The organism is Mesonia sediminis, from assembly GCF_042684705.1.
In the GTDB taxonomy this organism is placed as follows: Bacteria; Bacteroidota; Bacteroidia; order Flavobacteriales; family Flavobacteriaceae; genus Mesonia; species Mesonia sediminis.
This window is the reverse complement of sequence record NZ_JBHULZ010000023.1, coordinates 346,028-403,698: the sequence shown is the minus strand read 5'-3', so window position 1 is coordinate 403,698 and position 57,671 is coordinate 346,028. Positions and strand designations below refer to the sequence as shown.

Here is a 57,671-nt window from a genome sequence, read left to right as displayed (position 1 = left end):
AAAATTGATTGATGTTGTTGAAAGCCTGCGTGTTAAAGTTAGTCGCTTAATACAAAAAAATCAATTGTTGGAGCAGAAAAACGAAGCCTTAAGAGAGGCCTTAGCTAAAAAAAAGCAAGAGGTAGCTTTGTTAGAAACAGATTTGATCCAACTGAAGCAAAAAAATGCTACTTTAAAATCTGCAAATGCCTTGCTTGGCAGTAAAGAATATAAAAGAGAGACAAAACTCAAAATAAATAGCTTGATAAAGGAGATAGATGATTGTATTTATCATCTATCAGAATAGAAAAGGAGCATGAATGATAAGCTGAAAATTAAACTTTCTATAGCCGACAGGGTTTACCCTTTAAGCATAAAACCCGAGCAAGAAGAGGGTTTACGCAAAGCGGCAAAAAGTATAGAGGGGGTGATCAAGCAATTTGAGCAAAGTTATGCGGTTCGAGATAAGCAAGATGTACTCGCAATGTGCGCCTTACAATTTGCAGCAAAACTCGAACAGCAATCAATAAATAGTGATAAAGAGATAGAGTGGTCTAAAGAAAAGTTGGTTGAATTAGAAAACAAAATAGACCTACATTTATCTGAACGTTCTTAAAAATAAATTTTTTTACTGCCTGTATTGGTTATTTATATTTGATAAACTCAACACTTATTCTTTTAAAAAGGGTGAGTCTAAGTTGTAAAAGCGCGCCGTCTAGAGCGGATTCTTGATCAGCTTGTTAGCCCTAAACTTGTTTAAAGGAGTTTATACAAAATCTTTGCCGATACAGGCTTTTTTTATTTATATATATAACAATTATGGAAATATTAAGTATTATTATTGGCGCCCTGGGGGGTGTTATCATAGGTGCAATTGCGGTTTATTTTTGGTTAAAGTCAAATCAAGAAAAAGATGCTAATTCGATTGTTGCCGAAGCAAAAAAAGAAGCCCTTGCCATTGTAAAAGAGGCAAATGCCGAGGGAGAAAGTAAAAAGAAAGATAAAATACTTCAGGCTAAAGAGAAATTTATTGAGCTAAAAGCTGAACACGAAAAAGTAATCTTATCTCGTGATAAAAAAATAGCCGATGCAGAAAAAAGAACACGGGATAAAGAATCTCAAGTATCAAATGAACTTTCAAAAAACAAGAAGTTAAACAAAGATTTAGAAGCTAAGCTTAAGGATTACGACTACAGAACTTCTTATTTGGAAAAAAAGCAAGAGGAAATAGACAAGATTCACCAAAGTACGGTAAAACAATTAGAGGTGATTAGTGGATTAAGTGCAGAAGATGCTAAGGCTCAACTCATCGAATCGCTAAAAGAGTCGGCAAAAACCGATGCGATGGCTATTATACAAGACACTATAGAGGAAGCTAAGATGACAGCTCAACAAGAAGCCAAAAAAGTGGTAATTAGTACTATACAGCGTATAGGAACCGAGGAAGCTATAGATAATTGCGTTTCGGTTTTTAACTTAGAGAGCGACGATGTTAAAGGCCGAATTATTGGTAGAGAAGGAAGAAATATACGAGCCTTAGAAGCCGCTACTGGAGTAGAGATTATTGTAGATGATACCCCAGAAGCTATTATTCTATCTTGCTTTGATTCGGTTAGAAGAGAAATTGCTAGACTTTCGTTGCATAAATTAGTGACCGACGGTCGAATTCATCCGGCACGTATAGAAGAAGTGGTTAAAAAGACCAAAAAACAAATTGAAGAAGAAATCATTGATATAGGAAAACGTACTGTAATCGATTTAGGAATTCACGGTTTGCACCCAGAATTGATCAAAACGGTAGGCCGAATGAAGTATCGATCTTCTTATGGTCAGAATTTACTACAACACTCAAGAGAAGTGGCTAAACTTTGTGGTGTTATGGCCTCTGAGTTAGGTTTAAATCCTAAATTAGCTAAAAGAGCCGGACTTTTACATGATATTGGTAAAGTGCCCGAAACCGAAACAGAAACACCACACGCTATTTTAGGAATGCAGTGGGCAGAAAAATATGGTGAAAAACCAGATGTTTGTAATGCTATAGGAGCTCACCACGATGAAATAGAAATGACTTCTTTATTGTCGCCAATCATACAAGTGTGTGATGCAATTAGTGGAGCAAGACCGGGAGCTAGAAGACAGGTCCTAGATTCATATATTCAACGTTTAAAGGATCTTGAGAATATAGCTTTTGGTTTTAATGGCGTTAAAAAAGCCTATGCGATTCAGGCTGGTCGAGAATTACGTGTAATTGTTGAGAGTGAGAAAGTGAATGACGAGAAGGCTTCAAATTTGTCTTTTGAAATTTCACAAAAAATTCAAACCGATATGACTTATCCTGGTCAGGTAAAAGTTACCGTAATCCGGGAAACCCGCGCAGTCAATATTGCAAAATAAGCAAAGGCTTTTCAAATACATCAATCCACTTTAAATGTATTTTAAGGTGGATTTTTTATTTAAAAAACTCAAAAAAACCCGCCATTGAAGCTTTTTCGAAATAAGAAATAGAAGGCGAAGATTAGAAATAGAAAGGTGATATTTAATAGCTGTTTATATGTTATTGTAGCGACTCACTTAATTTTATATCCACAAAAAATACAGTATCTTTAGCTTTAAAAAGTAAAATGAAAACAACAACAGGAATAGGTATAGCCATTTTAATTTTATTTGGTGCTTGCCAAGAAAATTCTCAACAACCTAGAAAAGAAAAAGAAACCTTGAATCAAGCAGTGCTTTTAAATGACTGGGAAGGGCCTTATGAAGGTGTACCGGCTTTTGACAAAATGAAGGTGAACCAAATCAAACCTGCTATTAAGCAAGGTATGGCTTTACACCTAAAAGAATTAGATAGTATAAGCAATCTAGAAAGTGAACCGAATTTTGAAAACACTATTGTAGCCATAGAAAAAGCGGGTAAGGCTTTAGATAGAGCTTTTACTTACTATGGTATATATAGCAGCAATAAATCCTCAGAAGAATTTAGAGCCGTACAAAAGGATTTAGCCCCTCAAATAGCCGAATATCAGTCTAATATTCTCCAAAATGAAAACTTGTTTAAAAGGATTAAGCAAGTTTATGATAACGCACAAAAAAATCCGCTTGACGAGCAAAAACAGCGCACACTAAATTTAATTTATGAGCGATTTACTATGAATGGTGCCAATTTGTCAAAAAATGATAAAGAACGCTATGCACAAATTCAAAAGGAGTTATCTGCACTTTATACCGATTTTTCAAACAACGTATTAGCCGATGAGGAAAATTATGTTGTCTTTTTAATTAAAGATCAGTTAGATGGTCTTCCTAATTCATTTATAAAAGCAGCTGCTACTACGGCAGAAAAGCAAGGAAAACCAGGAGTCTATGCTATTGTGAATACAAGATCGTCAATAGATCCTTTTTTAACTTATTCAGAACATCGAGATTTAAGAGAGAAGGTTTGGAAGAATTATTATTCCCGTGGCGACAACAATGACACCTATGATAACAAGAATATAATTGCTCAAATTTTAAAATTAAGAGATGAACGAGTGGCATTATTAGGATTTGATAATTATGCCTCTTGGAGGTTGCAAAATCGTATGGCGAAAACACCTGAAGCTGCAATGGAATTAATGCTGAATGTTTGGCCAAAGGCGGTAGATAGAGCCAAAGAGGAAGTTGCCGATATGCAAAAATTAGCCGATAAACTGGGACACGAAATTCAAATTAAGCCTTGGGATTATCGCTACTATGCCGAAAAAGTAAGAAAAGAAAAATATGATTTAGATGGTGAAGAAATCAAACAATATTTAGTGCTTGACAACCTAAAAGAAGCTCTGTTTTTTACTGCCGAAGAATTGTTTGGCTATCAATTTGAGCCCGTGAAAGAAGGCAGTGTTCCTGTTTTTCATGAAGATGTTGAAGTTTATGAAGTGCGGCAAAAAGATAGTAATAATTTAGTTGGGCTTTGGTACTTAGATCCGTATGCAAGACAAGGAAAACGCTCGGGAGCTTGGGCTACTACTTATCGAAGTAGAACCAAGCTAGAAGGTAATAAGCCTGTTTTAGCATCGAATAATTCTAACTTTATTAAACCTGCGCCAGGAGAACCTGTTTTGATTTCTTGGGATGATGCCGAAACCTTTTTTCACGAATTTGGTCATGCGCTTCACTTTTTATCGGCCAAAGTAGATTACCCAACTTTAAATGGAGGGGTTCGTGATTATACCGAATTTCAATCGCAGTTATTAGAGCGTTGGCTATCTACAGATGAGGTTATAAATAGATTCTTGCGGCACTATAAAACAGATAAAGTTATCCCTCAAGAATTAGTAGCCAAAATTAAACAAGCCGCTACCTTTAACCAAGGCTTTGCCACAACAGAATTCTTAGCATCGGCACTGATAGATATGAAACTGCATATGACAGACCCTACCGATATAGATATAGCTGATTTTGAAAAGAAGACATTAGACAGCCTTGGTTTACCAGAACAAATAGTTATGCGTCATCGCACGCCGCATTTCGGGCATATATTTGCAGGCGAGGGCTATGCTGCCGGCTACTATGGCTATTTGTGGGCAGATGTGCTTACATCAGATGCGGCAGAGGCTTTTGCCGAAGCTCCTGGCGGATTTTATGATGAACAACTAGCAGATAAATTGGTTCGTTATTTATTTGCCCCTAGAAATGCTATCGATCCCGCCGAAGCTTATCAGCTATTTAGAGGAAAAGAGGCCGATGTGGAAGCGCTTTTGCGTGACCGCGGATTTGCTAAAAAAACCAAAAATTAAAAATTGGTTTTAAGAAAAAAATATTTGCTTATTCTGTGCGGAATTCTATTTTCAAGTATACTCTATACTCAGAACAATAAAATTCCGCCCGAGTTTGCTTATATAGATGAGCATGTAGATTTAATAATCTTAGACATTAGATACGCGGGTAAGCATAACTTTGTAGGGCGACCCATCAAAGGTTATAAGCAACCACAAGCGATAATGTCTAAAAAAGCCATAAAGCAATTAAAACAGGCTAGTGCATATTTTTTAGCCAAAGGATATATTATTAAGGTGTTCGATGCATATCGCCCGCAGCGAGCCGTAGATCAGTTTTTTGATTGGTCAAAAATAAGCGAAGATACCTTGATGAAGAGCGAATTTTACCCAGGATTAGATAAGGAAAAATTATTCGCTTTGGGTTATATCGCAACAAAATCTGGGCATTCAAGAGGTAGTACCATCGATTTAACACTGGTAGATTTAAAAACTGGTAAAGAATTAGATATGGGTGGCCCCTATGATCTTTTTGATGAAATTTCTCATCATAATGCCAAAGGGTTAACCAAAATCCAGAAGAAGAACAGAAAAATGCTAAAAGTTGGGATGAGAAAATTTGGTTTTCTATCTTATGCAAAAGAATGGTGGCATTATACGCTTAAAAATGAGCCTTTTCCTTCTACTTATTTTGACTTTATCGTGAGATAACCCTATTATCCAATTATTTTTAAACTACTGTAGCCCTGACCGTTTTGATTGATTTGTATTTGTGTTGATATACGCTCTTTTAAACTGGTTACGTGGCTTATAATACCAATCATTTTATTTGATTTGGCTTGTAACAATTCAAGCGTGTCTAGGGTTTGATCTAAAGTTTCGGGATCAAGCGTTCCAAAGCCTTCATCGATAAAAAGACTGTTTATTTCTACTTTGTGTGAAGCTAAATCAGACAAGGCTAAAGCCAAAGCCAAACTCATTAAAAAGGTTTCACCACCCGATAAGGTTTTAATAGACCTGCGTTGGCCACCCATATGCTGGTCGATTGCAATTAAACTATCATCTTCTTGAGAGAGGGGCTTATCCATTTTATACCTATCGGTCAAATGGGTTAAGCGTTTGTTAGCTAAAATTAATAATTGGCTTAATGTTAAATCTTGAGCATAATCATTAAATTTATTACCGGTAGCATCGCCAATTAAATCTCGCATTATCTTCCAGCGTTTGTTAATTTTAGTTTGGGCTTTAATTTCTGCTTGAAGCTCTTCTATCTTTTCTATAAAAGTAGTTTGATTTTTGAGTACGTGATTTAATTCGTTTAAAGACTCGTCATTCAAGTGCATTGTATGCTGATGTTCTTCCAGCGATTTTTTTAATTCGTCTAGACTTAAAACACTGGTGTTCGCTTCAAGTTTTTTGTTTTGATTGCGTAAATCTGTTAAACTTGTTTCTAAAGTTAAAATAGCACGTTTTAAGTTCTCCTGTCTTTCTTGGTATTCCTTAAACTCTGAATGGTTTAATAAATCTTCTCTGGCTGTTTCTACGCTTTTGTAGCCTAATTTTGACAGTTGAGGGATTAACACGCTTACCAAATTTTTATGCTTTATACTTAAAACATCCTGCTCTTTTTTAAGGCTTTCTTGAGTCGATTTTAATTGAAAAAGTTCTTGATTTAACTTATAATATTGTTTTTCGGCTTGCTCAATTTCATTTTCGAAATTCTCCCCATTAAATTGTTGTTCTATTTGCTTTTTAATAGCCCTACCATTGTCCAATAGTTTCGCTAAACTGTTTAAATCTTCAATTGCCTTTTTAAGCCCTTTTTGTTGTTGCTTTATTAACGTGTATTTTTTTAATTCTTCTCGTCGCTCTTCGAGTAATTTTACTGAATTTTTCAAATCGTTTGCACGGATTTGATTAATGTCTTTTGAAAATAATTCCTCAAATTTTTGCCTTTCAGCGTTGAGTTCTTTTTGCTTGGTTTGAATTGTATTATGTATAGCTTCTAAATTCTCATTTGCAGCTTTAAACTCTGCTTGTTGTTTTGTTAATTGAAGCTGATGATGTTTAATTTTCTCCTTCAATGAGGCTATTAAGTTTTTTTCCGTTTTTTGTAATGGTGTATGATTGGCAAATGGATGATCTAAACTTCCACACAGGGGGCATGGCTCACCCGTTTGCAACTCTTCGCGGTAATGACTTAGTTTCTTTTGTAAAAAGGCAATTTTTTCCTCTTTTTCTTCATTGTCCAATTGCAATTCAAGCTTTTCTATTTCTTTTTTAGCGATAGTAATGGTTTGGGGACTCGAGGCTATGCTTTTTTCTTTTGTTAATTTCTCTTCTTGCTTCTGTTTAATGTCTTTCTGAATATCGAGAAAACGTAAATAATTTAATTCCGCTTGACGGATTTTATTTAAACGAAGGGTAATTTGCCTATCTTCATGATCCAAATCATTTATGGTGTCAAAACTAAATTTCTGCTCGAGTGCTTTTAATTCAACCTGATTTTTCCTAAAAATATCTACAGTTTCTGCTTTGGTAAGCTGAGGATTTTTGGTTTTTAATAGAATAGATAAGGGCTCTAGATTAAACGTAATTTGATTGACCAAGCTTTTAAAGTCATTCAAGGTTTTTTGACGGTTTGACTCTAGATTACGAATGTGTTGTTTGTACTGTTGGAGATGATTTTCAAAATCTGAAGCCGTGCTGTTTAGTTTGAATTTTAATTGAAAAAGATTTTGATTTTCTTGCCATTCTTTCTGATTTTGTTGAATACTATTTTGATTACTATCAATTTTTTTAGTGATGTCACCCAAGCGAACACTCAGGTTTTTTTCTTCGTTAATTTCTGTAACTGTAGCCTGTAGTGCTAGATGCTTTTTAAGTGCTAAACCTTTTTCTTTATTAAAATTTTCAAGTTTAAGGTTGTGCTCATTTAATTTGTTCTCAGTTTCGACTAAATTTTTAAGAATTGCCTGGCTTTGTTCCTTTATTCTTATTTGTTCCTTTAAATCATCTATTTTTTTGGCAATTCTCTTTTTAAGATTTCGCTTTTCAGCCGCTTCCTTTTTTTTGTGTTTAAACACTTCATCAGAGATTAACTGTTCGCTGAAGGTGTTTATCTTTTCTTTCTGGTTCTGTATTTGTTTTTCTAACTCACCGTATTTTCTATATGCTAATTGTCCTAATTGTCTGTAGATTCCCGTTCCTGTTATTTTCTCTAGAAGGGCGCCACGGTCTTTTTTATTAACCTGTAAAAACTTGGCAAATTCACCTTGAGCCAAGACTACCGATTTAATGAATTGCTCATAATTTAAGCCTATTAACTTTTCATTATGATTGGGCACCTCACTTTTTTTTAAATCTAAGGTCTTATCCTCTTTTAAAGAGATGATACGCATTTCATAATCGCGCAAGTTGCCTGTTCTTGCGGTTGAAATTTCCCAACGGGAGGCAAAAATTCCACTTTCACAAGAATAGGTAACTTGAGCGTATGCATCTGTTTGATTCCGGGTAAGAATAGCTCCTTTTTTTATAACCTCTGTGGTGCTTAGTTTGCCTAATCTTGGTACTTGATTAAATAGCGCCAACGAGATTGCGTCTAATAAGCTTGTTTTGCCACTACCAGTTGGCCCAGTTATGGCAAATAAATTATTTTGAATAAAAGGCGATTGGGTAAAATCGACATGGTGTTCGCCCCTGAGGGAATTAATATTTTTAAAACTTAGCTGTAAAATTTTCATGGCTATGAATCAATCGGTGGTATGCAATAATTCATACAATTCATCAAAAGTCTGTCGTAACTCAATCTGTTCTTCAGGTAAATAGCTTTCTTGATTTAATAGGGACTCAAATACTTCTTTAGGCTTTAAGTCTTCAAGTTTTTGCTTGCCAGAGAACACATCTCCCGTTTGCAATTGTTGGTTGCTAAATTGAGCACGGTGCTTTATAATTTCAAAATTTGGTAAACTAAAATCACTTATAAGCGTATCCAGTTCAGCTAACTTTTTAAGACTATAATTTTCTTCATGCAGCTCTATCTCAATTAAGGTGGTTAACGTACCCTGCCATGTTAATTTGGTTAGTTTGTTTTTAATATGTTCAAGTGTACCAGTGATTTTTTTTAGGTTTCTAAACTTTGGGATGGTGATACTTTTTGGAGTAAAATCTTTTTCAGTATCAATAATTAAAACCCGTTTCTCATCTTTGCGTTCGCTAAAAGAAAGTTGTATAGGTGAGCCGCTATAATAAGTAGGTACTTTAGCTTTAACTTGCTGAGGCTGATGAATATGTCCTAAAGCAATGTATTTAAAATAGCCATTAAACTGTTCGGCTTTAAAGGCGGCTTGATTACCAATTTGAATATCTCTTTCACTTTCAGAAGTACTTACTCCTGCTGCATATAAGTGCCCCATAGCAATAGCAGGAATTCCATTGTAATTTTTTTCACACCAATTGGCCGCTGCATCAAATTTTAATTGAATCCCCGTTCGCATCGCCTTCAGTCTATCTTCATAGGTATTGCCGTCGCTTGCTTGTCTAATATCGGCATCACGTAAATAGGGTAGGGCGGCTATTACAATTTCGGGATTTTTGGATTGAGGCAAAGCGATGATGCAGTCTTCAATTTTTTCAGGTAAACCGCCAATTACATTTAAATCTAAAGCATTAAGTAATTCTTTGGGTGCATCTAGCATACTAGGGGAGTCATGATTGCCTCCCGTAATAATAAGTTTACAGTTTAAGTTCTTTATAGCTAACAAGGCTTGGTAATATTGCTTTCTAGCTTCTGCGGAAGGATTAGCCAAGTCAAAAACATCTCCAGAAACAAGAACAAGCTCTATTTTTTCTTCTAAAATAATATCGCACAACCAACCTATGAATAAATCAAAATCTTGGTATAGGTAATGTTTATGTAAGCGTTTACCAATATGCCAGTCTGCCGTATGTAAAATTCTCATAATATTACTAGACCAATGAAGGGAAGTTAAACTTTTTCTTCAAATTAAAAAAATGAAGACCTATAAATCTGTTTTGCCTTTAATTCCTTTAAAAAACAATTGTAAGCGATTCAAATCTTGCTCTAAATTTCCTGATGGGTAAAAGGTAGTGCCTATTCTAACTACCTTTCTTTTGTAATCAAAAGCCACGGGTATAATTGGTATGTTCGCCTTTAAGGCAATAAAATAAAAACCAGTCTTCCATTGGTTTACTTTCTTTCGGGTTCCTTCGGGAGCCAAGGCCAGTCTAAACTCACTTTCATTTTTAAACATTTTAGCAATAGCATCAACCTTTTTTTGTCCTGGTGTACGATCTAATGCGTGACCTCCCATTTTTTTAAAATAAGCACCAAATGGCCATTTAAAAAGTTCTTTTTTAGCAATAAAATGAATAGGTATATTTAGTATTCCGCGCGTAAGAACGCCAATATAGAAATCGTGCCAACTGGTATGAGGAACAACAATGATGATTGATTTTTTAACTTTGGGATCAAAACCTCCCTCAATTTCCCAACCAAGTAATTTGAAAAAAATAAATTTATACATAGAGGTAAATGAAAAGAAACAAAAATACCATAAAAATAAAATAGCAGGTGAAAAACCACCTGCTATTATTAAAAATATGATAATTACTATTAGGCGTTATTTCTAAAGACCAATTGGTCGTCAAAAGCATCGATTAATATTATACTCTCTGCGCTTATTTTGCCAGCCAAGATCTCTTTTGACAAGGTATTTAAAACCTCTTTTTGGATGGTTCTCTTCACCGGTCTTGCTCCAAATTGCGGGTCAAAACCTTTTTGAGCTAGCCAATTGACAGCCTCTTCTGTAGCGTCTATGGTAATGTTTTGCTGTGCTAACATTTTGCTTAAACCCTTTAGTTGCAAGCGAACAATTGCTTTGATATTTTGCTCATCTAGAGGAGTAAACATAACAATATCATCAATTCGGTTTAAAAACTCAGGCCTCACTTGCTGTTTTAGCAGGCCAAGAACTTCAATTTTAGCAGCTTCTGTTGCGGATTCTGTATTTTGGCTAGCTTCAAATTTTTCTTGAATAATTTGACTTCCCATATTTGATGTCATTATAATTATAGTGTTTCTAAAATCTGCTAACCTTCCTTTATTATCAGTCAAACGGCCTTCATCCAGTACTTGCAATAAAATATTGAATGTATCAGGATGTGCTTTTTCGATCTCATCTAATAAAACCACAGAGTATGGTTTACGCCTTACCGCTTCTGTAAGTTGACCTCCTTCATCATAGCCTACATAGCCCGGAGGTGCCCCAACCAATCTACTAACGGCGTGTCTTTCTTGATATTCGCTCATATCTATTCTAGTCATGGCAGCCTCGTCATTAAATAAATACTCGGCCAAAGCCTTGGCTAACTCAGTTTTACCAACCCCCGTGGTACCTAAGAAAAGGAAGCTCCCGATAGGCCTTTTTTGATCTTGTAAACCCGCTCTGCTTCTTCTAATGGCATCACTAACTGCTTGAATAGCTTCTTCTTGACCAACTACTCTTTTATGGAGTTCTTCTTCAAGTAGTAATAGTTTTTCGCGTTCACTTTGGAGCATTTTTGTAACTGGAATTCCAGTCCATTTCGCAACTACTTCTGCAATATCCTCGTTGGTAACCTCTTCTTGTATTAGTGTTTTGGTTCCTTGGGCCTTTTGTTCGGCCATTTCTTTTTGCAGTTTATCAAGCTGCTCTTGTGCCTGTTTAATTTTCCCGTAGCGTATCTCGGCAACTTTTCCGTAGTCACCTTCACGTTCCGCTCGTTCTGCTTCTAATTTAAAATTCTCAATATCGGTTTTAGCTTGTTGAATGTTATCTACAATTGCTTTTTCGTTTTGCCATTTAGCATTCAGTTCGCTACGTTCTTCCTTAAGATTGCCTAAATCCGCTTTAAGCGATTTTAATTTTTCTTCATCTTTCTCGCGTTTAATGGCCTCTATTTCAATTTCTAGTTGCATGATTTTACGATCAAGTACATCTAACTCTTCTGGTTTAGAATTGATTTCCATTCTAAGCTTAGAGGCTGCTTCATCCATTAAATCAATAGCTTTATCGGGTAAGAATCTATTGGTGATATAGCGTTGAGATAATTCGACCGCGGCTATAATAGCTTCGTCTTTAATTCTTACTTTATGGTGTGTTTCATACTTTTCTTTTATACCCCGTAGTATTGAGATTGCACTTTCTGTATCGGGTTCGTCTACTGTAACGCGTTGAAATCTTCTTTCTAATGCCTTGTCTTGCTCAAAATATTTTTGGTATTCATCTAGAGTGGTTGCTCCTATAGCTCTTAATTCGCCTCGTGCTAAAGCTGGTTTTAAGATGTTGGCAGCGTCCATAGCACCTTGGCCTCCACCAGCTCCTACTAAGGTGTGAATTTCGTCTATGAACAACACAATGTTTCCATCGCTAGAAGTTACTTCTTTAATCACTGCCTTGAGTCGCTCTTCAAATTCTCCTTTATACTTGGCTCCGGCTATTAAGGCGCCCATATCTAAAGAATAAATAATTTTATTTTTTAGATTTTCGGGTACATCGCCTGCTACAATACGGTGTGCTAAACCCTCGGCAATTGCTGTTTTACCTGTGCCAGGCTCTCCCACTAGCATCGGGTTATTTTTAGTTCTTCTGGAAAGAATTTGCAAAATTCTGCGAATTTCCTCATCGCGCCCAATAACGGGATCTAATTTTCCTGTTTCGGCTAACTCATTGAGATTTTTTGCGAATTTATTAAGCGAATTATAGGTTTCTTCGGCACTTTGTGAAGTTACGCGTCCACCTTGGCGTAATTCTTCTATGGCAGATTTTAAACCTTTTTCTGAAGCTCCTTGGTCTTTTAAAATTTGTGCAATTTTAGAATTCGACTTGAAAATGGCTAAAATAAGGTGCTCTATAGATACATACTCGTCGTTCATTTTCTTCGCCAAACTCTGGGCTTCAGTCAAACTTCTAGAGGCCTCTCGCGATAGCATAATATCGCCACCGCTTACCTTGGCAAAACTTTCTAGAGTTTTGTCTAATAATTGGTTAAACAGCCCCAAGTTAATTCCTAGCTTTTTTAGAATAAAGGGTGTAACATTTTCATCAACAGTAGAAATTCCTTTAAATATATGCTCGTTTTCAATTTGTTGATGACCCAATTGATGTGCAAGTTGCTGTGCCTGTTGTATGGCTTCTTGCGATTTTATTGTAAAATTGTTTAGATTCATAATTTTAATTTTTATTTGAATTTACAAATTTCATGCCTTAACGAAATCAAGACAAAAAGTCAGTTTTTTATTTTGATTTAATGACAAAATGACGTAAATATACCCGGTTATGGGTATGGTAAACCAACCGCTTTGTCTCTAATTTAGCAAAAAAAGTTATATGTCTCTTGTTAAAGTTGTGCTTGTCTTGCTTGTTGTTGTACTAAACTTATCTGTTTCTACAAATAAGATTATCAAAAAATTAGATGGTGAGTCATTAAATAGAGTTGTTGAGCAAATCAATCAAACCGAAAGCTGCTTAGCCGTCTATTATCGAACTTCTGTTTATACGAGTGTAGATTTAAGAAGAGCAGTTTTAAGAAAACCCTAAATCTAAAAACTTTTGGTATTTACTCGCAAAAATCACTTTTATTATATTTTTTGTAAGTTTACCTTAAAAATGATATATGGGATTTTTTGATAAATTTTTAAAGGCTAAAGAGAGTAATTCAAAAACCTCAATTGATTGGCTAGAGATTAAAAAAGTATGTGATGTCGAAGCTATATTAGAGGCTTCTAAAGAGCAAACGGCAATTGTTTTTAAACATTCTACAAGATGCCCCGTAAGTAGAATGGCTCTAAATCGTTTTGAAGCTGAAGCTGATTTTGATGCTAACCGAGTAGCTTTCTTTTTTTTAGATTTAATCCAATACCGTGAAGTTTCTAACTTAATTGCCGAAAAATTTCAGGTAACGCATCAATCCCCTCAAATTATCATACTTCAGAATAGTCAAGTGGTAGGGCATTTTTCTCACCACGAAATAGAAGCCGATGTTGTTGCCGACTTACTTAATTGAACCGATTTTGCCTAATAATGCTAGCTAATTTTTCTTTAATATTTGTTGCCGCATAAAAAAGCATTTGCTCAGATGTCGGGAAACCGACAAAATTGTTTTGCGCTAAAATTAATTGTTTTTTATTAAGAGCACGCTTATCACCATTGAATCTTGTGAAAATGTTTTCAAAAATAAATTCAGTGTCTAATGGAAAAGAACGAAGCACTTGATTGGTTTTGGTGTCTAGATAATCTACTTGACCTTTAACATAAATAGCTTTAAATTGAGTGGTAGTTAATAATGTAGCTTTTACAGTTTTTGTTTCGTTTAATTCTATTTTGTTTCCTTCGTTGTCTTTAAGGTAATTTCCATTCCTGTCCTTTCGATATCCTTTACGGATTGTAATTTCTTTTTGTATTACTTCCTCTCTCTCATTTAACTTTTCGGGACTTATTTCAATGGTTTTAAAATCTAAATGAATTCCGTAGTCGTAGTTAATTTCTGGATTGATATAAGCATGGTAGCTCTGCCAAAAATTATCTAAATCATATCCGCTAAAGTTTAAAATATCTTTTTCTAAAGTTTTAGGAATTACTTTATCGCTGTGATTTTCAACACTCAAATAAATATAATCTGTACCTTGAATATGTGCTTGGTTTAATAATTCTATCGTGTTTTTATAATTTGGAGCAAGTTGATTGATTAACTGCAATTTGTCAAAAGCTAGTCGTGCTGATTCTTTTGGTGTCTCATTCAGCAATGTTTGCGATTGATTATATAAATCGCTTACATAGTTGTTTTTAGCTTTAATAATTTCAGCAGAATAATCACGAATATTAAATTTGGCTGTTTTACCGTTTTGGTAATTTAACGGCATTAAGGCATTAATTTTTCTCTGTATGGCGTCTAATTGAGCGTAAGTGTCATAAATTTCCTCATTATGATTGCTTAGTTTATCTTTTTTTAAAAACCTTAACCGGGCTTCCTTTTCTTGAGCAAACTTTTTGTGAGCTTGCTCTAATAATTTTATGTAGGATTCGTTCGATTTTTTATCTTTATTTCTTTGCAATTTTGAAGTAGCAATATAAATAGCCTGTTCATAATTACCACTATTAAGGGCTTGTTTGGTTTTTTTTAAACCACTACAACTCATTAAAATTAGGGTGGCAAACAAATAAATTAAATAGTTGACTTTCATGGTGTGTTTAATGTTGGATGGGGAATAAAAGTTTAAATTTATAAATAATCCAGATTTAAAGACGAATTTTTGACCAAAATAGCAAAAAAAGATGTTTTAGTGCTACTCTAAGTTTTTAATAAGCTATGCTCATTTGCAATTTCTTTTTGGCTTGCTCCACTCATTTTTAATCGTAGGATTTTTTGGCAGGTCGGAGGTAAATTAGAAATGCTTTGCTGTATCGCTTTGCTTTTTTGTTCAAGTTGTTCTTTGCTCGAATAGTCTTGTGTCTCTATAGCCTCGTATTTTAAAAAGTCAATCGAGCAAATCTCCTTTTTGTGTTTGCGTTGATACATCAGATACTCATTAAAAGCTACTTTATACACATCTGGAGAGCATTGCCCTATGTGTGCAGGTGCTCACGCTTGGTCTGAAATAGGAAATATGGTATTTCTATGTTCTAGCCAGCACCAAATGATATGGAGAGAACAATTTGATTTAGGTAAATCTCCAATAAATTTTATAGCCGCTAGAGATATTATGTAGCACACCAATATAAGAGGCCCTTTTGCGAATGAGTTATTACTTAAAATTAAGCAGCTAGATTTAAAAAACTTTCATAGAATACAGGCTTCAAATTAATAAAATCACAATATTTTACATTAAAATTCAAGATTATTATATTATTTATATTTAATAGTTAATTTCATTTAGAATAATTTGATTATTTAAAATATTTTACTTATCCTCTATAAGTCCTAGAGATATTTAGTTTAAGTTATTATTAAATTGGCAGTAACAGCCATAAATAAAAATTACTATAAGATGAAAAATAAAAGAGTAGCAATTATTGGAGCAGGGCCAAGCGGATTGGCACAATTAAGGGCTTTCGAAGCCTTAGAAAAAAATGGAGTTCAGGTACCTGAAATTGTTTGTTTTGAGAAGCAAGAGAACTGGGGAGGAATGTGGAATTATTCTTGGCGAACTGGTGTAGGCCGTTACGGTGAACCTGTTCACGGTTCAATGTATAAGTACCTTTGGTCAAACGGTCCGAAAGAATGTTTAGAATTCTCTGATTATTCTTTTGATGAACATTTTAAAAAGCCAATTTCCTCTTATCCCCCAAGACCAGTTCTTTTTGATTATATAGAAGGGCGTATTAAGAAAAGTAATGCAAAAAAATACATTCGTTTTAATACTACGGCTCGCTGGGTAGATTATAATAATGCCAATCAAAAATTCACTTTAGTTTTAGATAATTTAAAAGAAAACAGAACTTATAGCGAAGAATTCGATTATCTAGTGGTGGCTTCTGGTCATTTCTCGACGCCAAATATGCCTTACTTTAAAGGAATTGAAGATTTTCCAGGCGGTGTTATGCACGCGCACGATTTTAGGGGAGCAGACCAATTTAAAAATCAAAATTTATTATTAATTGGTAGCAGCTATTCTGCCGAAGATATAGGGGTGCAATGTTACAAGCACGGTGCCAAATCGGTAACCTTAAGTTATAGAAGCAACCCAATAGGAGTGGAGTGGCCAGATGGAATAAAAGAAGTGCCTTTACTTACTCATTTTGAAGGAGATATTGCACATTTTGCAGATGGTACTTCAGAAAAATTTGATGCCGTAGTAATGTGTACGGGTTACCAGCATAAATTTCCATTTTTGCCAGATGAATTAAGATTAAAAACCAAGAATAATTTATATCCAGATCAAGTGTATAAAGGTATTTTCTTTAATGAATTACCTCAATTGATTTACTTGGGTATGCAAGATCAATACTATACTTTTAATATGTTTGATGCACAAGCTTGGGTGGCAAGAGATTTTATGATGGAAGAATTAGTGCTTCCTGAAAAAGACCAACGAAGAAAAGATATGGATGATTGGTTGAAAAGATTAAACAACTTAGATGGTTGCTATGATGCTGTCGATTTTCAATCAGATTACATTAAAGACTTGTTAAGTTTATCTGATTACCCCGATTTTAATGTAGATAAGGTGGCCGAAATGTTTAAGGAATGGTTAGGCGATAAAGAAGAAAACATCTTAACCTATAGAGACAAAACTTTTACCAGTGTTGTAACAGGAACCAAGGCCGAAGAACATCATACCGAATGGATGGAGGAACTCGACGACAGTAAAGAGCGCTATTTAGCTTTTCAAGATGAAGTAGAGATTGAATTAGAGAAAGCGGAGTAAATTACTTAAATAATATCATATAAGCCTAAAGAGTAAATTTTTCTTTTTAGGCTTTTTTTATTAAAAAATAGCAAAGCACCTAATATTAAAATAGGATGTTAAATCTAAGTTTAAACCTAAAAAATCAATAATTACAATTAACTTTGCCTTTTTCTTTAAACCAAATTCAATGCCTACATTACTTAAAAATAAGTGGTTTTTACTGAGTATAATGGCGCTTACGTGGGGTAGCTCTTTTATTTTAATCAAAAAATCTTTACTTGTTTTTAATCCTTTTCAAATTGGTGCCTTTCGCGTCGCTTTAAGCGGATTGATATTAGCTTCATTAGGTATACCAGCTATGCGTAAAATGCCTAAAAAGGATCTTTTATGGGTAATTCTTGCAGGTTTTTTTGGCAATTTCTTACCCATGTTTTTATTCCCTATTGCGCAAACTAAGGTAAGTAGTTCTCTGGCTGGAATAATAAATAGTTTAGAACCAATTTTTGTTCTAATGTTAGGCTTCTTAATATTTAGAATAAAAAGTAAACCAACCCAGGTAATGGGAGCATTTATTGGCTTTTTGGGGGCAGCTACTTTATTATATTTTTCAGAAGTAAGTACCCAAGAAAGTCAAATTGGTTTTACCTTGCTTATGGTTTTTGCGTCTGCCTCCTATGCTTTATCGGCTTTAATCATCAAATTAAAATTACAACACGTAAAATCAATACAAGTATCCAGCAGTGTTTTTACCTTCTGGATGATCCCTTCATTAATAATCTTATTGTTTACCGATTTTTTTAATGTATCGTTCTCTTCTGAAGCATTAGAAGCCTTAGGATACTTAAGCTTCTTGAGTATTTTTGGTACGGCTATAGGTATTATTCTATTTTATAAGCTAATTCAAGATACTTCGGCTGTTTTTGCTAGTACGGTTTCCTATTTGCTTCCTATTGTGGCGGTTATTTGGGGAGTTATTGATGGTGAACAATTCAATTTTTATTACCTGTTGGGTGCTATTTTAATATTAATAGGAATATATCTGATTCGAGAGAAAAAGAAAAAACCTATTGTAACAGTTCGGTAAAGCAATAAAAGAACATCTTATTTATTTTCACTACAGCTATTGCTATAAACGGAAATATTAACCGTTTGCTTTTAGTAGATTAACCATCTCTGTAAATCCCGATTTTTGCGCGTGTTCTAATGCTGTTACTCCATCTTTATCGGCGATATAAATATTACAACCTGCCTCAATGAGCATCTGTACTATATCAATGTATTTTTGTGTTCCATCACCCAAAATAACCGTCACCAAAAGGGCCGTCCATCCTAGGTTGTTGATATGGTCTACAGGGAAGTTTTCTATTTTAAGTAACCGTTTCACAATTTTTACATGTCCTCTTTCACAGGCAGGGATTAAAGCCGTACCACCATAACGGTTTAGCTTTAAAAAATTCACGTTGTCGGTTCCTAAGCACGCATTTAAAATTTCATAATAACCAGCAGCACCAGCGTGTAAAATAGGAGTTTCTAGCCGATTATCTTGTGCATTTACATCGGCACCTGGCTTTATCAAAAGTTTAGCAGCCTCAATATTATTATTATAGGTTGCCACCATTAACGGAGTTTGTTGCTGCTCATTTCTCAAGTTTATTGAGCTATTCCGTTCGGTCAGCTTTTTAATTTTCAGGGTATTATTATTTTTTGCAGCTATAAAAATGGATTGCATATTATTTAAGCAGAAATAGCCTGCTAATTAGCAAGCCCTGTGTTGATTATATTATAAATGAGGCAAAATTTTGGTACTACATTCGCCAAAACCTATTCTAACATCTTTGTTTTCACAAAATCCTTTTAATATCACTGTATCATTGTCTTGAATAAATTTGCGATCACTTCCATTACTCAATTTAATCGGGTTTTCACCATTTTTACTTAATTCTAGCATAGAACCAAATGTACCTTCTCTTGACCCGGAAATAGTGCCACTAGCTAACATGTCTCCACTGTTAAGGGGGCATCCGTTAATGGTGTGATGCGCCAATTGCTCACTCATATTCCAATATAAATATTTAAAATTTGATTTGCTAACTAAAGTAGGTTCATCATTTTCTGGTTGAATAGAAACCTCTAATTTGATATCAAAGGTTTTTTTTCCTTCGGTTTTCAAGTAATCTAAAAGTTTATACTCTGAATTTTTCTTGGGTCCTTCTGTTCTAAAAGGTTCAAGTGCATCTAAGGTGACGATCCAGGGAGAAATAGTACTTGCAAAATTTTTGCCTAAAAATGGACCTAAGGGTACATATTCCCAACGTTGAATGTCTCTCGCACTCCAATCATTAAAAAGTACCATTCCAAAAATGTGATCTTCTGCTTCATGCGCAGGTATAGATTCACCAATATTATTGGCATCTGTTGTAATGAAGGCCATTTCAAGTTCAAAATCTAAAGCACGTGTTGGACCAAAAATTGGGGTTTTAGCTCCTTTTGGCATTTTTTGCCCTAATGGTCTATTAATGGCAATACCACTTGGGATTATAGACGAGCTTCTACCATGATAAGCAATAGGCATGTGATACCAATTGGGCACCATAGCATTTTCTTTTCCACGAAACATTTCACCAACATTGCGTGCGTGTTCCTCGCTAGAGTAAAAATCGGTATAATCTCCAATTTGAACAGGAAGTTGCATTTCAACTTCATCCATTGTAAAAAGGATCACACGCTGATGTTCTTCATTATTTTTTAATGTCGTATTATTAATATCAAAAATATCAGCAATGCGGTTGCGTACTGTTCGCCATGTTTTTCTACCATCAGCGATAAAATCATTAAGTGTATCTTGTAAAAAGATATCATCCGTTAAGGGAATACCCTTGAAATAACCCAATTGATGTAGTGCTCCTAAGTCTATTGCATAGTTACCAATTCGTGTTCCTATGGTAATAATATCATCTCGCGTAAGAAATACCCCAAAAGGGATGTTTTGGATAGGGAAATCAGAATTTTCCGGCACCTCTAGCCAAGTTTTTCTTTTTGGATCATTTGCTGTTATATGCATTTTTTTTAATTCTAAGATTGTTAAAATAAAGCTATTCAAATATATTATTTTCCCTGTATTAACCGAATGAATTTCTTATTTTTGGTAAAATTTTTAACGAAATATAAAGTCATGTATAAAGATAAAGAGATTTTTGATCTTATTCAACGTGAGGAAGAAAGACAATTAAATGGTTTAGAGCTAATTGCAAGTGAAAACTTTGTAAGTAAAGATGTGTTAGCCGCCGCAGGATCTGTGCTTACTAATAAATATGCAGAAGGCTATCCTGGGAAACGCTATTATGGAGGGTGTGAAGTGGTAGACGAGGTAGAACAATTAGCCATTAATAGAGCTAAAGAATTGTTTAATGCAGAATATGTTAATGTTCAACCCCACTCAGGTTCACAAGCAAATACTGCTGTTTTCTCTGTTTGTTTAAAACCCGGAGATACAATTTTAGGATTTGACTTATCACACGGAGGACATTTAACACACGGTTCGCCTGTAAATTTTTCGGGAAAACTTTATAACCCTGTTTTTTATGGAGTTGAAAAAGAAACGGGGCTAATAAACTATGAGCATGTTAAAGAAATGGCGCATAAAGAGAAGCCTAAGCTAATCATAGCAGGGGCCTCAGCTTATAGTAGAGAAATTGACTATAAAAAATTTAGAGCAATAGCCGATGAAGTAGGAGCCATTCTATTGGCCGATATGGCTCATCCAGCCGGATTAATAGCTAAAGGCTTAATTCAGGATCCCTTACCTCATTGTCATATTGTTACCACAACTACGCATAAAACCTTACGCGGACCAAGAGGTGGCATGATTTTAATGGGGAAAGATTTTGAAAATCCCTTTGGTTTAAAATTGAAAAGTGGTAAACCCAGAATGATGTCTTCTCTTTTAAACAGTGGTGTGTTTCCAGGAAATCAAGGCGGACCTTTAGAACATATTATTGCAGCCAAAGCAGTAGCCTTTAAAGAGGCTCTTTCTGATGAGTTTTTGCATTATATGGTTCAGGTTAAAAAGAATGCTAAGGCTATGGCCGATGCTTTTGTAGAAAAAGGATATGATGTTATTTCTGGAGGTACAGATAATCACATGATGCTTATTGATTTACGGAATAAAGGCGTAACAGGAAAACAAGCCGAAGAAACATTGGTAAAGGCTGAGATTACAGTGAACAAAAATATGGTTCCTTTTGATACACAATCACCGTTTGTTACTTCTGGAATTCGCGTCGGTACACCGGCGATTACAACCAGAGGATTGAAGGAAGAAGATATGCCTCAGGTGGTGACATTTATAGATCAAGTAATTTCAAACATTGAAAATGAGGCGGTAATTCAAGAAACCAAAGAGAAAATTAAGGAAATGATGAGCGGGAAGCCGTTGTTTAAAATGTAATTATGAAAAAATCAACTTTATTTCAAGTATTTCTACTGCTTTTATTAACCTTGCCTGCATCTAAGATACAAGCCCAAGAGTCAATCGATTCAGGACTTCGTAAATTAATAGAGGCTCAAAGCGGCAATATGATAGAAAATGCACTATCGCAAATAATTGTCAATATTCCTGAAAGTAATAGAGATGCCTTTAAAGCCGAAGTGAAAAATATGTTCGACGCAATGTACACCGATGTTATTGCGGTGTATAAAGAGCATTGTACAGAAGCCGATTTAAAGAAGTTACTCGCCTTTTATGAAACTCCTGCTGGTAAAAGAATTTTAGGGAAGACCTCTGAAATTATGATGGAATCGCAAGCTATTGGTCAACAGATGGGAGTAAATAAACTATACCCTTTGATGCAAAAGTATATGGTTGAACAACCCGTTGAAAATGAGGATTAGGCTTAATTGAATTTTTTAAAAACCAAAAAGAGGCTGTTTCGTGACGAACAGCCTCTTTTTTAATATTCTGTTACAGATCCCCAGTTTTCACCGTTTTTTATTCTGTACAATTGCATTTCAGAAATTCCAAACTGTTTAGCAATCATTTTCATACGAGTCCTTCTATTAGGATCATTAATTTTTCGCTTGATTAATTTTACTTTAGATTCTGTTAGTTTAGCGTGAGAGGGTATTTTTCGCTTAATATTTTTAAATTCGGGGTTGGTGAATTGATGACGTTCCTTTTCTTCTTTCGTAGCCCATTTTAAGTTGTCTACATGATTGTTTTTTTTGTCGTAATCGATATGAATTACATATCGATCCTCTTCTGTTTTATTGAGAAAATGTTGTGCGACTAACTTGTGAACATAGCGACTGGTCTTTTTGCCATTGCTTTTTTGAACTACAGGTAAGTTTTGGTAGCCATTGATAAAATATTTCTTAACCAATATTTCTTCAGGCCCTTTACAATTTAAAATTCGACCATAATTAGAGATTTTATATTTCTCTTTCTCTGATATTTTTTCGTCGAATCGAATTACTTTCCACGTTTCGTTTTTTAAATTTCTAATCATAGCCATGATTTTCGAGTCTTACTAAATTTGTAAATAATTGAACTTAAGTTAGTTTAGATTTCTAACTATAACGGGTAACTATTCTCAAATTTAAAACAAAGTGCGTTTCTACAAGTAATGTTAAGAAACTTTAACTTAATAATAGCTAATTTTAAATTTTTAATCTTTTTTTATTGCCCAAGGTCTGTTAAAGCCTCGAGTTAATCAGTGAAAGAACTACTTTCATAAGCTCCACTGTCGGGTAAGTTGCCATCTCTTTGCATTCCCAAAATATCTATATTGCTTGAAGTAACGGGGTTGGCTAACCCATTTGCTGCAGATTCCTCTCCAATTTGCAATTTATTTAAAGTAGAGTCTTTAAAGTCGGGATCTTCGTTTAGTTTAATTTGAGTGTACAAATTTGAATCGGTAAAATTGTACATAGGGTCATCGGTATACTTATTTTGGAAATCTCTGAATTTAATTAAGGTGTTCTCAAATTTAAAATTAAAATCAGCATCGGGATGAGCATTAAATAATAGTTCTCGGCTTTCATTGCCATAAATAATACAATTGGTGAAATCTGCTTTTTCTAAGGGAGCCAAAAATAACTGATTGGGTGTTTCAAGGACATTTTCTATAAAAACCGCAGGAAATTGCCGAAACCCTTGTCGCCAATAATTGGCAAAAGTACAATTGTTGAATTGGTAATTTCCGCCAAGGCTTAAATTTAAAGCCATTTGCCCACAATTATTTATAACTAAATTTTCTGCTGTAACATAGCCCGTTCTAGCCAATAAACCAATATTAGATACATTATAGATTTGGGTGTTGTTCACCTTTAGAGTGGGTGTGTTAGATCCATCATTTCCATCTACACGTATTCCTACGCTGGCATTTTTAATGGTAGTATGTTCTATTAAATTATTTGTGCTTCCTTGGGTAAACCACAACGCCCCCCATTGTCCTGGTACTTCACTAAATTCGGGTTCAAGGCGGTTTCCTTCCATAATGATTTCATTTTCCATTTTTTCAAGATCGGTACTTAATAAACCTTTGGCTTGTAGCGAAGCTTGATTGCTAACTAAAATTCCGCTTTGTTGATGAAAATGTAACCTGGCGCCAGCATCAATATGTAATGTTTTTTGAGGTGGTACGGCAGCATATCCGTAAATTACATAAGGCTTCTCATTGGTGAAATTTAACTCTGTATCGTCTAATAAAAAGCCAGAAATTAATATTTCATTTCCTTCATCGTCAAAACCGAATGATAGTGTTTCTGTACTGCCATCGGCGAATTTCTCGGGATATAGGAAGTGTGCATCTTGAATTAGGGTTACCAGTTCTACACTTTGCTCTTTCTCGGTACCCGAAAAAATCAGTTCATCGGTATATAAAAATTGGGTGGCACTATTGGTAAAATCTTTTATGGCTGCAGTGGTTTCAATAAAAACAAAAATACTGTCTTTGGCATAAATAGGAATATTGCTAAACTTCTTACCCGGTAGGCCATCTACGTTAAGTCTGTATTTAGAGGCTTCACCTTGTGCTAATTTTATTTCGGGAATATGAATATCTTCTTTTGACCGATTGTAAACCGTTAACCTGTAGGTGCTAGAAGCGGTTTGAGTAAAAACAGTGTCTAGGTAAACGGTATCTTTAGAGAAACTTAAATTTCCCGAGCTTGGTAGGGTGTCAAAATCTTTTCTACACGAACTCCAAAAAATCAAGCTTAAAAACAATAAAATCCCATATACCTTTTTCATCCCTGCTATGTTTAAATTAATTTTAATTACCTTTCTTCAATTTCAATTTCAAAAAGAGTATCCCAATGTTTACCCGTGACAAACAGTGTATTTGACTTTTTGTTAAAGGCTATACCATTTAAAACTAAATCTTCATTATTTAATTGTGCTGCATTTCCATTTTCTTTTTTCAATCCGCGTAAGTCAATTAAGCCTTCAATAGCTCCATTTTCCGGATTAATAATGGCAATACCATCTTTCTGCCAAGTGTTGGCATATATTTTTCCGTCTACCCATTCTAATTCGTTTAATCGCGTGCTTAAACTTTTGTGCGTTACCGGTTGTATGTAACTAAGTTCTTCAAGTGTTTTACCGTCTAACTTCCATATTTTTGCAGTACCATCGCTTTTGTAAAAATTTTCACCATCGTTGCAAAGTCCCCAACCTTCTTTACTGGTACCATATTTAAATGTGCCTAGTTTTTTGAGTTGATTTACATCATAAATAAACCCTTGGCCAGCGTGCCAAGTAAGCTGGTATACTTTATCGTTTAATATGCTTATACCTTCGCCAAAATAACGCTTATCTAACTCGATCTTTTTTAACACCTTTCCCGTTTTGTAATCTACTTTACGTAAACTTGAGAATCCATTGCGACCAGTTCCTTCGTAAAGAGTGTCCTTAAAAAACTCTAATCCTTGAGTAAATGCTAAGTTATCGTGCGGATATTTGTTTTTAATTTTATAGGTATAAATCTTTGGAGGCTTGTTGTTATGTAGCACAATTTCTTGTGCAATAGTATATTTTTCGCCAGCTGAATATATTTCAGCTTTAAGCTGATTTTTTCCTAATGGAGCTACTAGTTTAGCAGCTATTTGATTGGTTTTTGATGAACCTAAATATTTATTTGCATAGTAAAGCTGTATACTGTCAAAACTAGTGTCTGTAGGATTATTGAGGGTGAATTTAACTGGGCTATCACGTTGTAATAAGTCGTTTTTAGCTTTAACTTGAATACTCATTTTAGCTATTTCTTCTTTTTTTGAACTCGAACAAGAAAATAGGCTTGTGGCTAATAAAATGAATGTCAGGTTTTTAAATGTTTTCACGAGATTTTGCTTTAAATTTGTTAGCGAATTTAGTCAAATCTATTAAAAAAATCCTTGCGAAAATAGATAAACCTTGTATATTTGCAGCGGCAAGTCCCACACAACCAGCTCCTGTTGAATCCTCCAGGGCGGGAACGCAGCAAAGGTAAACGGTCGTAGCGGTGTGATGTGGGTAGCTTGCCATTTTTTCATGACATTGGTCAAAGCCTATCTTCTTTTTATTTTACTCTAAATCTTTAATTTTTCTCTTAAAAAAGTAGATATTTGCGCTCTATTATTTTAAATATGAGCAAGCAAGTTGTATTGATTACAGGAGCGTCTTCAGGAATAGGAAAATCTATAGGTATGTTTCTGGTGGAGAAAGGTTACCTCGTTTACGGAACGAGTCGTAATCCTAAAGAAAATGAAATCGATGGCATTAAATTTTTAAAACTCGATGTTACCCAACCAGAAAGTATAGCATTAGCAGTTCAAGAGCTAATCAAAAAAGAGGGTCAAATAGATTATTTGATTAATAATGCAGGAATGGGAATTACGGGTCCTTTAGAAGAAACACCAGATCACGAGATAAAAAAAGTATTCGATACTAATTATTTTGGAGCTTTACAGGTGATTAAAGCCGTTTTACCGCATATGCGTTCTAAACAAAGTGGTTTTATTATCAACATAACCTCAATTGCAGGATATATGGGTTTACCCTTTCGGGGGATTTATTCAGCCACAAAGGGAGCGCTTGAACTGACTACCGAGGCCTACCGTATGGAGCTAAAAACTTTTAATATTAAAATGACCAATATTGCACCAGGTGATTTTGCTACCAATATTGCTGCAGGCAGATACCACGCGCCAGTAATTGCTGGCTCGCCCTATGAAAAAAAGTATAAGGAAACCTTAGCCTTGATGGACGAACACGTAGATAAAGGTCAAGACCCCATCCTTATGGCGAAAAAGGTTTATGCTGTTATGCAAGAAAAGAATCCTACGATACACTATAAGGTAGGAGATTGGCTGCAGAAATTTAGCATTGCTCTCAAACATATTTTACCAGACAAATGGTATGAAAAAATGTTGATGAAACATTATAAAATGTAAATTTGTAAAAATTTAAAAACAACACAGCATGAAATTTTTTATAGACACAGCAAACTTAGATCAAATAAAAGAAGCTCAGGACTTAGGCGTTCTTGATGGGGTTACTACCAATCCTTCTTTAATGGCTAAAGAAGGTATTACAGGAGAAGATAACATTAAAAAGCATTACCAAGCTATCTGTGAAATTGTAACAGGAGATGTAAGCGCAGAAGTTATTGCTACGGACTATGATAATATAATTAAAGAGGGGGAAGAACTAGCCGCATTACATGATCAAATTGTGGTGAAAGTTCCTATGATTAAAGACGGCATTAAGGCTATACGTTATTTTAGTCAAAAAGGAATTAAAACCAATTGTACGCTTGTTTTTTCGGCTGGTCAAGCGTTACTTGCCGCAAAAGCAGGTGCAACCTATGTTTCGCCGTTTATAGGCAGATTAGATGATATCTCAACAGACGGACTCAATTTGATAGCCGAAATAAGACAAATATATGATAACTACGCATTTGAAACCGAAATTCTAGCAGCATCGGTAAGGCATACTATGCACGTTATTGATTGTGCAAAAATTGGTGCCGATGTTATGACAGGACCGCTTTCTTCTATAGAAGGACTCCTTAAACACCCCTTAACCGATATTGGATTAGAAAAGTTTTTGGCAGATTACAAAAAAGGTAACCAGTAAAATTTTTTCAAAAGCGAATAAAAAATCAGTCAAATTTTGGCTGATTTTTTTTTTGCACTATAATCATTTAAAAAACTTATTAACACCGGTTAAAAAGTTTTTTAGCCAAGCTGAGATATCTTGTTTACTTTTGGGCATCTAAATTGAAGAAGAGCGAAGTTTTTTTAACTCAAGTACATTAGGGGAATCGTGTGAAAATCACGAACTGTTGCGCAACTGTAAGCAGGATTAAACCTGTCAAGTCAGATTACCTAACTTCTTCAAAGAGGATTTGTTTTCGCATAAAAAGCAAATTCCGTTGTCTTTTGTTTCAAGGTAATTCAGCCTAAAGCAGATAACGTATATTTTGTTTTTTGTGTTTTTGTTTCACTTAAAATAAATATACACAATGAGCATTTTTGACAAAAGAGTAAATTACAAACCATTTGAATACCCAGAAGTAATAGAATTTACAGAGGCGATTAACAAATCGTTTTGGGTGCACAACGAGGTAGATTTCACCGCAGACGTACAAGACTTTCAGGCTCAACTTACCTTAAATGAAAAACAAGTTTTAAAAAAGAGTTTACTGGCCATTGCTCAAATTGAAGTGGCGGTAAAATCATTTTGGGGAGATTTGTATCATCATTTACCCAAACCAGAATTTAATGGCTTGGGGAGTACTTTTGCCGAATGTGAATTTAGACATTCAGAAGCCTACTCGCGTTTGTTGTCGGTTTTAGGCTATAATCAAGCCTTTGAAGAGCTAATGGATGTTCCTGTTATCAAAAAACGGTTTGAATATCTATCTCAGGCACTTCAATTTACACAAGAAAATGACAATAAGAAATACCTTTTCTCCTTAATCTTATTTGCCATTTTAATAGAAAATGTTTCCTTATTTAGTCAGTTCGCAATCATTCTCTCTTTTACACGATTTAGAGGCTTAATGAAAAATGTGAGTAATATCATCGCATGGACTTCTATAGACGAACAAATTCATGCCAATGCGGGAATATTTATTATCAACAAGATCAAAGAAGAGTTTCCCGATTTCTTTACGGAAGAAACCAAACAAGAAATTACTGTTATTGTTAAAAAATCTATTGAAGTCGAAGCAGAAATTCTCGACTGGATTTTTGCAGAAGGTGCAGTAGCGCATTTAAACCAATCAGATTTACTAAATTTCATGAAATTTAGGACAGACGATAGCCTTAAAAAAATAGGAATAAACCCCATTTTTAATATTACCGCACAAGAATATCTCCCCATGCAATGGTTTGAAGAAGAGATATTTGCAAATTCATTAGATGATTTCTTTGCAAAGCGACCGGTAGATTATACCAAGCACGATAAGAGCATTAGCGCATTAGATTTATTTTAAACAATACTCAAATCCGTAAAGAAAAATAGATGAAAAATTTAAAAGAACGCATTTGTAAATCAAGAACGCAACTGTTTAAAGTAGTTTTTCCTAATACTACCAATCATTATGATACGCTTTTTGGAGGTACTGCCATGCATTTGATGGATGAAGTTGCTTTTATAACCGCTACGCGATTTAGTCGAAAAAAAATGGTGACCATTTCTTCTAGTCAAATAGATTTTAAAGAACCTATTCCTGCCGATACTATTATTGAGCTTATCGGGGAAGTTGTTCGCGTGGGCCGAACGAGTATAAAAGTAAACGTTACCATCTATCAAGAAGAGATGTATGAAGAAAACACACGAAAAAAATCAATAGAAGGCCTGTTTACTTTAGTGGCCATAGATGAAAATAAAAAACCAACTCCTATACTGGATTAAATGATTAAAAACATGAACAATATATGGTGGCTTAACAAGGAAAGTGAGCAAATATTAAATAGAGGCTATTTACTAAAAGGAGAAACGGTATCTGGTGCTATAGAACGTGTAGCTTCAGCTGCGTCCAATCGATTACAAAAACCTGAATTAAAAGAAGAATTTATCAACATAATAGAGAAGGGCTGGATGAGTCTGAGCTCCCCAATTTGGGCCAATATGGGTACTGAGCGTGGTTTGCCTATTTCTTGTTTTAATGTGCATATACCAGATAATATTGAAGGGATTACCCATAAATTGGGAGAAGTGATTATGCAAACTAAAATAGGAGGTGGTACTTCTGGTTATTTTGGTTCACTTCGAGGTAGAGGTAGCACTGTAACTGATAATGGAAGAAGTAGTGGTGCTGTTTCTTTTATGAAGCTATTTGATACGGCCATGGATACCATTTCGCAAGGTGGGGTAAGAAGAGGAGCCTTTGCGGCGTATCTAGACGTAGACCACCCCGATATTCTCGAATTTTTGCAAATAAAAGATATCGGTAATCCACTGCAAAATTTATTTTATGGCGTTTGTGTTCCCGATTATTGGATGCAAGAAATGATTGACGGAGATATGCAAAAAAGAGAAATATGGGCTAAGGTGTTAGCGTCTAGACAGCAAAAAGGTTTGCCATATCTCTTTTTTACAGATAACGTAAATAGAAGCAAGCCTCAGGTATATAAAGATAAAAACTATTCAATAAATGCTAGTAATCTATGCTCTGAAATTATGCTACCTAGTACGCCTGAAGAATCTTTTATCTGTTGCCTTTCCTCTTTAAATTTAGAATGTTATGATGAGTGGAAAAATACAAATACCATAGAATTAGCTGTATTTTTTTTAGATGCTGTTTTAGAAGAATTTATAGCAAAAACTAAAGAGAACTATTACCTAAAGGCTGCTCACAATTTCGCTAAGAGGCACCGTGCGTTAGGCTTAGGAGCAATGGGTTGGCATTCTTATTTACAAAAAAACAATATCGCTTTTGAAAGCTTAGAGGCTAAGCAAATGAATTACAAAATTTTTGAGCATATTAGCAAGCAAGCCAAAGCAGCTTCACAAAAGTTGGCTGCTTTTTTTGGAGAACCAGAACTACTAAAAGGTTACGGATTGCGCAATACAACTTTATTGGCAATTGCCCCAACTACTTCCTCATCGGCCATTTTAGGACAGGTTTCTCCAGGTATAGAACCTTATAGCAGTAATTATTATAAAGCTGGTTTATCAAAAGGAAACTTTATGCGTAAAAACCGCTATTTAAAGACATTACTAGCAAAAAAAGGTATTGATAATGAAGACGTGTGGAGGAGCATAATGTTAAACCACGGCAGCGTGCAACATCTAAACAAATTAACTACACACGAGAAAGCTGTTTTTAAAACCTTTAAAGAAATTAGTCAGTTAGAAATTATACAGCAAGCCTCAATTCGGCAAAAGTTTATTGATCAAGCCCAAAGTTTAAATATTAACATTCCAGCGAGCTTACCTATTAAAGAAGTAAATAAATTGATTATTGAGGCCTGGAAATTAGGTGTTAAAACCTTGTATTACCAAAGAAGCCAAAGTGTTTCTAAAGAATTTGTAGGTAATCTTGTGAATTGTGCTAGTTGTGAGGGGTAAAACAAAGCGAACCTTAAACGGGAGATTCTAAAGACCTTCACGTTTGGGGTTCGTTAATTTTTTCAAATAAAATTATAGGTTTAAAAATTCTAAAACATAATTTTCAAAATCCGGATCACTTATCTGAATGTCACCTCTTACAATTTCACCCTTTTTATTCACAAATAGTATTTTATTAAGGTAGTTATTGTATAAGCTTTTATCGCACTTTAGTTCTTTGATTTGGTATTCAAAATCTTGATTGTAATCAAAGTTACTCAAGGTTTTTTTCCAAATTTTTGGCTCAGTTGCGTCTATATTAACTCCTATAAAATCAATTTCAGGATACTTATTTCTTAGCTCATTTATTCTATGATGTAATTCCTTATGATGGTTTGAAGAATAAACGGACCAGTAAAATATAATACTATTTCTTTTTACAATTTCTTGGTAGCTTTTGTTTTGATTTTTAGGCGTAACAAGTTCTTTGTCTTTTATGTTTTCACCGATGAAAAAAGAGCGATGAACCTTACCCAGTGCCTTGAGCTGATTGATTAAATCATCAGAAAATCCTAAGGTTTCAACCAAGCTAAGCGTGCCACTTATTTGCTTGTCATTTTCAGAAAATATAATCTGGTTTTTCGCAAATTTTTTAATAAAGTGTTTCCTTAAATTGTCATTCTTAAAAAGCGAATCGGCAAGCTTAAGTCTTCTCTCTAAATTTTCTACATTACTTAAACTAAAACAAGGTCTCCCTAAGTTGTGCGTAATACAATATTCTAAAGATCTGTTTTTTAAATAATTATCAAGAAATCGTTGGTAAATGTAATGACTCGTTAAATCTTCATCATTAAAGTTCACCTGTTTTCTGTAATCAAAGAAGTCTTGAGGTATTTTTTTTCTAAATTCTGTGAAGTATTTATTTATTAAAAATGCGTAGCGTTCACGCAAATCATAATATTCATAATCAATTCCTTTTTTTGCAATATTGAGAAAAGCATCAGAGAACTCATGAACCTCATTTAGCGTATTCAATTTAGCTAAGCGTTCTTGGTGTATAGAATCTGTTTTTTTTAAAAATTCTTGCGGACTAATTTTATAGTAAGATAAAATAAGATCATTATTTTGTTCATTTTGCAAGAACATTTCCATCAATAAATTATTCTTTTCAGCTCCTTTGCCCGAGTACATCAAAGACTCATCAAACTCAAGGGTATTTAATCTAAGTAAGATGCTATCATTTTCTTCAACAAATAAAATTTGACTTTCAGGCTGATGCCGAATGGTAAATAGGCCTAAATCATTATCCTTAAAAACATACTTAAAGCGATTTCTCTTATCTAGAAAGATTGTATCAATAAGCTCTCCTTCGCGCTCAAGGGTCAGAAAATCTTGATTCGGGTTTACAATTTCACCACCCAAAAAACTACCCGTAATCTCATTTGTTTTTGTATTGTCTTGACAACTAGCAACTAATATAGCCACTAACAAAATGCGATAAAAATAATGCCCCATAATTTACATACTAACTCAGCCTTCAAATATAATGTCTTCGTTAAAAGTGCTTTGTTAAGCTGACGTTAAATACAAAACTTAAAAGTTAATTTTTCTTTTCCTAGCTTTATTTACCTACTTTTGCAAAAATTTTACAATCATTATGTTATCAGTATCTAATCTATCGGTTCAGTTTGGTAAGCGTGTATTATTCGATGAAGTGAATACCGCTTTTACCCAAGGAAACTGTTACGGAATCATTGGCGCAAATGGAGCGGGAAAATCTACTTTTTTAAAAATACTTTCTGGAAAAACAGAACCTACCTCGGGCCATGTTCACTTAGAACCAGGTAAGAGAATGTCTGTTTTAGAACAAAATCATAATTTGTTTGATGAATACTCGGTTTTAGAAACAGTTTTACGAGGAAACAAACCTTTGTTTGATATTAAATCTGAGATAGATGCGCTTTATGCAGACTATACCGATGAGAATGCAGAACGAATAGGTGAACTTCAAGTAGCATTTGAAGAGATGGATGGCTGGAATGCAGAAAGCAATGCGGCCGCGCTACTTTCAAATTTAGGTATACCAGCCGATTTGCATTATACCTTAATGAAAGATCTAGATGGTAAACAAAAAGTACGTGTACTTTTGGCGCAAGCTCTATTTGGGAATCCAGATGTATTAATTATGGATGAGCCTACCAATGATTTGGATTATGAAACCATTTCTTGGTTAGAGCATTTTTTAGCCAATTATGATAATACAGTTATAGTAGTATCCCACGATAGGCACTTTTTAGATGCGGTTTGTACCCATATTTCTGATATTGATTTTGGAAAGATAAACCATTATAGCGGTAACTATTCTTTCTGGTATGAATCGTCACAACTGGCAGCTAGACAACGCGCCCAGCAAAATAAAAAAGCCGAAGAAAAGAAAAAGGAATTACAAGAATTCATTCAACGTTTTAGCGCCAATGTAGCCAAATCAAAACAAGCTACTTCGCGTAAAAAGATGATTGAAAAATTAAACATAGAAGAAATTAAACCTTCAAGTCGTCGCTATCCTGCTATTATATTTGAGCGTGAACGCGAAGCAGGAGATCAAATTTTAAATATTGAGAATCTAGAGGCTTCTATAGATGGAGAAACACTGTTTAAAAATATTAATCTTAATCTAAGCAAAGGAGACAAAGTTGTAGTTTTTTCACGAGACTCTAGAGCAACTACGGCGTTTTATGAAATTATAAATGGTAATCGCGAGGCCGTTAGCGGAAAGTATGAATGGGGTATCACCACCTTACAATCTTATTTGCCTTTAGACAATGCTTCGTTTTTCGAAAATGAATTGTCATTAGTAGATTGGTTGAGACAGTACGCTAAGACAGAGGAGGAGCGAGAAGAAGTTTTTATTCGCGGATTTTTAGGTAAAATGTTATTTAGTGGCGAAGAAGCTTTAAAAACCTCAAATGTTTTGTCAGGAGGAGAAAAAGTGCGCTGTATGTTAAGCCGAATGATGATGATGAGAGCCAATGTCTTGATGCTAGATGAGCCAACCAACCACTTAGATCTAGAATCGATTACCGCTTTTAATAATTCATTAAAGAACTTTAAAGGCACGATTTTATTCACGACTCATGATCACGAATTTGCTCAAACAGTTGCCAATAGGGTAGTAGAGTTAACACCAAATGGGGTAATAGATCGTTACTTAACATTTGATGAATATATGAGTGATGCAAAAATTAAAGAGCAACGCAATAAATTGTATCAAAAATAAATAGGGTGCAACCCGCTGGTAATTAGCTACCAGCGGGTCGGGTCATCCGCTATATCTTTTTGGCAAGAAAGGCCAAAAAGGATGCCGCTGCTACCCCTTGCACAATAAAAATCCTTTCTTGTTAAATAAAGAAAGGATTTTTTTATTTTAGGCAATTCAATTTAGCGCTATGAAACACTTCCCTAAAGGACATAAAAAATTATTGCGAGCTTGGGCATTTTATGATTGGGCAAACTCTGTTTACAGCTTGGTAATCTCATCGGCCATTTTCCCTATATTTTATGGGGCCCTTACTTTGGTAAAAGACGAGCAAGGAAACATTCTAAATGATCAAATTGATTTTCTTGGTTTTACTTGGAATAATGATACCCTTATAAGCTATGTAACTGCATTAGCTTTTTTAACCATATCCATTTTAAGTCCGTTGCTTAGCGGTATAGCCGATTATCTCGGCAATAAAAAACGTTTTATGCGTTTTTTTAATTATCTAGGCGCCTTCTCGTGTATTGGCTTGTTTTGGTTTAATCTAGAAATACTATGGTTTGGTTTATTTTGCTATTATTTAGCCCTAATCGGGTTTTGGGGTAGTATAGTTTTTTACAATTCCTATCTTCCAGATATTGCCTTTCCTGAACAACAAGATCAAGTAAGTGCTAAAGGATATGCCATGGGATATATTGGTAGTGTTATTCTCTTAATCATTTGTTTAGTACTCATAATGTTTTACGAATTATGGGGTTTTGAAAGCAAGGATTTTCCAACACGCCTGTCTTTTATCTTAACTGGTGTCTGGTGGATCGGCTTTAGCCAGTATACTTATTTGTACTTGCCACAAGGCAATAAAAAAGCATACACCCGAAAGAAAGATGTTTTTTTAAACGGATTTAGAGAGTTAAAATTAATTGCGGTAAAAATTAAGCAAAACCTTAGCTTGCGCCGTTATCTTTATGCGTTTTTCCTTTATAGCATGGCGGTGCAAACCATTATGTTAATTGCTACTTATTTTGGAATAGAAGAATTAGACTGGGGTGGGCAAGATGCTACCGTAGGACTAATTATTAGCATTTTACTTATTCAATTAGTCGCTGTTTTAGGAGCGCTCTTTACCAGTAGGCTTTCCCGCAAATACGGAAATATACAGGTTTTAATGGGTATAAACTTTATTTGGGTTGCAATATGCGTTTATGCTTATTTTATTAATACACCGCAGCAATTTTACGTTGCCGCTGCATGTGTGGGATTGGTAATGGGGGGTATTCAATCGCTTTCAAGAAGTACTTATTCTAAATTTATCCCAGAAAAAGCAAAAGATACTGCGTCTTACTTTAGTTTTTATGATGTTTCCGAAAAGATAGGAATTGTTATTGGTATGCTTTCTTACGGTTTTGTAGCTCAAGTAACCGGTAGCATACGCTCGGCGATATTATTTTTAATTCTATTCTTTATTTTAGGGATAATACTGCTAACAAGAGTTCCTAGAAAATAACAAAATATTAAGAAATTTTATTTATGTTTGTTTTACCATAAAACTCAACTTAATGAAAAAAATAAACCTACTTTTAAAATCTTTATTTATTGTAACACTTTGTTTAGGTTTTTCTTCTTGTGAAACTGAACCTTTAGAGGGAGAATTCGGTAAATTGAATCCACCAAACAACTCAAATTTTGGAAGCCTTTCAGCAGAGATAGATGGGGTTCCGTTTGTCGCAGAAGCTGCTGCAGCTATGTGGTCACCTTCTCGATTCTTTCCAGGAGGTCAAACCACTGTAATTCAAGGCGCAAAGGATGTCTCTTCGAACATCAAAACAATTAATATGACCATTGAAGATGATAAAGGTATTATTCCAGGCTCCTATCCGCTAAATGTGATGGGTGAATTAAATACTCCCGGGGTTGGTATGGGAGCATATACAATCTCAGATCTTGCAACTGAAGCTCAAGGTTGGTTGACAGGCGAAATGATTGGTGGCACTTTGACCATAACAGAAGTTGATCGAGCCAATGAAAGAATTAAAGGAACTTTTGAGTTTGATGCAGAAAGATTGGGTGATGACAACACAATTCCAGCTATGATTAGTATAACTAAAGGGAAATTTGATATGCCCTTGTTAGAGGTTCACTAAATTTTTAAAGCTATTTTAAAAATTATAAAAGCGCTTTTTTAGATGTCTCGCTATTCATCAAAAAGCGCTTTTACCATGGTGAGAATTCCTCTAAACATCAAAAATACAGATCCGGCGCAAGCCAAAATACCTAGAATGAGAATAGGTATGTAAAGATCGTTTTCTTGATTATTAAAGGCAGAGTAAATAACCGAAGGTCCTATAAAGGCTAAGGGTAATGCAATGGCTAAATAGCGTACGCCGCGCATTAAAGTGGTTTTATTGGTTCTTTTTGTCATAAACTATTTTTTTTGAATTACTTCAATTGCTTGGCGCACATTTTTGAATTTTTCTAAAACTTCAGCGGCTTTTGTTGGAGAAACATTGGTTGCATCACAAATCATTTTTATAGCACGCTGTTTTAACTTGGTATTGCTTAATTGCATATCTACCATCTTATTTCCTTGAACTCTTCCCATTTGAATCATAACACTGGTGGTTAACATATTTAAAACCATTTTTTGGGCGGTTCCAGCTTTCATTCTTGAGCTTCCCGTTAAAAATTCGGGACCAACTTTAACGGTAATAGGAAAATTGGCTATTTTACTAATCGGGCTGTTGGGATTACAGCTTATTGCTCCCGTTTTAATTTTATTTTCATTACAAAATTCAAGTCCGCCAACTACATAAGGAGTTGTCCCTGAAGCGGCAATACCAACTACGATATCTTGGGGGATAATATTAAATTTTTGAAGATCTTTAGCCGCCTGTTGTGTATCATCTTCGGCTCCCTCTACAGCATTTCTTATAGCTTGATCACCACCGGCAATGATACCTATAACAAGTTGAGCAGGTACACCAAATGTGGGCGGACATTCACTAGCGTCTAAAATACCTAGCCTACCGCTGGTGCCAGCACCTATATAAAACAAACGGCCACCCGCTTGTAATTGTTTACTAATTTGCAGGGCAAGATGCTCGATAGATTCTAATTCTTGTTTAACTGCTAGAGCTACTTTTTGATCTTCCCGGTTAATATTTTTTAAAATATCTGCTAGCGGCATTTGTTCTAAATTATCGTATAAACTAGTCGATTCGGTTATTTTTTCAAATTCATTCATTTGGGATGATAAAATCTAATTCATATTCTTGTGAAATAGAAAAAAAGCCTAAAGCTCTTTTCTCTGGATTATCTTGGTTAACAAAATTACCATTTATTTTTGAAGGAGGCGAAGAAAAGGGGTTGTCGCCCGCTCCTGAATTAGACTGTTGTAATAAAATATTTAAAAAACGTTTATAATCTTGACTTATTCCTTGAATTTTGAAGGTGACGGTGTCTTTAGGTTTCAATTCTTCGCTATAAAATACGGCAGTGGTATTACCATTAAAAAGCTCATCATCTGTAACGCTAACCTCATTGAGTTGGTTGGTAGCCGAAGTGAGAAATAAATAGCAATCTCCTGCAGTATCAGGATCTGTGAAAAAAGCATTGAGTGCACTATTATCGTCTGAAAAGCTTCTTTCGGTAAGTTGAATGGAATCAATCGGTACAGTTTTAAAGAGCTTTGTACGAGCCGAATAAGTTTGTTCCTTATAGTTTACAGTAAGCTCATACTCTGTATTTTCATAAAAGGAAATGGGTAGGGAGTAAAGGCCATCATTTTTAAAAGGCACTTTTTGAGCAGAGTTGTTTACTTGCAGTATTATATCGGCATTATTTACAGGAATTGTTAACTCATCATAAAAATTATTTGTCAAGCTTAATTTAACACGTAAAGTACCGCTTGCTTTATTGGCGTATTGTATAGCATTAGCTTCTATAACTAGTTCTTGTTTTGCTTTAGGCAATTCTAAATCAACTACATCTTCACAAGAGATAAATAATAAAGGTAATGCGATTAGTAATATGTTTTTTAGGCTCATAATTAAAATTTAAATTGATAGGCTATAGCCGGAACTATACCGAATATAGATAGTTGAACGGCCTCATTACGCCCAGAGTCTTCATTTTCTCTAAAGCTAATGTTAGCTGCATTTTTTCTTCCGTAAATGTTATAAATGCTAAAGACCCAAGAACTTTTAAAAGCTCTATCTCTGTTTTTTTTAGGAGTTAAGGTAGCCGAAAAATCGAGATGATGAAAATCGGGTAACCTGTTAGCATTTCGGGTATCGTAATTAGGTACCAATAAACCTAAATATTCATATTTTCCTGTTGGGTAGGTAGTAGGTCGGCCAGTTTGGTATACAAAGCTTGCATTGAATTTCCAGCGTTCATTGTGGTTGTAATTAGCAACTAATGACAGATCGTGTGTTTTATCCCAACCTGTGTTGTACCATTTACCATTATTTACGCCGGTCTCTGTAGGTGTTCTTCCTGGTGTTCTCTGCTCAGATTTTGATAAAGTGTAGGCTACCCAACCTTGCCATTTACCTTTGGTTTTTTTGAAAAGCAATTCCCAACCGTAGCTACGTGCTTCGCCAGGCAAAATTACGCGTTCAATCTGGTCGTTAATAATTAAATTTGCGCCGTCTATATAATCGACTCTATTTTTAACTTGTTTATAAAATAACTCAGTCTCTAAACTATAATTATCCCAAAGTTTTACATAACCTACCGCCCATTGATCACTTTTTTGTGGTTTAAGGTATCTACCACTAGGGGCCCATATATCGAGTGGAGTAGGAGCATCGTTATTACTTATAAGATGAAGGTGCTGGTTGATGCGCTGGTAACTTGCCTTAATCGACTCTGATTCGCTTAGGCGATAATTAGCCGAAAATCTTGGTTCTAAATGAAAAAAACTTTTTACAATTTCGTTTCTTTTCTGTTTTTGGTAAGCTTCTATTGGAGCCTCTTCATATATTCCAAAGTCTTCATTAAATAGAAGCGGATTGCTATTAGCGTATAAAGCCACTTGATCTTGACCTAATCGGTGAAAAGTATTTAGTCTAGCTCCATATTCTAAAGTAAGTTTTTTACCGATTTTTTGTTTGCTTGATAGATAAATGGCATTTTGCCAAGCGTATTTGTTGACTAAATCTGTGGTGTTAAAGCCAGCATCTGGCCTAGAGGCCTCCAAAAAACCTGGATTAAAACGATAATAATTACTTTGCAAACCATATTCTAAGCTAATGTTTTCATTAAGTCGATGGGTTAAATCGTAACCCAAGCCAAATTCTGTAATACCATTTTTATAATTAAAGCCAATCACATCTAAATTTAAATCGTAAACATAATCAGAGAAATAGGTTCTCAGATTGCCTTTGAAAGCATCGCTCCACGTAGATAAAAGGTTTAAGCTTATAACAGAATTACCAAAAATATTTTTAAAAGAATTATTTATATTAAATACATCTCTGCCAAAGTAAGAGCTTATTGAAAGTTGATGTCGAGTATTAAAAATATGGGTTAATTGCGCATTGATATCATAAAAATAAGCACTATTTGGATTATCGGCAAGTTTTAAAAACAAGTGCGCATAAGAACTTCTACCTCCAATTAAAAAACTGGTTTTGTCTTTTTTTATGGGGCCATTAATAAGTATTTTGCTGCTAACCAATCCTAAACTCCCCTCGGTTTGTAATGTTTTGAAATTACCTTCTTTTTGTTCAATGTTTAAAATAGACGAAACACGATTCCCGAATTTTGATGGAATCCCACCTTTATATAATGTAAGGCTTTGGATGGCATCGGGTTGTAGTACAGAAAAAAATCCGAAAAGGTGAGAGTCATTGTAAAGTGTGGCACCATCAAGAAGTACTAAGTTCTGATCGGCAGCACCGCCGCGAACATTAAAACCGCCCGCGCCTTCTCCTGTATTACTAACCCCTGGAAGTAAAATTAAGGACTTTAAAAAATCTTTTTCACCCAATACCACAGGAATAGACTCTAGGTCTTTTGCTTGTAAACTGTTTACGCTCATTTGAGCTTGTTCTAATTTTGATTGACGAACATCTTGGGTAATAACAATTTCTCCTAATTCTTGAGTGTTCTCTTTTAACTCTATATTTAGATTAATCGATTGATTTAAGTTTATATCTAGATATTTTGTTTCGAACCCTAAGCAAGAAATTTCTAATTTATAATTTCCTTCGGGAAGGCTAAAGGAAAACTTTCCGTCAAAATCGGTTACATCGCCTTTAGATGTATTTTCGGGCCTTATATTTACGCCCAAAATTGGTTCTTGTGTGGAAGTGGCAATGATCTTACCTGAAATTTGATAATTCTTTTGGTTGTTCTGGGCAAAACTATTAAAATGAAAAAAGAGTAGTAGTAGTGGTAGGAGGACTTTCAATTTTTTAGCGTAAATATACTTCGTTTTAAGCTAAAACAAGCGTTAATACTTAGATAAAGATAAGGAATTTTTAGTAAGAAATAGGCTTGTAGTAAATCATAAAAAATGTCAAAACACTGATAATCAATATGTTAAATTCGTATTAAATATTAAATTGATCTATACGACTTATCAGTAAATTTGTTGTATCTTTGCACGGCAAAAATAGAAGGCGGTTTATGGTTTACATAGATAGTAAAAGTCCTTCTGAAACTTTAAGATTTGAAGAAAAAGATGATAAAATTAACCACGGTAGCTGTTTTGGGTGCTGTGTTATTTTTAAGTTTTTCAACAAAAAAAGAGGCAATCCGCTTAGTGGCCTCAACCGATAATCTTCCAGATTATTACACAGTAAAATCTTCCCAAGAATTATTAGCCCAAAGAAAAATAAATTATCCCATTTTAGGAAAGGGTTATTTAGGCTTTAAAGAAGCACTTGCATTTAAGGAATCGGGGGGCGACTATTCGGTAATTAATCAGTTTGGTTATTTAGGAAAATATCAGTTCGGGTCTGGTACCTTAGAATTGGTAGGTGTTTATGATAGCCTTGGCTTCTTAAATTCGCCAGCTATGCAAGAGGCTGCATTTTATGCTAATGCCTCGCGCAACAAGTGGATTCTACGTAGAGAGATAAAAAATTATGTAGGAAAAAAGGTTAACCAAGTACTTGTAACCGAATCGGGTATTTTAGCTGCGGCTCATTTGGCTGGACCAGGGAATGTAAAAAAGTTTTTACGTTCTCAAGGTAAGAATAGTTTTTCAGATGCGTTTGGATCTAGTATTTCTTTTTATATGAAAAAGTTCGCTGGCTATGATACTAGTTTTATAGAACCCAACAGAAAAGCAAAGGTAGATTTAAAACAATTAGACGCAGACTTTACCGCTTACATTAATTAAAATGTTCTTTTTGAAATATAAAAATAGTGGGCTTTTTATGAAGGTCCACTTTTTGCTTTGACCATTCTTTTACGGGTAAGGTTTTTATAAACTCTTCGCTGGTGCTGATATTGCAAGCGATACAAAGTTGAGTGTTAGGGTTTAAACTACTTAATAATTGGTCTAAAAATTTGTTGTTTCTATAGGGAGTCTCAATAAAAACTTGAGCCTGCTGATGCTCAAAAGAATGTTTTTCTAATCGTTTAATGGCCGCTTTTTTTTCACCTTTATCAATGGGTAAATATCCATTGAAAGCGAAATTTTGGCCGTTTAAACCACTAGCCATCATAGCTAGTAGTATGGAAGAAGGACCAACTAACGGAATTACCTGAATGTTTTTTTGATGCGCTAGTTTAACAATTTGGGCACCTGGATCTGCTACACCTGGGCATCCTGCTTCACTCATTAGCCCCATAGGTTCGCCGCTAAGACAAGCCTCTAAAAAATAAGGTATATCTAAGGGATCTGTAAATTTATTTAAAACTTTAAAATTTAGTTTTACTTGAGATTTATTAGGAGCAACTTGCTTAATGAATCTTCGTGCTGTTTTCTCGTTTTCGGCAATAAAATGAGTGATTTTGTTGACATGCTCAATTACTTGTGGAGATAGCACATTGATTAAATCGTCATTACCTAAGCCAGTAGGAATCAAATATAAAGCTGCCGCTGATTTTGTCATCAAGAATCCTTATTTATCTTCTTTATGATCTCATCTGTAGCCTCATCCAGTAAGGAATAAACATGCTGAAAGCCATGATCCCCGCCATAATAAGGGTCTGGTACATCAGCATTTTCATCCACAAACAATTCATTTAGAATTAAGTGTACTTTTTTCTTATCTTGATTTGTTCTTGCCAGCTTAACTATATCTTTATAATTAGAATTATCCATAACATAGATAAGATCAAACCGGTCAAAATCCTTTACTTCAAATTGTCGTCCACGCTGTTGGCTAATATCTAAATTGTGTTTTCTGGCAATAGCTATAGATCGTTTATCTGGCGCATCATTAACGTGGTAATTTGAGGTACCCGCAGAGTCTACAAAAACTTTATTAGGGTCTAGTTTGCTTTTAAGCAAGCCTTCGGCTAAAGGTGACCTACATATATTTCCTAAGCAAACCATTAAAACCCGCATCATCCTATATTGTTAATCGTTTATCAAGCTCTTCTACAAATTTCTTAAATTGTTTATCTGTAGTCGATAAATTATTTACCGTTTTACACGCGTGAAGTACGGTGGCGTGATCACGCTTACCAATTTGCGAGCCTATACTGGCTAAACTCGCTTTGGTTAATTTTTTTGCAAAAAACATGGCCAATTGTCTAGCTTGAACAATATGTCTTTTTCTCGTTTTTGATTGCAAAGTCGCTACATCCATTTGAAAATAATCACTTACCACCTTTTGTATGTAATCTATAGAGAGCTCTTTTTTGGTGTGTTTAACGTAATTTTCAACAATTTTACGTGCCAAATCTATGGTGATTTCTTTTTTGTTAAAAGAAGAATGAGCAATTAATGAAATGATAGCTCCTTCTAATTCACGAATATTGGTTTGTATATTGTTGGCTAAATATTCAATTATATCCTGAGGCATTTCTACACCATCACGATACAGTTTGTTTTCAATTATTTTTACGCGGGTTTCAAAATCTGGATTTTGTAATTCCGCCGAAAGGCCCCATTTAAAGCGCGATAATAAACGTTGTTCAATATCTTGCATATCAACCGGTGCTTTATCACTGGTTAGAATTACTTGCTTTCCATTTTGATGCAGGTGGTTGAATATATGGAAAAATACATCCTGTGTTCCAGATTTACCCGATAGTAATTGAATATCATCTACAATAAGAACATCTATAATCTGATAAAAATGGATAAAATCATTTCTGTTGTTTTTACGAACAGATTCTATGTGTTGTTGGGTAAATTTTTCGGCAGAAATATATAATACCGTTTTTTCAGGATACTTTTCTTTTACCTCTACCCCTATAGCATGGGCTAAGTGTGTTTTTCCCAAACCTACACCACCAAATATTAAAAGAGGGTTGAAAGATGTTCCTCCAGGTTTGTTTGAAACCGCCATTCCAGCATTTCTAGCTAGGCGGTTAGAGTCTCCTTCTAAAAAATTCTCGAAACTATAATTAGCATTTAGCTGCGAGTCTATTTTAAGGTTACGAATACCCGGAATGATAAAAGGGTTTTTAAGCTCTGGCTTTTTGCTTTTTGAGGGTCGATCTATTTCTTGTGGAGAAACAGTTGAACGCTGAGTACTAGGAATCTTCTCGGTAAACGGACTTTTATTGCCGTAAGTATTCTCCATTTTGATAACATAGACCAGTTTAGCCTGCTTACCTAATTCTTTTGTTAGAGATACTTTTAAAATATTTACATAGTGCTCTTCTAACCATTCATAAAAAAATTTAGAGGGTACCTGTATGCTCAAGGCATTATCTGTTAATTTGATTGCTTTTATCGGCTCAAACCATGTTTTGTATGCTTGAGGTGTAATGTTGTCTTGTATAAAAGCCAAGCAATTATTCCAAACTGATTGCGCAGTTTTACCCATTCTTGTTATTTTTATTTTAGGTTAGTACTTAAATTAATGCTAATAAGTAAATTACAGGAAAACCCCTTTTACTTATTTGGGAAAACAAATATGTGAACAAAAAAGCTAATAAAAAAACCATAATGCTATTGAATATTTGGTTTTTTTTCGCCATACTTAAAAAGAGAAATGATAAACAAATTTATTACTATTGTATTTTATGAAAAAATCATTAAGCAGCTTCAAAGTACGCTACGCCGAAACCGATCAGATGGGGGTGGTGCATCACGCTAATTACGCATTATACTTGGAGGCAGCGCGATTAGACTGGTTAAATCAATTTGGTATTTCTTATAAGAAAATGGAAGAGGAGGGCATATTTTTGCCCGTTTATGAATTGTCTTCAAAGTATATAAAATCTGCCTTTTTTGATGATGAAATTACGGTAGAAACAAGTTTACGCGAGAAGCCAGGGGTAAAGATTATTTTTGACTACACTATATATAATAATCTTCAAGAAATTATTCATGAAGCAAATATAACCTTGGTCTTTATGGATGCTAAAACAAAACGCCCCATAAAGTGTCCAGACGCTATTTTAAAAGCTATGGGATTTTAAATTTTATTCGTCTATTTTTTTGATTTCAACACCATAAACCTTGTTGAATTTTTCAAACACCTTTTCACTCTCCGTTTTTCTTACACTAAAAGTAATTTTACATGCAATAAGAAACTCTTGGGTAAGCGGTTCAATTTGCTCTTCTTTTAAAATGCGCATAACTTGGTTCATTAAAGGATAGTCAAAATTAATTTGAAAGCTAGTTTTTATGGTTTTCTTTATAATTTTTGAAGCTTCCAAAGCCATTTGCGCACTTGTTTTATACGCACTAATCAATCCGCCTACTCCTAATTTGGTGCCTCCAAAATAACGTACAACAACAACTAATACCTGGGTGACATTAAAAGCTTGTAATTGCCCGTAAATGGGCATACCTGCCGAGTTATTTGGTTCTCCATCGTCGTTAGCCCGGTAATTTTCGTAGCGGGCACCAAGTTGCCAAGCATAACACCAATGACGAGCCTTATGATGTCGGGTTTTTAAATCGGTTAAGATTTCTTGAATTTGCGCTTCGTTTTGTACAGGGAAAGCATAACTGTAAAATTTACTTCCCTTTTCTTTATATAAGGTTTCTTTTCCAGGCTCTAGCAAAGTTAGGTAAGCGTCTTCTTTCAAATCTATTGGTTTGTAAGGGTGATTAAAATTAAACTAATTATGGCCAAGAGAATTCCCCACCAGTTTTTACGGATGAGTTTCTCTTTAAAAAAGATGATACCTATTAGTGTTGATAAAAGCACAATGCTAACGTTGTTCACAATAAATACCATTGAAGCGTCTTTAAAACTTCTTAAAGCGAGGACAAAAAAGTACACCGAAAAATAATTGGGAATCCCCAGTGCAATGCCGCCTAACAAGTCTTTCTTTTTAAAAGGTATGGCTTTTCTTTTGTATTGTATAATTCCGGCAATACTACCTATTATTGCTGCAAAGAAAAATATACTCATCGAGAATAGGGCAACATCACTATTGGCTACTTGATGCTCTTCTACAAATTTTATAAGGGTTTCAATTATTCCACTTCCAAAGAAAACCCCTAGTGGAAATAGCAGGGTTTTTAACCTTATATTTTTTAATTTGTTTGATTTTAAAGCACTAAAATAAACCGCAATTAGAGCAGTGATAATACCTATTACCTTTAGGAAGTTTAAGGATTCTTGATAGTAAATAATAACAAATACTACCGGAATCGCTAGACTCATCTTACTGGCTACAGAAACGGCAGATAAACCGCTTATACGTGTAGTTTCTGCCATAAGTTTAAAAACGCTTATGAATAAGACTCCAAGTAATAGTGCGCTTAAAAAGAAAGATTGTTGTAGCCAATCTGTTACCTTAAAATCTCTTTCTAATAAAAGATAACCCGCAAAAAATGCGGTATAATAATTAATCACAATAGCGTATAGCGTATTGATATTAAATTTACCAAGAAGTTTAAATACGGTATAAATTAAACTTGAACTTATAATACTAAAAAGCAAATAGATCAAAATAGGTCGGCTTTTATATTGAATAACTCGGTAACATCTTCTTTTGCTCTATCCAATAACCAGGTTTGGTAACCTAGTTGCTGTGCTGTAGCGATATTTTCTGGTAAATCGTCAATAAATAAAGCTTCGTTTGGATTAATTTGATGCTTTTGCTGTATGTGTAAAAAAATATCTTTATTAGGTTTACGCATATTTATAAGATGGGAAAGGTAAAATCCGTGAAAACAGCATTTAAAATCAGTATAATTCGGTTCATTATTTTTAATGAAATCGATATGAAGTTCATTGGTGTTACTTAGCAAGATTAACTCAAATTGATTATCGTTATATAAGGCTTGAATAAATCGAAGACGATGATTGGGTATATCTTGTAAAATTTGGTTCCACGCGGTTTTAAATTGAAATGGTGATAGCCCCTTGAAATTACTCAGATAAAAGGCGGTAAAATCTTCAGTGCTTATTTGCCCGGTTTCGTATAAGTGATTAATTCGATTTATTTCGCTAAGACTAGCTTTGCAAGAATATTGGCTTAAAGCATCGTGAGTGGCCATTTTGTTTAGGTTGATGAAAACGTCACCAAAGTCAAATACAATATGCTTAATCATTCACATATAATTTTATAAGGTTATCTGCCAATTCAAATTCTTTATTTAGATTGCCTTTCACTTTTGGCGCTGCAATACCAGATTCAAATTTTTTGGCTCCAATAATTTCATAAGCTTCATCCCAAAGATTACTAGCTATAAACGAATTGATAGTTCTTGTGCCTCCTTCGACAATTAAAGATTGTATGTTATTAGCGTATAGTACTTTGGTAATTTGCTCGGGAACATTTTTTTTAAAGTCAATTTTAAAATATTCAATGTGCTTTTGGGTATAACCTTTTTTAGGATCTTCGGTAAAAACTATAACTTTTTGATTGTCTTTAAAGATTTCCGAAGTCAAATCTACTTTAAGTTTAGCATCAATTAAAACTTTAATTGGGTGTTCGCCATACCACAACCGTGTAGATAAACTAGGATTGTCTTTTAAGGCAGTATTTGTTCCCACCAAGATAGCCTGCTCTCTAGCTCTTAAACGGTGAGCCCACTGTTTGCTAAACGCATTGCTAATCCATACAGGTTTTTTTTGATTTTGATTTATAGGAGCAATAAAATTATCTTTTGTTCGTGCAAACTTTATAATTATGTAGGGGCGCTGCTTTTGGTGAAAGGTAAAAAATCTTTTATTAAGCTCTTGGCATTCTTTTTCTAAAACGCCAACGGTAACATTACAACCGGCTTCCATAAGCTTTTTTATGCCATTACCAGCTACTTTAGCGAATGGATCAACAGTACCTATTACTACATTTTTGATACCTTTGGCGATAATTAAATCGCTGCAAGGGGGTGTCTTACCAAAGTGACTACAAGGCTCAAGACTAACGTAAATTGTCGATTTGGAGAGTAATTCTTCATTCTTAACTTGATGTATTGCCCGCACTTCTGCGTGAGCATCACCAGCTTTTTGATGCCAACCTTCTCCAATTATTTTTCCTTCGTGTACCACTACACTTCCTACCATTGGGTTTGGATAGGTTTTACCTATGCCATTTTTTGCCAGTTGTATGCAGCGTTTTATATATTTTTCGTGTACTTTCACGGTCTAAAATTACTAAGTTTTTTTGGAATGAGCTCAATAAAAATAAGAAGGATACAGGAATGTGATAATGAGGTTATGGCTCAAATTATTCGAAATTGTTTAAAAGAAAATAAAGCTGATTTGCCGGGTACTGCTTTCGCGGATAAAAGCCTAGATGCTTTATATGATTTTTACCAAGATTCAAATTCTCGCTATTTTGTAGCCACCAAGGGTAAAAATGTTGTGGGAGGTGCCGGAATCGCTCCTTTACCCAATACAATTGACGTGTGTGAACTTCAAAAAATGTACATTAGTAAAACTATGCGAAGGCATGGTGCTGCAAAAATGTTAATTGAGACCTGTTTATCATTTGCTAAAAATGCTCCTTTTAAACAATGTTATATAGAAACCATGCCGCAAATGCTACCTGCCCAAAACTTGTACAGGCAATACGGCTTTGACTTTATAGACCAAGCGATGGGTGCAACCGGGCATCACGCATGTACGGTTTATATGCTTAAAGAATTATAAAATATGCAATTGAATAAGTACAAAAATTATTTTTTTAATCAGCTAAAAACTATTTATCCTGAAACTGAAATTTCGAGTTTTTGGAGCTGGTTAACCGAATTCTATTTGAACAAAACAAGAATAGAACTTGCTTTAAATCCGCATCAGCTAACAGATGAAATGAAACAAAATTTTGATGATGCTTTAAACCGACTCAAAATTCAAGAACCTATACAGCACATTCTTGGTGAAACATATTTTATGGATTATCCTTTTTCTGTTTCGCAGGAAGTGCTCATACCACGACCAGAAACCGAAGACCTAGTGCGATGGATTATAGAAGATTATAGAGAAGTTGACGGACATATATTAGACATTGGTACGGGTAGTGGCTGCATTGCTATTGCACTAGATCTTGGTATGTTTAATGCTCGAGTAACGGCTTTAGACGTCTCTGAGAAAGCTTTAAAGATTGCTGCAGAAAATGCAAAAAGGAATCGTGCTAAGGTAAATTTTATAAAACAAGATATATTGTCGACTCAAGCGTTAAATCAAAATTACCAGGTCATTGTATCCAATCCGCCCTATGTTCGGGAACTAGAAAAGTCACAAATGCAGAAAAATGTATTGAATTATGAACCTGATTTAGCCCTATTTGTAACCGATGATTCTCCGCTTTTATTTTATGATAAAATAGGTCGATTAGCCTTTAGGCATCTTGAGAAAAACGGTAGCTTATATTTTGAGATCAATCAATATTTAGCAAAAGAGACGCTAGATTTACTCCGTAAAATCGGATTTAATGACGTGGAATTACGAAAAGACCTTTATGGAAATGACCGAATGATAAAAGCAAGTTTATGATTAAAAATTATAGTTCAAATAAGCTTAAAAGTATTGCTGTATTTTGTGGTAGCAATACAGGAAGTAATGAAAAAATAATAAAACAAAGCTATGCGCTCGGGGTTCATCTCGCACAAAACGATATTAAGTTGGTTTTTGGGGGCAGTAAACTAGGATTAATGGGACAAGTAGCAAATGGAGCACTTGATCATGGCGGTTTAGTGTATGGGGTAATTCCTCAATTTCTTAAAAGCAAAGAAATAGTTCATACCCAACTTACCAATCTTGTTACCACAAAAGATATGCACGAGAGGAAGTTGAAAATGCAAGAAATGAGTGATGGTTTTATTATGCTTCCTGGCGGGTTTGGTACTTTAGAAGAGTTCTTCGAAATTTTGACTTGGGCGCAATTGGGCTTACATCACAAACCAATAGGTATCTTGAATTCCGAAGGGTATTTTGATGATCTCTTGAAAATGATAAAAGCTATGGTTGAATCTGGGTTTTTGAAACAAGAGAACTTAAATTTAATAGTTGTCTCAAAAAATGAATCATCATTATTAGAAAAGATGCACCTTTTTGTTCCACCCAATAAGCCCAAATGGATCACTAAGAACCAAACTTAAACCTATATAAATGAATAATACAAAAGAACAAAAATTAGAGGCCTTTGGCCGTTTATTAGATATTATGGATGAATTGCGAGAGCAATGTCCTTGGGATAAAAAGCAAACTTTAGAGAGTCTAAGACATTTAACTATTGAGGAGGTATATGAACTAGGAGATGCGATTTTAGATAATAATTTAGACGAGCTAAAAAAAGAATTAGGAGATGTTTTACTACACATTGTTTTTTATGCTAAAATAGGAAGTGAAAAAAATAGCTTTGATATTGCCGATGTAGCGCATGCTATATCAGATAAATTGGTAGCCCGTCATCCTCATATTTATGGAGATGTAAAGGTTAAAAACGAAGAAGAGGTCAAACAAAATTGGGAGAAACTTAAGTTAAAAGAGGGGAATAAAAGTGTGCTTTCTGGGGTTCCTAAAACATTGCCCGCAATGGTCAAAGCAAATCGTATTCAAGACAAAGTTGCTGGAGTGGGATTTGATTGGGAAACGCCAGACCAAGTTTTTGAAAAAGTAAAAGAAGAATTACAAGAATTAGAAGATGCAAAAAATAACAAGTCGCAGAAAGAGATAGAAAATGAACTTGGAGATGTTTTTTTCTCTTTGGTGAATTATGCTCGTTTTTTGAACGTAAATCCAGAAAATGCACTAGAGAGAACCAATAAAAAGTTTATCAAACGCTTTGGTTATATAGAAGATAAGGCAAAAGAAAATAAAAAAAGTCTACATCAAATGAGCTTAGATGAAATGGATGTTTTTTGGGAAGAAGCTAAACAAAATGACTAAAAGCCACTCAAACTAGGAATTAAACGATAGTTTGTTTATTTTCATCTGTCTTTAAGAATAATTTTACTACAAATGAGAGAGAATTTTGTTTTATTAATAATGTTTTTAGGTTGCTTTAGCCTTTTAGCGCAACACGATCAAGATTTCGAAATTTGCAAGGCAGAAAGGTTAGCTGCAAAAAAGCATATAAATTTTAAAGCTAGTGGAAATACTGGTAACTACGATATTAATTACCATATGCTAGATTTAGATCTAGATCCCAATGTTTCTTATATCTCGGGTGAAATTACCACCCAGCTAACCGCTACTTCAAATACAATGCAAATTATATTTGATTTAGCCGCAAATATGCAGGTGAACGCGGTAAACCTTACTAATGGAGCTTCTTTGAGTTTTTCTAGAGTGGGAGATGAATTAATTGTTCAACTTCCTAATTTACTTATGGCGGGTCAAAGTATAAGTTTGACAGTCGATTATGAAGGAAACCCAATAAGTTCGGGTTTTGGTTCTTTTGCCCAAACTACTCATAATAATCGAGGTATAATATGGACGCTATCAGAACCATATGGCGCTAAAGCTTGGTGGCCTTGTAAACAAGATTTAAACGATAAAATAGATAGTATAGATGTTTACCTTAATGTACCTAAATTTAATACCTTTAATGAAGAAAATATCGCTGTAACCAATGGGGTGGAGCAAAGTAGTGTAGTTAACAACGGTTTAAAAACAACACATTTTAAACATAAATACCCTATCCCAGCCTATCTAATAGCGGTAGCGGTAACCAATTACAGCACTATTTCAAATAACTATAGCCATAACGGAATTACTTTTCCGTTAACAGATTATGTATATCCAGAAAATTTGGCTTCTGCAACTGTAGAGTTACAGCAGACGCCTCTTATTATGGATTTGTTTTCGAATAAGTTTGGAAGCTATCCTTTTTCAAACGAAAATTATGGCCACGCTCAATTTGGGTGGGGAGGTGGCATGGAACATACCACCATATCTTTTATGGGGAATTTTAGCCGAAGATTAATAGCCCATGAACTGGCTCACCAATGGTTTGGAAACCAAATAACCTGTGGTAGTTGGCAAGATATATGGCTAAATGAAGGCTTCGCGACTTACTTGTCAGGTATGGTTATAGAAGATTTTGATGGAAGTGCAGATTTTAATAATTGGAAATTTTCAAAAGTCAATCAAATTACAAGTGCCCCCGATGGTAGCGTTTATATACCGGCACAAGACACCCTAAGTGTTAATCGGGTTTTTAGCAGTAGGTTAAGTTATGGTAAAGGCGCAATGGTATTACATATGCTTAGAAAGAAATTAGGTGATACCGATTTTTTTGGCGCGTTAAATGCTTATTTGAATGATCCTAACTTACAATATAACTATGCAAAAACCGATGATTTTAAACAAGTTGTAGAGCAGTTTACGAGTCAAAATTTAACCGATTTTTTTAATGATTGGGTTTATGGAGAGGGGTATCCTAGCTTTAGCATAAATGCCACTCAAAATGCTAATCAAGTACAACTTAGCCTAAGTCAGTCGCAAAGCCATAGCAGTGTTAGTTTTTTTGAAGCACAAGTTCCTATACGTTTTAAAGGGAGTAATAACCAGGTACTAGATGTGGTAGCAGATCATCAACAAAATAATCAAATGTTTACGTTTAATGTTCCGTTTACAGTTACTCAAATTGAAATAAACCCAGAGTTTGATTTAATTGCAAAAAATAATACCGCAAATCTATCAGTCAGCAAAGTAGAGAAAGAAGAAATAAAGGTTTTTCCCAATCCGGTAAAAGAAATTTTATATGTTACAAATCCGCAAAAGCTTAAAAAATTAAAGCTGTATGATTTGTCGGGTAGAGTATTGGTGAAAACTTCATCAGCTTCTGTAGATGTAAAACATTTACCAGTTGGAGTATATATTCTTCAAGTTCATTTAAAAACAGGTGAGGTTATACAGAAGCAAATTCGTAAAGAATAATGCTGTTATTTACCGTGGAGTTCCTTTAGTAATTCAGGATTCATAACATGTTTACCATCAAAAGCGTGAATACTTAATTTTTTACCGAATAGCGCTCTCGCTTTTTGTAATTGTAAATTAAGTTTTTCTTTGGTAAGGTATTGGTCTTGTCTGCCATAAATCAAGAAAACTTTTGTTTCTGAACTCAGGTGTGAAAACGCTTTGACGTCAAGTTCCGCTGGTATGCTCCCTGAATGAATAAAAATTTGCTTCGGATTTAATTTTCGTTTAGCTATCCAACGCAGCGCTATAGAAACCCCTTGAGAATATCCTAAAATATTTAAAGGCAACTCACTTTGTTTATTTTCAACTCTATGAACGGCATCTAAATACTGAAATAAGTTTTCTAATTCTAGCCAAGTATTTTCTTTGGTGAGCCAACTGGCACCAACATGTTTAAAGTCTGATTTTTGATAATATTTTGAAGGAGCCTGCGGAACAATAAAGTAATTCTTTTGCTGGTCAAACGATTTGAAGTAACGAGCAAAGTATTTGCTGAGGTAGCCCATGCCGTGGAAGCAATACCAAAGCTGCTCAGTCTGAGGTCCTAAAAGATTGAGGGTAGAATAGGTGTTGGTGTGTTGGTAAGAAACTTCTTTTTCGAGACTACTCATATCTTATGCATTTTGTATTTTTACCCTTTCAAAATGCGAATTAAACGTATTTTAATTACATAAAAAAATGAAAAAAGATACAACAAAGTTATTGGCAGAATTAAATGCTCGATGCGAAAACACTTTGATGGAAACACTAAACATTGTTTACACGGCAATTGGAGATGATTTTTTAGAAGCCGAAATGCCAGTAAATTCAAAAGTTTATCAACCTGACGGTGTCTTGCACGGTGGGGCAATGGTGGCTTTAGCCGAAAGTGTAGGAAGTGCGGCCAGTATGATTTTCCTAGATAAGGAAAATTATTATATACGCGGGATAGAAATATCGGCCAATCATGTTAAAAGTATTAGCGAAGGGCTAGTCAAAGCTAAAGCTAAGTTCTTACATAAGGGACGCACCACTCAAGTTTGGGATATAAAATTAACCAATGAGCACGGTCAATTAATTTCTGCAGTTAAATTGACAACTCTAGCTATTCCTAAAAAATAACTTATGGAAAGTGACCTTTTTTTTAATGCTATAACCAATCATTTAAAGGCTCAAAAACCTTTGGTTGTATATCGAAAACCAGGCCAGTCCTTGGTGACCGCTCAATTACAACAGAAGTTAGCAAAGCAAACTTTTAAGCAGCATCAACAAGAAGGTTTTATTTTTGCACCATTTTATAAAGATGAAGCCAGCTACTTTTTTTCAATTAGAGATGCCGAAATTTTGAAGTTAACTAGTTTTGATAAATCTTCAATAGATTATGCAGAGCCAACAGTCTTGCCAGTAGAACGGGAAATTTTGTTTCAAAAACAGCAACATGTAAGGCTTATTTCTGCAGCGATTGATGAAATTAAGCAGGGCGGTTGCCAAAAAATCGTAGTTTCACGAATCGCAAAATATGCAGCAAAAGAAGATGCACTGAGCTATTTTAAACGCTTGCTTTATAAGTACGACTCAGCCTTTGTGTATATGTGGTATCACCCCGACGAAGGGGTATGGTTAGGAGCTACTCCTGAAGTTTTAGTTAGAACGCAAAGAAATAAATTAAAAACAATGGCATTGGCTGGAACTCAGAGTGCCAGAGAAAATCAAACAACTTTTGTATGGGGAGAAAAGGAGAAAAAAGAGCAAGCCTTTGTTACTGCTTTTATAAAAGATAACTTAAATGCTATCAATGGAGTTGAGCAAATTGAAATTTCAAGTCTAAAAACGCAGGTTGCGGGAAAAGTTGCGCATTTAAAAACTGATATCAGTGCTAAGTTTAATCCAGAAAAATTGAAAGAAATTATCAATCAATTGCATCCTACACCTGCGGTTTGTGGAACACCAAAAGATGAAGCTAGTAGTTTCTTAGCCGAAAACGAAAATTACAAACGCACTTATTATTCAGGATATTTAGGAGAAATAAATAAATCGGTCACCCAAGACCGCAATCCGCGAAAGCGCAATGTAGAAAATTCAGCTTTTAGAAGCTTGAGTAAAGAAACTGATTTATATGTGAATTTACGTTGTATGAAGTTAAATGAGGGTTATGTTCATCTGTTTTTAGGAGGAGGAATCACTGAAGAATCAGATTCAGAAATGGAGTGGGAAGAAACTTTAAAAAAAGCCAGTACTTTAGCTTCTATTTTATAGTAAGCTTTGCAATTATTAACCTTTTGGTATGGGGTATTTTACTAATTTTGAAATAAAATTTAATCTATGCAAATTTCGAGCATTCCATTAGCTCAATCGATTGTCTTGTTATGCTTGTCAAAGGGTATAAATCATATTGTGATATCTCCCGGTTCAAGAAATGCCCCGCTTACTATAAGTTTTTCAAATCATCCTGAAATTAAAGCTTTTAGTATAGTAGATGAAAGATCTGCTGCTTTTGTGGCCCTGGGGATGGCGCAGCAATTAAATAAGCCTGTTGGGTTATTGTGCACCTCTGGTAGTGCTTTACTGAATTACTATCCTGCTATAGCAGAAGCTTTTTACAGCGATGTACCTTTAGTGGTAATTTCTGCAGACAGACCCGTAGAGCGTATAGATATTGGCGATGGACAAACCATTAGACAAAAAAATGTCTTTAGCAATCACATTTTATACGAAGCCAATTTACATTCTGAGGTGGTTACAGATGTATACCAGAACGATAAGAAAATAGAGCAAAAATTTGGGGAGGCTAAGTTGCATAATCAGCGTGAAATTAATTTAGCCTTAAATACGGCTATCGAGAAGAATGGACCGGTTCATATCAATGTACCTTTTTATGAGCCGTTATATGGTTTGGTAGATAAACCCACAGTCGCTCCTTTGTTAATTGAACCCAATTTAGCTAGTAAAAAGTTAGAGATGCAGGAGGTGAAACCTTTTGCAGATAAATGGAGCAAAGCCAAGCGTAAACTAATTATTGTTGGTGTTTTGGCGCCTAATAGTATCGAGCAGCAATATTTAGAAATTTTGGTAAAAGATCCGTCGGTGCTGATTTTTACTGAAACTACATCAAACTTGCACCACCCAAATTTAATCTCTCGTATAGATAAGCTAATTGCACCACTTGAAAATATACCTAATCCAGCTGAGGCTTTTGAAAAATTACAACCAGATATTTTAATTAGTTTAGGCGGTCTTATTATTTCAAAGAAAGTAAAAGCATTTTTAAGAAACTATCAACCTAAGGAACATTGGCATGTAGGTACCAACCAAGCCTTGAATACCTACTTTTGTTTGAATAAACATTTTGATGTGACCATAAATCATTTTTTTAGTGTTTTTTTTCCAATGATTAAAGAAGTAGAAAGTGATTATCAAGCGTTTTGGATAAATAAAAAGAATCAAAGAGATGCACATCATCAAGAGTATATGAAAAATTTACCTTATTCAGATTTAAAAGCGTTTGAGTATTTGGTGCAAAATTTACCCCAAAAACAGTTGGTTCATTTTTCTAATAGCAGTATCATTCGATACGCCCAACTTTTTAAATTTAAACCTCATCAATATATTTATTGTAATCGGGGAACAAGCGGTATTGATGGAAGCAGTTCTACTGCAATTGGCGCCGCCATTGTTAGTGATTTCCCTACGACCCTAGTCACAGGTGATCTAAGCTTCTTTTATGATTCTAATGCTTTGTGGAATAATTATATCCCGCATAATTTTAAAATTATTTTAATCAATAACGGGGGAGGCGGAATTTTTAAAATTTTACCTGGAGCACAAGAGAATCCTACGTTTGAAACATATTTTGAAACCAAACATCAATTAAATGCATCTCACCTCTGTAAAATGTATGGTTTTGAGTACCATTGCGTACACCAAGAAACCACATTGGCAGACTGCTTGTCTCATGTTTTTCAACAAAATGATAAACCCCAATTGGTGGAAATTTTTACAGGAAATGAGCACAATGATGTTTTGTTAAAAAATTATTTTAAATACAAAACGAAAAATTAGGATAAAACTTGATTAAAAAGAAAAATAAATTTATCTTGAGCATTATATTAAAATATTAACAAATAAAATTATGAGTAAATTTGATGAAAAAATGGGTGATTACATCAAACACCTAGATGAAATAGAAGGTAATCACGATATCGACCTATTACGTAAAGTGGCAAAGGGTTTAGGGCCATCCATTTATAATAGAGATGCCTCGACAGTTTCAGGATCAGATGACAAAGAATTACAAACCGTTAAAAATAACTTCTTAATTAAAAAGTTAGGTTTGCCTGAATCTGATGATTTGATGGATGCTATACACAAGGTTATTGATATCTACGGACGTTCAAAACCAAATAAATATAGAGCTGTTGTATACTACTTGTTAACGAAACATTTTAACAAAGAATCTATTTACAATTAATTTTGTTTAAATTATAGAAGAACGAAAAGAACCTTTTTTAGGTTCTTTTTTTGTTTAATGAAATTTACCATAATCATTATGCGTACATTTGCACAAAATTTATAGCTATGCTTGCAATTGGGCAAACTCACAAACTTATTATAGATCGCGATACCCCTCCTGGGCTTTTTTTAAGAGATGATTCTGGATTAAAAGAAAACGAAATATTACTTCCTAACAAATATAAGCCAGAAGATTTTGAAATTGGTGATGAAATAGAGGTTTTTGTTTATTTAGATCACGAAGAGAGACCAGTAGCAACTACTTTGAAACCTTATGTCGCCTTGGACGAATTCGCTTATTTAAAATGTGTAGAGGTGAATAAACTAGGAGCTTTTCTTGACTGGGGATTAGAAAAACATTTATTTGTCCCTTTTAAAGAGCAAGCCTATCCTATGAAGGAAGGAGATTGGTACCTTATTTTTTGTTACTTAGATGAAACTTCAGAGAGGTTGGTTGCTTCAAGTAAAGTATTACATTTTTTAGATAATTCATCTTTAAGTGTGGCTCCTTTTGAGCGGGTAGAATTGTGGGTAGCCAATAAAACGGAATTAGGGTTTAATGTAATTGTAAACGACTTACACCAAGGTTTGGTTTATCATGATGATGTTTTCCAAGATTTAAAAACTGGAGATAAACTTAAAGGTTGGGTTAAAAAAACAAGGAAAGACAATAAAATTGATATTGTACTCAAGCGACCAGGTTATAGAAGCATAGAGCCTAATGCCGATAAGATTATACATGAATTACAGCTTCAAAATGGCTTCTTGCCTTTGCACG

Annotated in this window: 55 protein-coding genes, 2 other RNA genes and 1 riboswitch (2 of these 58 running past the window's edge); of the genes, 33 read left to right on the top strand and 24 right to left on the bottom strand. The window is 34.6% G+C overall.

What is annotated here, in order from left to right:
• The 6 genes from ACFSQ0_RS05005 to ACFSQ0_RS04980 all read left to right on the top strand — a co-directional run.
• Window positions 1–286, top strand: partial view of a hypothetical protein gene (locus ACFSQ0_RS05005; RefSeq protein ID WP_379045015.1) — the 3' portion only. It extends 5 nt beyond the left edge of the window; the window shows 286 of its 291 coding nt (coding positions 6–291); its start codon lies beyond the left edge, outside the window; the stop codon is at window positions 284–286.
• A 9-nt stretch (window positions 287–295) separates the two neighbouring features.
• Window positions 296–595, top strand: a complete 300-nt coding sequence (locus ACFSQ0_RS05000; protein ID WP_147862672.1) for a cell division protein ZapA — start codon at window positions 296–298, stop codon at window positions 593–595.
• A gap of 45 nt (window positions 596–640) precedes the next feature.
• A non-coding RNA gene (ssrS, locus tag ACFSQ0_RS04995) (6S RNA) lies at window positions 641–747 on the top strand.
• Window positions 748–798: 51 nt separating this feature from the next.
• Window positions 799–2,373, top strand: coding sequence for a ribonuclease Y (rny, locus tag ACFSQ0_RS04990; RefSeq protein ID WP_147862671.1), 1,575 nt, complete (start codon window positions 799–801; stop codon window positions 2,371–2,373).
• 227 nt (window positions 2,374–2,600) lie between these two features.
• Window positions 2,601–4,751, top strand: a complete 2,151-nt coding sequence (locus tag ACFSQ0_RS04985) for a M3 family metallopeptidase (RefSeq protein WP_379045011.1) — start codon at window positions 2,601–2,603, stop codon at window positions 4,749–4,751.
• Window positions 4,752–4,754: 3 nt separating this feature from the next.
• A complete protein-coding gene (locus tag ACFSQ0_RS04980; RefSeq protein WP_379045008.1) occupies window positions 4,755–5,441 on the top strand; it encodes a M15 family metallopeptidase in 687 nt (228 codons plus the stop codon).
• Window positions 5,442–5,446: 5 nt separating this feature from the next.
• Here the strand turns inward: ACFSQ0_RS04980 and ACFSQ0_RS04975 are convergent, their stop codons facing one another.
• From ACFSQ0_RS04975 to clpB, 4 genes are all read right to left on the bottom strand, one after another.
• Window positions 5,447–8,473 carry an AAA family ATPase gene (locus ACFSQ0_RS04975; RefSeq protein ID WP_379045005.1) on the bottom strand — a complete coding sequence of 1,009 codons (3,027 nt, stop codon included), beginning with the start codon at window positions 8,471–8,473 and terminating at the stop codon, window positions 5,447–5,449.
• Window positions 8,474–8,482: 9 nt separating this feature from the next.
• Window positions 8,483–9,691: an exonuclease SbcCD subunit D C-terminal domain-containing protein gene (locus ACFSQ0_RS04970; protein WP_379045002.1), complete on the bottom strand. Its 1,209-nt coding sequence runs from the start codon at window positions 9,689–9,691 to the stop codon at window positions 8,483–8,485.
• A gap of 60 nt (window positions 9,692–9,751) precedes the next feature.
• Complete coding sequence (locus ACFSQ0_RS04965) at window positions 9,752–10,276, bottom strand: 1-acyl-sn-glycerol-3-phosphate acyltransferase (protein ID WP_379044999.1); 525 nt, start codon at window positions 10,274–10,276, stop codon at window positions 9,752–9,754.
• Between the two features lie 89 nt (window positions 10,277–10,365).
• Entirely contained in the window at window positions 10,366–12,960 is a 2,595-nt protein-coding gene (gene clpB, locus ACFSQ0_RS04960) for an ATP-dependent chaperone ClpB (protein ID WP_379044996.1), read from the bottom strand.
• A 160-nt stretch (window positions 12,961–13,120) separates the two neighbouring features.
• Between clpB and ACFSQ0_RS04955 the strand changes: the two genes are divergently transcribed.
• Together ACFSQ0_RS04955 and ytxJ are read left to right on the top strand one after the other, a co-directional pair.
• A complete protein-coding gene (locus ACFSQ0_RS04955; RefSeq protein WP_379044994.1) occupies window positions 13,121–13,330 on the top strand; it encodes a hypothetical protein in 210 nt (69 codons plus the stop codon).
• Window positions 13,331–13,406: 76 nt separating this feature from the next.
• The gene (gene ytxJ, locus ACFSQ0_RS04950) at window positions 13,407–13,796 is read left to right on the top strand and encodes a bacillithiol system redox-active protein YtxJ (protein WP_379044991.1); all 390 of its coding nucleotides are present in this window, start codon (window positions 13,407–13,409) and stop codon (window positions 13,794–13,796) included.
• Here the strand turns inward: ytxJ and ACFSQ0_RS04945 are convergent.
• The gene (locus ACFSQ0_RS04945) at window positions 13,789–14,973 is read right to left on the bottom strand and encodes a hypothetical protein (RefSeq protein ID WP_379044988.1); all 1,185 of its coding nucleotides are present in this window, start codon (window positions 14,971–14,973) and stop codon (window positions 13,789–13,791) included. The two genes, ytxJ and ACFSQ0_RS04945, sit on opposite strands and share 8 nt — an antisense overlap.
• Before the next feature lie 107 nt (window positions 14,974–15,080).
• Window positions 15,081–15,308, bottom strand: a complete 228-nt coding sequence (locus ACFSQ0_RS04940; protein ID WP_379044985.1) for a hypothetical protein — start codon at window positions 15,306–15,308, stop codon at window positions 15,081–15,083.
• 469 nt (window positions 15,309–15,777) lie between these two features.
• Between ACFSQ0_RS04940 and ACFSQ0_RS04935 the strand changes: the two genes are divergently transcribed.
• Together ACFSQ0_RS04935 and ACFSQ0_RS04930 are read left to right on the top strand one after the other, a co-directional pair.
• Window positions 15,778–17,157 carry an NAD(P)-binding domain-containing protein gene (locus ACFSQ0_RS04935; RefSeq protein WP_379044983.1) on the top strand — a complete coding sequence of 460 codons (1,380 nt, stop codon included), beginning with the start codon at window positions 15,778–15,780 and terminating at the stop codon, window positions 17,155–17,157.
• Between the two features lie 169 nt (window positions 17,158–17,326).
• Window positions 17,327–18,223 (top strand): DMT family transporter, encoded by an 897-nt coding sequence (locus ACFSQ0_RS04930; RefSeq protein ID WP_379044980.1) that lies wholly within the window; start codon window positions 17,327–17,329, stop codon window positions 18,221–18,223.
• A gap of 57 nt (window positions 18,224–18,280) precedes the next feature.
• Here the strand turns inward: ACFSQ0_RS04930 and ACFSQ0_RS04925 are convergent, their stop codons facing one another.
• Together ACFSQ0_RS04925 and fahA are read right to left on the bottom strand one after the other, a co-directional pair.
• Window positions 18,281–18,868, bottom strand: coding sequence for an ankyrin repeat domain-containing protein (locus ACFSQ0_RS04925; protein WP_379044977.1), 588 nt, complete (start codon window positions 18,866–18,868; stop codon window positions 18,281–18,283).
• A gap of 51 nt (window positions 18,869–18,919) precedes the next feature.
• A complete protein-coding gene (gene fahA / locus ACFSQ0_RS04920; protein ID WP_379044975.1) occupies window positions 18,920–20,200 on the bottom strand; it encodes a fumarylacetoacetase in 1,281 nt (426 codons plus the stop codon).
• 111 nt (window positions 20,201–20,311) lie between these two features.
• Between fahA and ACFSQ0_RS04915 the strand changes: the two genes are divergently transcribed.
• Both ACFSQ0_RS04915 and ACFSQ0_RS04910 read left to right on the top strand, forming a co-directional pair.
• On the top strand, window positions 20,312–21,586 hold the full coding sequence (locus ACFSQ0_RS04915) for a serine hydroxymethyltransferase (RefSeq protein ID WP_379044973.1): 1,275 nt from the start codon (window positions 20,312–20,314) through the stop codon (window positions 21,584–21,586).
• A 2-nt stretch (window positions 21,587–21,588) separates the two neighbouring features.
• Window positions 21,589–22,029 carry a DUF2059 domain-containing protein gene (locus ACFSQ0_RS04910; RefSeq protein ID WP_379044970.1) on the top strand — a complete coding sequence of 147 codons (441 nt, stop codon included), beginning with the start codon at window positions 21,589–21,591 and terminating at the stop codon, window positions 22,027–22,029.
• A gap of 59 nt (window positions 22,030–22,088) precedes the next feature.
• Here the strand turns inward: ACFSQ0_RS04910 and ACFSQ0_RS04905 are convergent, their stop codons facing one another.
• From ACFSQ0_RS04905 to ACFSQ0_RS04895, 3 genes are all read right to left on the bottom strand, one after another.
• The gene (locus ACFSQ0_RS04905; protein ID WP_379045379.1) at window positions 22,089–22,643 is read right to left on the bottom strand and encodes an HNH endonuclease; all 555 of its coding nucleotides are present in this window, start codon (window positions 22,641–22,643) and stop codon (window positions 22,089–22,091) included.
• Window positions 22,644–22,843: 200 nt separating this feature from the next.
• Complete coding sequence (locus ACFSQ0_RS04900) at window positions 22,844–24,388, bottom strand: hypothetical protein (RefSeq protein WP_379044967.1); 1,545 nt, start codon at window positions 24,386–24,388, stop codon at window positions 22,844–22,846.
• Between the two features lie 26 nt (window positions 24,389–24,414).
• Entirely contained in the window at window positions 24,415–25,476 is a 1,062-nt protein-coding gene (locus ACFSQ0_RS04895; protein WP_379044964.1) for a glutaminyl-peptide cyclotransferase, read from the bottom strand.
• 87 nt (window positions 25,477–25,563) lie between these two features.
• Here ACFSQ0_RS04895 and ffs point away from each other — a divergent pair.
• From ffs to ACFSQ0_RS04865, 6 genes are all read left to right on the top strand, one after another.
• Window positions 25,564–25,662, top strand: an RNA gene (gene ffs / locus ACFSQ0_RS04890) — signal recognition particle sRNA small type.
• A 99-nt stretch (window positions 25,663–25,761) separates the two neighbouring features.
• Window positions 25,762–26,568, top strand: coding sequence for an SDR family oxidoreductase (locus tag ACFSQ0_RS04885; RefSeq protein ID WP_379044961.1), 807 nt, complete (start codon window positions 25,762–25,764; stop codon window positions 26,566–26,568).
• 28 nt (window positions 26,569–26,596) lie between these two features.
• Window positions 26,597–27,253: a fructose-6-phosphate aldolase gene (fsa, locus tag ACFSQ0_RS04880; protein WP_379044958.1), complete on the top strand. Its 657-nt coding sequence runs from the start codon at window positions 26,597–26,599 to the stop codon at window positions 27,251–27,253.
• 159 nt (window positions 27,254–27,412) lie between these two features.
• Window positions 27,413–27,553: riboswitch (adenosylcobalamin (AdoCbl) riboswitch) on the top strand.
• Between the two features lie 88 nt (window positions 27,554–27,641).
• Entirely contained in the window at window positions 27,642–28,616 is a 975-nt protein-coding gene (locus ACFSQ0_RS04875; protein WP_379044955.1) for a ribonucleotide-diphosphate reductase subunit beta, read from the top strand.
• Between the two features lie 29 nt (window positions 28,617–28,645).
• The gene (locus ACFSQ0_RS04870) at window positions 28,646–29,038 is read left to right on the top strand and encodes an acyl-CoA thioesterase (protein WP_379044952.1); all 393 of its coding nucleotides are present in this window, start codon (window positions 28,646–28,648) and stop codon (window positions 29,036–29,038) included.
• Window positions 29,039–29,050: 12 nt separating this feature from the next.
• On the top strand, window positions 29,051–30,697 hold the full coding sequence (locus tag ACFSQ0_RS04865; protein WP_379044949.1) for a ribonucleoside-diphosphate reductase subunit alpha: 1,647 nt from the start codon (window positions 29,051–29,053) through the stop codon (window positions 30,695–30,697).
• 72 nt (window positions 30,698–30,769) lie between these two features.
• Here ACFSQ0_RS04865 and ACFSQ0_RS04860 read toward each other — a convergent pair whose 3' ends face one another.
• Window positions 30,770–32,191: a hypothetical protein gene (locus ACFSQ0_RS04860; protein WP_379044946.1), complete on the bottom strand. Its 1,422-nt coding sequence runs from the start codon at window positions 32,189–32,191 to the stop codon at window positions 30,770–30,772.
• A 142-nt stretch (window positions 32,192–32,333) separates the two neighbouring features.
• On the opposite strand from ACFSQ0_RS04860, the gene ACFSQ0_RS04855 reads away from it, so the two are divergent.
• From ACFSQ0_RS04855 to ACFSQ0_RS04845, 3 genes are all read left to right on the top strand, one after another.
• Entirely contained in the window at window positions 32,334–33,953 is a 1,620-nt protein-coding gene (locus tag ACFSQ0_RS04855; RefSeq protein WP_379044943.1) for an ABC-F family ATP-binding cassette domain-containing protein, read from the top strand.
• Window positions 33,954–34,122: 169 nt separating this feature from the next.
• Window positions 34,123–35,439, top strand: a complete 1,317-nt coding sequence (locus ACFSQ0_RS04850) for an MFS transporter (RefSeq protein WP_379044940.1) — start codon at window positions 34,123–34,125, stop codon at window positions 35,437–35,439.
• Window positions 35,440–35,491: 52 nt separating this feature from the next.
• Window positions 35,492–36,076, top strand: coding sequence for a DUF6252 family protein (locus ACFSQ0_RS04845; RefSeq protein WP_379044937.1), 585 nt, complete (start codon window positions 35,492–35,494; stop codon window positions 36,074–36,076).
• Between the two features lie 50 nt (window positions 36,077–36,126).
• Here the strand turns inward: ACFSQ0_RS04845 and ACFSQ0_RS04840 are convergent, their stop codons facing one another.
• From ACFSQ0_RS04840 to ACFSQ0_RS04825, 4 genes are read right to left on the bottom strand one after another with little or no spacing between them, the layout of a single operon-like run.
• Window positions 36,127–36,354: a DUF6095 family protein gene (locus ACFSQ0_RS04840; RefSeq protein ID WP_379044934.1), complete on the bottom strand. Its 228-nt coding sequence runs from the start codon at window positions 36,352–36,354 to the stop codon at window positions 36,127–36,129.
• Window positions 36,355–36,357: 3 nt separating this feature from the next.
• A complete protein-coding gene (gene murQ / locus ACFSQ0_RS04835; RefSeq protein WP_379044931.1) occupies window positions 36,358–37,176 on the bottom strand; it encodes an N-acetylmuramic acid 6-phosphate etherase in 819 nt (272 codons plus the stop codon).
• Window positions 37,169–37,978, bottom strand: a complete 810-nt coding sequence (locus ACFSQ0_RS04830) for a DUF4249 family protein (protein WP_379044928.1) — start codon at window positions 37,976–37,978, stop codon at window positions 37,169–37,171. The genes murQ and ACFSQ0_RS04830 overlap by 8 nt, the downstream gene beginning before the upstream one ends.
• 2 nt (window positions 37,979–37,980) lie before the next feature.
• Complete coding sequence (locus tag ACFSQ0_RS04825; RefSeq protein ID WP_379044925.1) at window positions 37,981–40,350, bottom strand: TonB-dependent receptor; 2,370 nt, start codon at window positions 40,348–40,350, stop codon at window positions 37,981–37,983.
• 273 nt (window positions 40,351–40,623) lie between these two features.
• Here ACFSQ0_RS04825 and ACFSQ0_RS04820 point away from each other — a divergent pair, with 273 nt between their 5' ends.
• Window positions 40,624–41,286 (top strand): peptidoglycan-binding protein LysM, encoded by a 663-nt coding sequence (locus ACFSQ0_RS04820; RefSeq protein WP_379044922.1) that lies wholly within the window; start codon window positions 40,624–40,626, stop codon window positions 41,284–41,286.
• On the opposite strand, the gene ACFSQ0_RS04815 is transcribed toward ACFSQ0_RS04820, so the two are convergent.
• Genes ACFSQ0_RS04815 through dnaA form a run of 3 tightly spaced genes read right to left on the bottom strand, consistent with a single transcriptional unit; the run spans window position 41,279 to window position 43,894 of the window.
• Window positions 41,279–42,004, bottom strand: coding sequence for an SAM-dependent methyltransferase (locus tag ACFSQ0_RS04815; RefSeq protein WP_379044919.1), 726 nt, complete (start codon window positions 42,002–42,004; stop codon window positions 41,279–41,281). The genes ACFSQ0_RS04820 and ACFSQ0_RS04815 overlap by 8 nt on opposite strands.
• Window positions 42,004–42,465 carry a low molecular weight protein-tyrosine-phosphatase gene (locus ACFSQ0_RS04810; protein WP_379044915.1) on the bottom strand — a complete coding sequence of 154 codons (462 nt, stop codon included), beginning with the start codon at window positions 42,463–42,465 and terminating at the stop codon, window positions 42,004–42,006. Before ACFSQ0_RS04810 ends, ACFSQ0_RS04815 begins: the two co-directional genes overlap by 1 nt.
• Window position 42,466: 1 nt before the next feature.
• Window positions 42,467–43,894: a chromosomal replication initiator protein DnaA gene (gene dnaA / locus ACFSQ0_RS04805; RefSeq protein WP_379044912.1), complete on the bottom strand. Its 1,428-nt coding sequence runs from the start codon at window positions 43,892–43,894 to the stop codon at window positions 42,467–42,469.
• Between the two features lie 199 nt (window positions 43,895–44,093).
• On the opposite strand from dnaA, the gene ACFSQ0_RS04800 reads away from it, so the two are divergent.
• Window positions 44,094–44,492, top strand: a complete 399-nt coding sequence (locus tag ACFSQ0_RS04800) for an acyl-CoA thioesterase (RefSeq protein WP_379044909.1) — start codon at window positions 44,094–44,096, stop codon at window positions 44,490–44,492.
• 3 nt (window positions 44,493–44,495) lie between these two features.
• Here ACFSQ0_RS04800 and ACFSQ0_RS04795 read toward each other — a convergent pair whose 3' ends face one another.
• Genes ACFSQ0_RS04795 through ribD form a run of 4 tightly spaced genes read right to left on the bottom strand, consistent with a single transcriptional unit; the run spans window position 44,496 to window position 47,620 of the window.
• Window positions 44,496–45,107 (bottom strand): IMPACT family protein, encoded by a 612-nt coding sequence (locus ACFSQ0_RS04795; protein WP_379044906.1) that lies wholly within the window; start codon window positions 45,105–45,107, stop codon window positions 44,496–44,498.
• Window positions 45,108–45,109: 2 nt separating this feature from the next.
• Complete coding sequence (locus ACFSQ0_RS04790; protein WP_379044903.1) at window positions 45,110–45,979, bottom strand: EamA family transporter; 870 nt, start codon at window positions 45,977–45,979, stop codon at window positions 45,110–45,112.
• Complete coding sequence (locus tag ACFSQ0_RS04785; protein WP_379044900.1) at window positions 45,976–46,584, bottom strand: HAD-IA family hydrolase; 609 nt, start codon at window positions 46,582–46,584, stop codon at window positions 45,976–45,978. Before ACFSQ0_RS04785 ends, ACFSQ0_RS04790 begins: the two co-directional genes overlap by 4 nt.
• Complete coding sequence (gene ribD, locus ACFSQ0_RS04780; RefSeq protein WP_379044897.1) at window positions 46,577–47,620, bottom strand: bifunctional diaminohydroxyphosphoribosylaminopyrimidine deaminase/5-amino-6-(5-phosphoribosylamino)uracil reductase RibD; 1,044 nt, start codon at window positions 47,618–47,620, stop codon at window positions 46,577–46,579. The genes ACFSQ0_RS04785 and ribD overlap by 8 nt, the downstream gene beginning before the upstream one ends.
• 27 nt (window positions 47,621–47,647) lie before the next feature.
• On the opposite strand from ribD, the gene ACFSQ0_RS04775 reads away from it, so the two are divergent.
• The 5 genes from ACFSQ0_RS04775 to ACFSQ0_RS04755 all read left to right on the top strand — a co-directional run bounded on the left by ACFSQ0_RS04775 (window position 47,648) and on the right by ACFSQ0_RS04755 (window position 52,363).
• Window positions 47,648–48,130, top strand: a complete 483-nt coding sequence (locus ACFSQ0_RS04775) for a GNAT family N-acetyltransferase (RefSeq protein ID WP_379044894.1) — start codon at window positions 47,648–47,650, stop codon at window positions 48,128–48,130.
• A 3-nt stretch (window positions 48,131–48,133) separates the two neighbouring features.
• On the top strand, window positions 48,134–48,973 hold the full coding sequence (gene prmC, locus ACFSQ0_RS04770; protein ID WP_379044891.1) for a peptide chain release factor N(5)-glutamine methyltransferase: 840 nt from the start codon (window positions 48,134–48,136) through the stop codon (window positions 48,971–48,973).
• Window positions 48,970–49,578: an LOG family protein gene (locus ACFSQ0_RS04765; protein WP_379044888.1), complete on the top strand. Its 609-nt coding sequence runs from the start codon at window positions 48,970–48,972 to the stop codon at window positions 49,576–49,578. The genes prmC and ACFSQ0_RS04765 overlap by 4 nt, the downstream gene beginning before the upstream one ends.
• A 10-nt stretch (window positions 49,579–49,588) precedes the next feature.
• Window positions 49,589–50,368 carry a nucleoside triphosphate pyrophosphohydrolase gene (gene mazG, locus ACFSQ0_RS04760; protein WP_379044885.1) on the top strand — a complete coding sequence of 260 codons (780 nt, stop codon included), beginning with the start codon at window positions 49,589–49,591 and terminating at the stop codon, window positions 50,366–50,368.
• 72 nt (window positions 50,369–50,440) lie between these two features.
• Window positions 50,441–52,363, top strand: a complete 1,923-nt coding sequence (locus ACFSQ0_RS04755) for a M1 family aminopeptidase (protein ID WP_379044882.1) — start codon at window positions 50,441–50,443, stop codon at window positions 52,361–52,363.
• A 5-nt stretch (window positions 52,364–52,368) separates the two neighbouring features.
• On the opposite strand, the gene ACFSQ0_RS04750 is transcribed toward ACFSQ0_RS04755, so the two are convergent.
• Entirely contained in the window at window positions 52,369–53,016 is a 648-nt protein-coding gene (locus tag ACFSQ0_RS04750) for an alpha/beta hydrolase (protein ID WP_379044879.1), read from the bottom strand.
• 67 nt (window positions 53,017–53,083) lie between these two features.
• Here ACFSQ0_RS04750 and ACFSQ0_RS04745 point away from each other — a divergent pair, with 67 nt between their 5' ends.
• The 5 genes from ACFSQ0_RS04745 to ACFSQ0_RS04725 form a co-directional block, all read left to right on the top strand.
• Window positions 53,084–53,506, top strand: a complete 423-nt coding sequence (locus tag ACFSQ0_RS04745; RefSeq protein ID WP_379044876.1) for a hotdog fold thioesterase — start codon at window positions 53,084–53,086, stop codon at window positions 53,504–53,506.
• A 3-nt stretch (window positions 53,507–53,509) separates the two neighbouring features.
• Window positions 53,510–54,640, top strand: a complete 1,131-nt coding sequence (locus ACFSQ0_RS04740) for a chorismate-binding protein (RefSeq protein WP_379044873.1) — start codon at window positions 53,510–53,512, stop codon at window positions 54,638–54,640.
• Between the two features lie 66 nt (window positions 54,641–54,706).
• Entirely contained in the window at window positions 54,707–56,443 is a 1,737-nt protein-coding gene (gene menD, locus ACFSQ0_RS04735) for a 2-succinyl-5-enolpyruvyl-6-hydroxy-3-cyclohexene-1-carboxylic-acid synthase (RefSeq protein WP_379044870.1), read from the top strand.
• A 70-nt stretch (window positions 56,444–56,513) separates the two neighbouring features.
• Window positions 56,514–56,852, top strand: a complete 339-nt coding sequence (locus ACFSQ0_RS04730; protein WP_379044867.1) for a DUF2853 family protein — start codon at window positions 56,514–56,516, stop codon at window positions 56,850–56,852.
• A gap of 107 nt (window positions 56,853–56,959) precedes the next feature.
• Window positions 56,960–57,671: the 5' portion of a CvfB family protein gene (locus ACFSQ0_RS04725; protein WP_379044864.1), read on the top strand. 134 nt of this gene lie beyond the right edge of the window; the window shows 712 of its 846 coding nt (coding positions 1–712); it begins with the start codon at window positions 56,960–56,962; its stop codon lies beyond the right edge, outside the window.

Excerpts from the sequence above, each read along its gene's own strand:
- ACFSQ0_RS04860 (WP_379044946.1), bottom strand. The coding sequence starts at position 32,191 with ATGGGGCATTATTTTTATCGCATTTTGTTAGTGGCTATATTAGTTGCT.
- ACFSQ0_RS04970 (WP_379045002.1), bottom strand. The coding sequence starts at position 9,691 with ATGAGAATTTTACATACGGCAGACTGGCATATTGGTAAACGCTTACAT.
- ACFSQ0_RS05000 (WP_147862672.1), top strand. The coding sequence starts at position 296 with ATGAATGATAAGCTGAAAATTAAACTTTCTATAGCCGACAGGGTTTAC.
- clpB (WP_379044996.1), bottom strand. The coding sequence starts at position 12,960 with ATGAATCTAAACAATTTTACAATAAAATCGCAAGAAGCCATACAACAG.
- ACFSQ0_RS04850 (WP_379044940.1), top strand. The coding sequence starts at position 34,123 with ATGAAACACTTCCCTAAAGGACATAAAAAATTATTGCGAGCTTGGGCA.
- ACFSQ0_RS04815 (WP_379044919.1), bottom strand. The coding sequence starts at position 42,004 with ATGACAAAATCAGCGGCAGCTTTATATTTGATTCCTACTGGCTTAGGT.
- ACFSQ0_RS04745 (WP_379044876.1), top strand. The coding sequence starts at position 53,084 with ATGAAAAAAGATACAACAAAGTTATTGGCAGAATTAAATGCTCGATGC.
- mazG (WP_379044885.1), top strand. The coding sequence starts at position 49,589 with ATGAATAATACAAAAGAACAAAAATTAGAGGCCTTTGGCCGTTTATTA.
- ytxJ (WP_379044991.1), top strand. The coding sequence starts at position 13,407 with ATGGGATTTTTTGATAAATTTTTAAAGGCTAAAGAGAGTAATTCAAAA.
- ACFSQ0_RS04800 (WP_379044909.1), top strand. The coding sequence starts at position 44,094 with ATGAAAAAATCATTAAGCAGCTTCAAAGTACGCTACGCCGAAACCGAT.
- dnaA (WP_379044912.1), bottom strand. The coding sequence starts at position 43,894 with ATGGGTAAAACTGCGCAATCAGTTTGGAATAATTGCTTGGCTTTTATA.
- ACFSQ0_RS04955 (WP_379044994.1), top strand. The coding sequence starts at position 13,121 with ATGTCTCTTGTTAAAGTTGTGCTTGTCTTGCTTGTTGTTGTACTAAAC.
- ACFSQ0_RS04910 (WP_379044970.1), top strand. The coding sequence starts at position 21,589 with ATGAAAAAATCAACTTTATTTCAAGTATTTCTACTGCTTTTATTAACC.
- ACFSQ0_RS04810 (WP_379044915.1), bottom strand. The coding sequence starts at position 42,465 with ATGATGCGGGTTTTAATGGTTTGCTTAGGAAATATATGTAGGTCACCT.
- ACFSQ0_RS04865 (WP_379044949.1), top strand. The coding sequence starts at position 29,051 with ATGAACAATATATGGTGGCTTAACAAGGAAAGTGAGCAAATATTAAAT.
- ACFSQ0_RS04785 (WP_379044900.1), bottom strand. The coding sequence starts at position 46,584 with ATGATTAAGCATATTGTATTTGACTTTGGTGACGTTTTCATCAACCTA.
- ACFSQ0_RS04885 (WP_379044961.1), top strand. The coding sequence starts at position 25,762 with ATGAGCAAGCAAGTTGTATTGATTACAGGAGCGTCTTCAGGAATAGGA.
- ACFSQ0_RS04870 (WP_379044952.1), top strand. The coding sequence starts at position 28,646 with ATGAAAAATTTAAAAGAACGCATTTGTAAATCAAGAACGCAACTGTTT.
- ACFSQ0_RS04750 (WP_379044879.1), bottom strand. The coding sequence starts at position 53,016 with ATGAGTAGTCTCGAAAAAGAAGTTTCTTACCAACACACCAACACCTAT.
- ACFSQ0_RS04775 (WP_379044894.1), top strand. The coding sequence starts at position 47,648 with ATGAGCTCAATAAAAATAAGAAGGATACAGGAATGTGATAATGAGGTT.
- ACFSQ0_RS04915 (WP_379044973.1), top strand. The coding sequence starts at position 20,312 with ATGTATAAAGATAAAGAGATTTTTGATCTTATTCAACGTGAGGAAGAA.
- ACFSQ0_RS04900 (WP_379044967.1), bottom strand. The coding sequence starts at position 24,388 with ATGAAAAAGGTATATGGGATTTTATTGTTTTTAAGCTTGATTTTTTGG.
- ACFSQ0_RS04930 (WP_379044980.1), top strand. The coding sequence starts at position 17,327 with ATGCCTACATTACTTAAAAATAAGTGGTTTTTACTGAGTATAATGGCG.
- menD (WP_379044870.1), top strand. The coding sequence starts at position 54,707 with ATGCAAATTTCGAGCATTCCATTAGCTCAATCGATTGTCTTGTTATGC.
- ACFSQ0_RS04965 (WP_379044999.1), bottom strand. The coding sequence starts at position 10,276 with ATGTATAAATTTATTTTTTTCAAATTACTTGGTTGGGAAATTGAGGGA.
- ACFSQ0_RS04855 (WP_379044943.1), top strand. The coding sequence starts at position 32,334 with ATGTTATCAGTATCTAATCTATCGGTTCAGTTTGGTAAGCGTGTATTA.
- ACFSQ0_RS04975 (WP_379045005.1), bottom strand. The coding sequence starts at position 8,473 with ATGAAAATTTTACAGCTAAGTTTTAAAAATATTAATTCCCTCAGGGGC.
- ACFSQ0_RS04765 (WP_379044888.1), top strand. The coding sequence starts at position 48,970 with ATGATTAAAAATTATAGTTCAAATAAGCTTAAAAGTATTGCTGTATTT.
- ACFSQ0_RS04740 (WP_379044873.1), top strand. The coding sequence starts at position 53,510 with ATGGAAAGTGACCTTTTTTTTAATGCTATAACCAATCATTTAAAGGCT.
- ACFSQ0_RS04820 (WP_379044922.1), top strand. The coding sequence starts at position 40,624 with ATGATAAAATTAACCACGGTAGCTGTTTTGGGTGCTGTGTTATTTTTA.
- rny (WP_147862671.1), top strand. The coding sequence starts at position 799 with ATGGAAATATTAAGTATTATTATTGGCGCCCTGGGGGGTGTTATCATA.
- ACFSQ0_RS04755 (WP_379044882.1), top strand. The coding sequence starts at position 50,441 with ATGAGAGAGAATTTTGTTTTATTAATAATGTTTTTAGGTTGCTTTAGC.
- ACFSQ0_RS04875 (WP_379044955.1), top strand. The coding sequence starts at position 27,642 with ATGAGCATTTTTGACAAAAGAGTAAATTACAAACCATTTGAATACCCA.
- ACFSQ0_RS04925 (WP_379044977.1), bottom strand. The coding sequence starts at position 18,868 with ATGCAATCCATTTTTATAGCTGCAAAAAATAATAATACCCTGAAAATT.
- ACFSQ0_RS04940 (WP_379044985.1), bottom strand. The coding sequence starts at position 15,308 with ATGTATCAACGCAAACACAAAAAGGAGATTTGCTCGATTGACTTTTTA.
- fahA (WP_379044975.1), bottom strand. The coding sequence starts at position 20,200 with ATGCATATAACAGCAAATGATCCAAAAAGAAAAACTTGGCTAGAGGTG.
- ACFSQ0_RS04935 (WP_379044983.1), top strand. The coding sequence starts at position 15,778 with ATGAAAAATAAAAGAGTAGCAATTATTGGAGCAGGGCCAAGCGGATTG.
- murQ (WP_379044931.1), bottom strand. The coding sequence starts at position 37,176 with ATGAATGAATTTGAAAAAATAACCGAATCGACTAGTTTATACGATAAT.
- ACFSQ0_RS04845 (WP_379044937.1), top strand. The coding sequence starts at position 35,492 with ATGAAAAAAATAAACCTACTTTTAAAATCTTTATTTATTGTAACACTT.
- prmC (WP_379044891.1), top strand. The coding sequence starts at position 48,134 with ATGCAATTGAATAAGTACAAAAATTATTTTTTTAATCAGCTAAAAACT.
- ACFSQ0_RS04840 (WP_379044934.1), bottom strand. The coding sequence starts at position 36,354 with ATGACAAAAAGAACCAATAAAACCACTTTAATGCGCGGCGTACGCTAT.
- ACFSQ0_RS04985 (WP_379045011.1), top strand. The coding sequence starts at position 2,601 with ATGAAAACAACAACAGGAATAGGTATAGCCATTTTAATTTTATTTGGT.
- ACFSQ0_RS04830 (WP_379044928.1), bottom strand. The coding sequence starts at position 37,978 with ATGAGCCTAAAAAACATATTACTAATCGCATTACCTTTATTATTTATC.
- ACFSQ0_RS04905 (WP_379045379.1), bottom strand. The coding sequence starts at position 22,643 with ATGATTAGAAATTTAAAAAACGAAACGTGGAAAGTAATTCGATTCGAC.
- ACFSQ0_RS04730 (WP_379044867.1), top strand. The coding sequence starts at position 56,514 with ATGAGTAAATTTGATGAAAAAATGGGTGATTACATCAAACACCTAGAT.
- fsa (WP_379044958.1), top strand. The coding sequence starts at position 26,597 with ATGAAATTTTTTATAGACACAGCAAACTTAGATCAAATAAAAGAAGCT.
- ACFSQ0_RS04945 (WP_379044988.1), bottom strand. The coding sequence starts at position 14,973 with ATGAAAGTCAACTATTTAATTTATTTGTTTGCCACCCTAATTTTAATG.